This window comes from Burkholderia sp. Bp8998 (assembly GCF_003854235.1).
Lineage (GTDB): Bacteria > Pseudomonadota > Gammaproteobacteria > Burkholderiales > Burkholderiaceae > Burkholderia.
The window spans coordinates 1-56,728 of record NZ_QTQF01000042.1; the positions used below are offsets into that span (position 1 = coordinate 1).

51 protein-coding genes and 2 pseudogenes (1 of these 53 cut by a window edge) are annotated in these 56,728 nt (G+C 66.0%); 22 read left to right on the forward strand and 31 right to left on the reverse strand.

Annotated elements, in window-relative coordinates; translation table 11 throughout:
• Positions 1–438: 438 nt before the first annotated feature.
• Entirely contained in the window at positions 439–909 is a 471-nt protein-coding gene (locus DIE06_RS30795; RefSeq protein WP_124664658.1) for an ATPase, read from the forward strand.
• 179 nt (positions 910–1,088) lie between these two features.
• On the opposite strand, the gene DIE06_RS30800 is transcribed toward DIE06_RS30795, so the two are convergent.
• The 7 genes from DIE06_RS30800 to DIE06_RS30830 form a co-directional block, all read right to left on the reverse strand.
• The gene (locus DIE06_RS30800; RefSeq protein WP_124664659.1) at positions 1,089–1,772 is read right to left on the reverse strand and encodes a DUF429 domain-containing protein; all 684 of its coding nucleotides are present in this window, start codon (positions 1,770–1,772) and stop codon (positions 1,089–1,091) included.
• Between the two features lie 9 nt (positions 1,773–1,781).
• Positions 1,782–2,306, reverse strand: a complete 525-nt coding sequence (locus DIE06_RS30805; protein ID WP_124664660.1) for an HD domain-containing protein — start codon at positions 2,304–2,306, stop codon at positions 1,782–1,784.
• Between the two features lie 121 nt (positions 2,307–2,427).
• Positions 2,428–5,898 carry a YhaN family protein gene (locus DIE06_RS30810; RefSeq protein WP_124664661.1) on the reverse strand — a complete coding sequence of 1,157 codons (3,471 nt, stop codon included), beginning with the start codon at positions 5,896–5,898 and terminating at the stop codon, positions 2,428–2,430.
• 3 nt (positions 5,899–5,901) lie between these two features.
• Positions 5,902–7,152: a DNA repair exonuclease gene (locus DIE06_RS30815; protein ID WP_124664662.1), complete on the reverse strand. Its 1,251-nt coding sequence runs from the start codon at positions 7,150–7,152 to the stop codon at positions 5,902–5,904.
• A gap of 353 nt (positions 7,153–7,505) precedes the next feature.
• The gene (locus DIE06_RS30820; RefSeq protein WP_124664663.1) at positions 7,506–8,045 is read right to left on the reverse strand and encodes a hypothetical protein; all 540 of its coding nucleotides are present in this window, start codon (positions 8,043–8,045) and stop codon (positions 7,506–7,508) included.
• A 247-nt stretch (positions 8,046–8,292) separates the two neighbouring features.
• Positions 8,293–8,463, reverse strand: coding sequence for a hypothetical protein (locus DIE06_RS38515; RefSeq protein WP_185733510.1), 171 nt, complete (start codon positions 8,461–8,463; stop codon positions 8,293–8,295).
• 219 nt (positions 8,464–8,682) lie between these two features.
• Positions 8,683–8,964, reverse strand: a complete 282-nt coding sequence (locus tag DIE06_RS30830) for a DUF4148 domain-containing protein (protein WP_124664665.1) — start codon at positions 8,962–8,964, stop codon at positions 8,683–8,685.
• 271 nt (positions 8,965–9,235) lie between these two features.
• On the opposite strand from DIE06_RS30830, the gene DIE06_RS30835 reads away from it, so the two are divergent.
• From DIE06_RS30835 to DIE06_RS30845, 3 genes are read left to right on the forward strand one after another with little or no spacing between them, the layout of a single operon-like run.
• Positions 9,236–12,466 (forward strand): efflux RND transporter permease subunit, encoded by a 3,231-nt coding sequence (locus tag DIE06_RS30835; RefSeq protein ID WP_124664666.1) that lies wholly within the window; start codon positions 9,236–9,238, stop codon positions 12,464–12,466.
• A 49-nt stretch (positions 12,467–12,515) separates the two neighbouring features.
• Entirely contained in the window at positions 12,516–13,883 is a 1,368-nt protein-coding gene (locus DIE06_RS30840; protein ID WP_124664667.1) for an efflux RND transporter periplasmic adaptor subunit, read from the forward strand.
• Between the two features lie 31 nt (positions 13,884–13,914).
• Complete coding sequence (locus DIE06_RS30845; RefSeq protein WP_124664668.1) at positions 13,915–15,408, forward strand: efflux transporter outer membrane subunit; 1,494 nt, start codon at positions 13,915–13,917, stop codon at positions 15,406–15,408.
• Here the strand turns inward: DIE06_RS30845 and DIE06_RS30850 are convergent.
• Together DIE06_RS30850 and DIE06_RS30855 are read right to left on the reverse strand one after the other, a co-directional pair.
• Positions 15,389–16,861, reverse strand: a complete 1,473-nt coding sequence (locus DIE06_RS30850; protein ID WP_124664669.1) for a heavy metal sensor histidine kinase — start codon at positions 16,859–16,861, stop codon at positions 15,389–15,391. The two genes, DIE06_RS30845 and DIE06_RS30850, sit on opposite strands and share 20 nt — an antisense overlap.
• Entirely contained in the window at positions 16,858–17,535 is a 678-nt protein-coding gene (locus DIE06_RS30855; RefSeq protein WP_124664670.1) for a heavy metal response regulator transcription factor, read from the reverse strand. The genes DIE06_RS30850 and DIE06_RS30855 overlap by 4 nt, the downstream gene beginning before the upstream one ends.
• A gap of 235 nt (positions 17,536–17,770) precedes the next feature.
• On the opposite strand from DIE06_RS30855, the pseudogene DIE06_RS39195 reads away from it, so the two are divergent.
• Positions 17,771–18,001 (forward strand): annotated as a pseudogene (locus tag DIE06_RS39195) (site-specific integrase); the annotation flags it as partial.
• Between the two features lie 29 nt (positions 18,002–18,030).
• On the opposite strand, the gene DIE06_RS30865 reads toward DIE06_RS39195, so the two are convergent.
• From DIE06_RS30865 to DIE06_RS30875, 3 genes are all read right to left on the reverse strand, one after another.
• Positions 18,031–18,510 carry an RES family NAD+ phosphorylase gene (locus DIE06_RS30865; RefSeq protein WP_124664671.1) on the reverse strand — a complete coding sequence of 160 codons (480 nt, stop codon included), beginning with the start codon at positions 18,508–18,510 and terminating at the stop codon, positions 18,031–18,033.
• A complete protein-coding gene (locus DIE06_RS30870) occupies positions 18,507–18,962 on the reverse strand; it encodes an antitoxin Xre/MbcA/ParS toxin-binding domain-containing protein (RefSeq protein WP_006753033.1) in 456 nt (151 codons plus the stop codon). Before DIE06_RS30870 ends, DIE06_RS30865 begins: the two co-directional genes overlap by 4 nt.
• Positions 18,963–19,313: 351 nt before the next feature.
• Positions 19,314–19,955 carry an HD domain-containing protein gene (locus DIE06_RS30875; RefSeq protein ID WP_124664672.1) on the reverse strand — a complete coding sequence of 214 codons (642 nt, stop codon included), beginning with the start codon at positions 19,953–19,955 and terminating at the stop codon, positions 19,314–19,316.
• 216 nt (positions 19,956–20,171) lie between these two features.
• Between DIE06_RS30875 and DIE06_RS30880 the strand changes: the two genes are divergently transcribed.
• The 4 genes from DIE06_RS30880 to DIE06_RS30890 all read left to right on the forward strand — a co-directional run bounded on the left by DIE06_RS30880 (position 20,172) and on the right by DIE06_RS30890 (position 22,925).
• Entirely contained in the window at positions 20,172–21,137 is a 966-nt protein-coding gene (locus DIE06_RS30880) for a GlxA family transcriptional regulator (protein ID WP_124664673.1), read from the forward strand.
• A 218-nt stretch (positions 21,138–21,355) separates the two neighbouring features.
• Positions 21,356–21,481, forward strand: a complete 126-nt coding sequence (locus DIE06_RS39200; RefSeq protein WP_260433824.1) for a hypothetical protein — start codon at positions 21,356–21,358, stop codon at positions 21,479–21,481.
• A 107-nt stretch (positions 21,482–21,588) separates the two neighbouring features.
• Positions 21,589–21,900, forward strand: a complete 312-nt coding sequence (locus DIE06_RS30885; RefSeq protein WP_124664674.1) for a DUF4148 domain-containing protein — start codon at positions 21,589–21,591, stop codon at positions 21,898–21,900.
• Between the two features lie 311 nt (positions 21,901–22,211).
• Positions 22,212–22,925, forward strand: a complete 714-nt coding sequence (locus tag DIE06_RS30890) for a dienelactone hydrolase family protein (RefSeq protein ID WP_124664675.1) — start codon at positions 22,212–22,214, stop codon at positions 22,923–22,925.
• 306 nt (positions 22,926–23,231) lie between these two features.
• Here DIE06_RS30890 and DIE06_RS30895 read toward each other — a convergent pair whose 3' ends face one another.
• Positions 23,232–24,173 (reverse strand): LysR family transcriptional regulator, encoded by a 942-nt coding sequence (locus DIE06_RS30895; protein WP_124664676.1) that lies wholly within the window; start codon positions 24,171–24,173, stop codon positions 23,232–23,234.
• A 237-nt stretch (positions 24,174–24,410) separates the two neighbouring features.
• Complete coding sequence (locus DIE06_RS30900; RefSeq protein WP_124664677.1) at positions 24,411–25,700, reverse strand: adenylosuccinate synthase; 1,290 nt, start codon at positions 25,698–25,700, stop codon at positions 24,411–24,413.
• A gap of 140 nt (positions 25,701–25,840) precedes the next feature.
• On the opposite strand from DIE06_RS30900, the gene gcvA reads away from it, so the two are divergent.
• Entirely contained in the window at positions 25,841–26,746 is a 906-nt protein-coding gene (gcvA, locus tag DIE06_RS30905) for a transcriptional regulator GcvA (protein WP_124664678.1), read from the forward strand.
• Positions 26,747–27,077: 331 nt separating this feature from the next.
• Here the strand turns inward: gcvA and DIE06_RS30910 are convergent, their stop codons facing one another.
• Positions 27,078–27,395: a DUF4148 domain-containing protein gene (locus tag DIE06_RS30910; RefSeq protein ID WP_124614825.1), complete on the reverse strand. Its 318-nt coding sequence runs from the start codon at positions 27,393–27,395 to the stop codon at positions 27,078–27,080.
• Positions 27,396–27,709: 314 nt separating this feature from the next.
• On the opposite strand from DIE06_RS30910, the gene DIE06_RS30915 reads away from it, so the two are divergent.
• Positions 27,710–28,063: a hypothetical protein gene (locus tag DIE06_RS30915; RefSeq protein ID WP_124664679.1), complete on the forward strand. Its 354-nt coding sequence runs from the start codon at positions 27,710–27,712 to the stop codon at positions 28,061–28,063.
• A gap of 1,825 nt (positions 28,064–29,888) precedes the next feature.
• Positions 29,889–31,205 (forward strand): replication initiation protein, encoded by a 1,317-nt coding sequence (locus tag DIE06_RS30920; protein ID WP_124664680.1) that lies wholly within the window; start codon positions 29,889–29,891, stop codon positions 31,203–31,205.
• 89 nt (positions 31,206–31,294) lie between these two features.
• Here the strand turns inward: DIE06_RS30920 and DIE06_RS30925 are convergent, their stop codons facing one another.
• The 4 genes from DIE06_RS30925 to DIE06_RS30940 all read right to left on the reverse strand — a co-directional run bounded on the left by DIE06_RS30925 (position 31,295) and on the right by DIE06_RS30940 (position 36,088).
• Entirely contained in the window at positions 31,295–32,326 is a 1,032-nt protein-coding gene (locus DIE06_RS30925; RefSeq protein ID WP_124664681.1) for a ParB/RepB/Spo0J family partition protein, read from the reverse strand.
• Positions 32,319–33,014, reverse strand: a complete 696-nt coding sequence (locus tag DIE06_RS30930; RefSeq protein WP_006759638.1) for a ParA family protein — start codon at positions 33,012–33,014, stop codon at positions 32,319–32,321. The genes DIE06_RS30925 and DIE06_RS30930 overlap by 8 nt, the downstream gene beginning before the upstream one ends.
• A gap of 469 nt (positions 33,015–33,483) precedes the next feature.
• Positions 33,484–33,648 carry a hypothetical protein gene (locus tag DIE06_RS38520; protein ID WP_185733511.1) on the reverse strand — a complete coding sequence of 55 codons (165 nt, stop codon included), beginning with the start codon at positions 33,646–33,648 and terminating at the stop codon, positions 33,484–33,486.
• 1,315 nt (positions 33,649–34,963) lie between these two features.
• A complete protein-coding gene (locus tag DIE06_RS30940; protein ID WP_124664708.1) occupies positions 34,964–36,088 on the reverse strand; it encodes an MBL fold metallo-hydrolase in 1,125 nt (374 codons plus the stop codon).
• Between the two features lie 83 nt (positions 36,089–36,171).
• On the opposite strand from DIE06_RS30940, the gene DIE06_RS30945 reads away from it, so the two are divergent.
• The 3 genes from DIE06_RS30945 to DIE06_RS30955 all read left to right on the forward strand — a co-directional run bounded on the left by DIE06_RS30945 (position 36,172) and on the right by DIE06_RS30955 (position 38,814).
• Positions 36,172–36,825 (forward strand): TetR/AcrR family transcriptional regulator, encoded by a 654-nt coding sequence (locus DIE06_RS30945; protein WP_124664682.1) that lies wholly within the window; start codon positions 36,172–36,174, stop codon positions 36,823–36,825.
• A 186-nt stretch (positions 36,826–37,011) separates the two neighbouring features.
• Positions 37,012–37,503, forward strand: coding sequence for a flavodoxin family protein (locus DIE06_RS30950; RefSeq protein ID WP_124614831.1), 492 nt, complete (start codon positions 37,012–37,014; stop codon positions 37,501–37,503).
• 651 nt (positions 37,504–38,154) lie between these two features.
• Positions 38,155–38,814, forward strand: a complete 660-nt coding sequence (locus DIE06_RS30955) for a ProQ/FinO family protein (protein ID WP_124664683.1) — start codon at positions 38,155–38,157, stop codon at positions 38,812–38,814.
• Positions 38,815–39,076: 262 nt separating this feature from the next.
• Here the strand turns inward: DIE06_RS30955 and DIE06_RS39205 are convergent, their stop codons facing one another.
• A complete protein-coding gene (locus tag DIE06_RS39205) occupies positions 39,077–39,202 on the reverse strand; it encodes a hypothetical protein (RefSeq protein WP_260433825.1) in 126 nt (41 codons plus the stop codon).
• A 402-nt stretch (positions 39,203–39,604) separates the two neighbouring features.
• Here DIE06_RS39205 and DIE06_RS30960 point away from each other — a divergent pair, with 402 nt between their 5' ends.
• Entirely contained in the window at positions 39,605–40,663 is a 1,059-nt protein-coding gene (locus DIE06_RS30960) for a DMT family transporter (RefSeq protein ID WP_124664684.1), read from the forward strand.
• A 257-nt stretch (positions 40,664–40,920) separates the two neighbouring features.
• On the opposite strand, the gene DIE06_RS30965 is transcribed toward DIE06_RS30960, so the two are convergent.
• The 6 genes from DIE06_RS30965 to DIE06_RS30990 form a co-directional block, all read right to left on the reverse strand.
• Positions 40,921–41,346 carry a molybdopterin-binding protein gene (locus DIE06_RS30965; protein WP_124664685.1) on the reverse strand — a complete coding sequence of 142 codons (426 nt, stop codon included), beginning with the start codon at positions 41,344–41,346 and terminating at the stop codon, positions 40,921–40,923.
• A 179-nt stretch (positions 41,347–41,525) separates the two neighbouring features.
• Positions 41,526–43,022 carry an efflux transporter outer membrane subunit gene (locus DIE06_RS30970; protein WP_124664686.1) on the reverse strand — a complete coding sequence of 499 codons (1,497 nt, stop codon included), beginning with the start codon at positions 43,020–43,022 and terminating at the stop codon, positions 41,526–41,528.
• On the reverse strand, positions 43,019–43,987 hold the full coding sequence (locus DIE06_RS30975; RefSeq protein WP_124664687.1) for an HlyD family secretion protein: 969 nt from the start codon (positions 43,985–43,987) through the stop codon (positions 43,019–43,021). Before DIE06_RS30975 ends, DIE06_RS30970 begins: the two co-directional genes overlap by 4 nt.
• A gap of 2 nt (positions 43,988–43,989) precedes the next feature.
• On the reverse strand, positions 43,990–44,202 hold the full coding sequence (locus DIE06_RS30980; protein ID WP_124664688.1) for a DUF1656 domain-containing protein: 213 nt from the start codon (positions 44,200–44,202) through the stop codon (positions 43,990–43,992).
• A gap of 34 nt (positions 44,203–44,236) precedes the next feature.
• Complete coding sequence (locus DIE06_RS30985; RefSeq protein WP_124664689.1) at positions 44,237–46,387, reverse strand: FUSC family protein; 2,151 nt, start codon at positions 46,385–46,387, stop codon at positions 44,237–44,239.
• Positions 46,384–46,863: a MarR family winged helix-turn-helix transcriptional regulator gene (locus tag DIE06_RS30990; RefSeq protein WP_124664690.1), complete on the reverse strand. Its 480-nt coding sequence runs from the start codon at positions 46,861–46,863 to the stop codon at positions 46,384–46,386. The genes DIE06_RS30985 and DIE06_RS30990 overlap by 4 nt, the downstream gene beginning before the upstream one ends.
• A gap of 137 nt (positions 46,864–47,000) precedes the next feature.
• Here DIE06_RS30990 and DIE06_RS39210 point away from each other — a divergent pair.
• Positions 47,001–47,145, forward strand: a pseudogene (locus DIE06_RS39210) (alkene reductase); the annotation flags it as partial.
• Positions 47,146–47,181: 36 nt separating this feature from the next.
• Here the strand turns inward: DIE06_RS39210 and DIE06_RS38525 are convergent.
• Positions 47,182–47,319, reverse strand: coding sequence for a hypothetical protein (locus tag DIE06_RS38525; RefSeq protein WP_185733512.1), 138 nt, complete (start codon positions 47,317–47,319; stop codon positions 47,182–47,184).
• A 181-nt stretch (positions 47,320–47,500) separates the two neighbouring features.
• Here DIE06_RS38525 and DIE06_RS31000 point away from each other — a divergent pair, with 181 nt between their 5' ends.
• On the forward strand, positions 47,501–47,788 hold the full coding sequence (locus DIE06_RS31000) for a DUF1330 domain-containing protein (RefSeq protein WP_124664691.1): 288 nt from the start codon (positions 47,501–47,503) through the stop codon (positions 47,786–47,788).
• 19 nt (positions 47,789–47,807) lie between these two features.
• On the opposite strand, the gene DIE06_RS31005 is transcribed toward DIE06_RS31000, so the two are convergent.
• Positions 47,808–49,508, reverse strand: coding sequence for a dihydroxyacetone kinase family protein (locus tag DIE06_RS31005; protein ID WP_124664692.1), 1,701 nt, complete (start codon positions 49,506–49,508; stop codon positions 47,808–47,810).
• Positions 49,509–49,855: 347 nt separating this feature from the next.
• On the opposite strand from DIE06_RS31005, the gene DIE06_RS31010 reads away from it, so the two are divergent.
• The gene (locus DIE06_RS31010; protein ID WP_124664693.1) at positions 49,856–51,076 is read left to right on the forward strand and encodes a collagen-like triple helix repeat-containing protein; all 1,221 of its coding nucleotides are present in this window, start codon (positions 49,856–49,858) and stop codon (positions 51,074–51,076) included.
• A gap of 186 nt (positions 51,077–51,262) precedes the next feature.
• On the opposite strand, the gene DIE06_RS31015 is transcribed toward DIE06_RS31010, so the two are convergent.
• Entirely contained in the window at positions 51,263–52,381 is a 1,119-nt protein-coding gene (locus DIE06_RS31015) for a sigma-54-dependent Fis family transcriptional regulator (protein ID WP_124664694.1), read from the reverse strand.
• A 515-nt stretch (positions 52,382–52,896) separates the two neighbouring features.
• Here DIE06_RS31015 and msuE point away from each other — a divergent pair.
• Complete coding sequence (gene msuE / locus DIE06_RS31025; RefSeq protein ID WP_124664695.1) at positions 52,897–53,457, forward strand: FMN reductase; 561 nt, start codon at positions 52,897–52,899, stop codon at positions 53,455–53,457.
• Between the two features lie 28 nt (positions 53,458–53,485).
• Entirely contained in the window at positions 53,486–54,592 is a 1,107-nt protein-coding gene (gene sfnG, locus DIE06_RS31030; RefSeq protein ID WP_124664696.1) for a dimethylsulfone monooxygenase SfnG, read from the forward strand.
• Positions 54,593–54,770: 178 nt separating this feature from the next.
• On the opposite strand, the gene DIE06_RS31035 is transcribed toward sfnG, so the two are convergent.
• On the reverse strand, positions 54,771–55,418 hold the full coding sequence (locus tag DIE06_RS31035) for a LysE family translocator (RefSeq protein ID WP_124664697.1): 648 nt from the start codon (positions 55,416–55,418) through the stop codon (positions 54,771–54,773).
• Positions 55,419–55,524: 106 nt separating this feature from the next.
• On the opposite strand from DIE06_RS31035, the gene DIE06_RS31040 reads away from it, so the two are divergent.
• Positions 55,525–56,376 carry a LysR substrate-binding domain-containing protein gene (locus DIE06_RS31040; RefSeq protein WP_124664698.1) on the forward strand — a complete coding sequence of 284 codons (852 nt, stop codon included), beginning with the start codon at positions 55,525–55,527 and terminating at the stop codon, positions 56,374–56,376.
• 22 nt (positions 56,377–56,398) lie between these two features.
• Here the strand turns inward: DIE06_RS31040 and DIE06_RS31045 are convergent, their stop codons facing one another.
• Positions 56,399–56,728: the final stretch of a LysR substrate-binding domain-containing protein gene (locus tag DIE06_RS31045; RefSeq protein ID WP_124664699.1), read on the reverse strand. It continues 561 nt past the right edge of the window; 330 of the gene's 891 nt are visible here — the last part of the coding sequence; the start codon falls outside the window, past its right edge — the gene reads right to left on this strand; the stop codon is at positions 56,399–56,401.

A 56,728-nucleotide genomic window follows, 5' to 3' on the forward strand; every position in this document is an offset into this window, starting at 1 on the left:
GTTAATTTTTAAAGAGCATTTCTGCGAGAAACCTGAAGTTTCTCAGCAGCGCTGCGTTTTCAGCAGCATAGAAGCGAAATTATGAACCGTCTTTTTCAGTTCGTCAACAACTTTTTTAACGACTTCGTTGCGACGACTGGGGTTCAACCTCGTGTGCGCCGGGGCTCTACAACCTGCCCTCAACCGCACCGCTTCCCTTCTTCCTCCGCGCCGCGTTTCCGTTAGCGCGAAAGAGGCGTGATTCTAAGCAGCCATCCCCGCCTCCGCAACCCCTTTGTGAAAATATTTTGAAAAGCCCGCCCGACGGATCCGACTCGAGTCCTTCTTTCTTCATATATAGAAGGTCGACAACATCCTCCGTTCGACCACGCTTCGCATTTGCCTCGCGCCAGTCACCACGCAGCGGAACAAACAAGGGAGCGCACGCCGTCGAGTATCATGCCGCGATCGAACAACGCACTCATACCGACGATGGACAGCACCACTCAATCCGGCGACGCCGATCTCCGCGATGAATACGCCGCGCTGCGCGAGCGCGCCGTCATGCTCGAAGACCAGGTCCCGCCGCTCCTGCAACGCATCTCGGATGTCCTGCCGCGAATCAGCGGCGAGTCCGAACTGGCGGACGAGCATCGTGAACGGCTCGTCGGCGCGCGCAACGCAGCGATGGTCTCGATCGAAAACTATCAACAGGCGATCCCGTTCCTGCAGACGGCCGATTCGATCATCGAGCAACTCGACAAGACGCCCGAGCGCGACGAGGACATCGAGTGGCGCGAATCTCTGCTGCAGCGGCTCGACGAACTGATCGACGTCGCGGTCGTCATGATCGACGATGCGCAAGGCTATTTCGAGCAAGCAGATGCTTGCGATCTCTCCAGCGTGCCGAAGTCCATTCTCGAAGACTGAGCATTACGGCCGTGACGCATACGGTGCGTCGACTGCATGGGTTGTTGCGCACGCCACCTGCTCCGCACATGCCGGCCGGCTGTCACGGCTCGACACCTTGACGTCGACAGTCCGATACGCCTCCCGAAAAAGCTCACCTTGCTGCCGATTCACGGGTGTCAGCCAGCCGCGGCCCGTGACTACAGCGCATCGAGAACGATCGTCTCGCCGACGATCGGTACGCGGATATACCCACCCTCCGCATCGCCATACGCGTGCGCGTGTCCGTCGATCACATATTGCGCGGTCAATGCGCACAGCGTCGCGTCCCGCGCGTCGACCGATCGCAGCGTCGACACGTCGATCCCGAGTTGTGCGAGCAATTGCCGGCGCTGGTTGCGTTTCTGCTTCGCCGACGCAATCGCCTTGCCGAGCATCGCGCAGGTAATCGCGTACGGATAAGTCTCGAAGCTCACGCGCCCGCCGGCATAGCGCGCGTCGGTCAGCAGCGGATAGGCGTCGGCCAGCGCGCGGTAGACGCGCTCCCCCATGAACATCCAGTCGAAGAAGCCCGACGTGCTGGCCGCGGCCTGCTCGCGCGACGGCGTCGGGAAACACGAGATCCGTTCACGCGCGAGCGCCTGCTCGGCAGCCCGGCGTCCGCTTCCCGTCCACCACAGGCTCGGCGCGTCGACGCCGACGGCCACCACGTCATGCGCGATACACAGCGACGGCAGCGCTTCGGGCGCGAGCCGCGCCTCGCGCCAGACGATCGTCGAGCCGCGCAGGATCACGAGGTCGCATTGCTTCTTGTCGCCGCCCACGTCGACGCCCGCCACCGCAGGCAACGACCGCGCGACGGATCGGGATCGGGCCGCCTGCATGGCTGCGCGTCAGTCCACCGGCCGCGCGTCGTACGCGGCATCGAAGATCCCTTCCAGGCCCGGATGCACGCCGCGCATCCGGTCGACGACCGACTTCGCCCAGTCGAAGTACGCCTGCTTGCGCTCGAGCGACCAGTCCGCGGGCGGATGCCGCGCGATGTCGCGCAGGTTGCAGATCTTGTCGGCGAGCTTCACGAGCTTGGCGCGGCGGCTGATCGTCGCCGCATGCTCGACCTGCAGGCGCTTGCGCTCGTCCTTCGGCAACGACTTGTCGTCGGTGACTTCCATCACGATGTCCGCGACGTCCTTGCCGAACAGGCGCAGCAGCTCCTGCTCGGTGGTCTCCGTATCCTCGATCGTGTCGTGCAACACCGCCGCGACGATCACGCGCTCGTCCTCGATGCCGGCTTCGTTGGCTAGCACGGCGGCCAGCGCGATCGGATGATTGATGTACGGCGACGCCTCGTCGTCCTTGCGCCGCTGATTGCGATGCTTGTCCGCCGCGAACGCAATGGCAGCTACCAGCTTGTTCATGTTGATCCCTCTTGTGGCCGCACCCGTGACCGGTAGAACCGGTCGCGTGCGTTTCGGAACCGCACATACTACCTGTACGCGATGACCATTCCCACGTATCGGGACATCGGGCCACTCGACGTCATGCACCGGCCGCCTCGCGCTGCAGCGCGACCACATTGACCTGCGCGCCGAACACGTCCCGCACGAGCGGCAGCAGATGATCGTGGTGCGTCAGGAACAGCACCTGGGTTCGCGTGGACAGATCGCGCAGCGCCTCGAGACCCGCCTTCGCACGCGCATCGTCGAAGTTGATGAACAGGTCGTCGGCAACGAACGGCAGCCCGGTCCTGCTGGCGAGCTGCAGTTCGAGCGCCGCGATCCGCAGCGCGAGGAACAGCTGGTCGCGCGTCCCTTCGCTCAGTCCGGCGACTTCGACCGACGCGCCCTTCGTGCGCCGCGCGTACAGTGCGGGCGGCGTCCGTTCGGTGTCGACGGTCAGCCGCGCGAATTCGCCGAGCGTGAGCCCCGCGAAAATCTCGCCTGCCCGGCGCAGCATCGGCCCCTGCTTCTGGTCGCGATAGCGATCGGTCGCCCACTTCAGCAAGCGGCTCGCGGTCGCCGCTTCGAGATACTGTTCCGCTGCATCGCCCATCGCCGCCAGCGCTTCCTGTCGCCTTGCCTCGGCCACGGCCGCGTTCGCCTGGCCGTCGATCGCGCCGAATGCCTGCTGGGCGACGACCTGCTGCTGCGCGAGCGCGTTCAGGCGCTTGCCGACGTCGCCTAGCGACTGTTTCACCGCTTCGAGATGCGCGGGCACGTCGGCGATGTCCTGTTCCGCGACCTCGGCCTCGACGGCCGGCTGGGACAAGCCGTCGCCGTCGCGCACCAGCGCCTCCTTCGCGGCATCGACGGCCTGTCGAAGCTGGCGCTGCCGATCCGATTGCTCGGCCAGCGGCAGGGCCGCGTCGATCGACGCGACACCGGCCAGTTGCAGCAACGGCTGAATGCGGGCATCCGCGCCCGCCACTGCGGCAACGGCATCGGCGACCTTGCCGTCCGCCTGCCGCACCGCATCGTCGGCACGACCGATCGCGCGCGCGGTTTCCCGTGCGGCCGCAACGCGCATCGTCAACCGGCGCGCCACGTCCAGCCAGTCGCCACTCGCCAGCCATGCGGGCTCGAGCGCGTCGGCCAGCCGCCGTGCACCGGCCTCGAGCGCAGCCAGCTCGGCACGGATCGCAGCAATCCGGTTGCGCGGCGCCTCGGCGCCGGCCAGTTCGGCATTCACCGTATTCGCGAGCGCGAGCGCACCTTCTGCCGCGGCCAGCGTCACCGCATTCGCGGACAGTTTCGCGTCGGCAAGCGCATCGCGCCATTGCGCCTCCCACGCAGCGTAGGCGGCCTGGGCCTGGCCGGCGCGTGAACGAGCCGTCGCGCACCCGCGTTCGGCTTCGCGCGCGCGGTCCTCGAGGCTCTCCTTCTGCGCCAGCGTCTTCTCGGCCGACTGCACGAACGTCTCGGCGATCGCGATGAGCGCCGCCAGCCCGTCGGCGTCGCTGCCGCGCGATACCAGGCGCAGCGCCGAACGCAACGCGGCTTCCGCGCCGGCCCGCGCATCGCGGATCGTCGCGAATTCGCGGCGCTGCCGGTCGAGCTCCAACTGTGCGGCAAACACCGTATCGCGCTTCGCGAGCCAGTCGCCCATCGCCGCCAGCGGCATGCCGGGCACGCCGGCCGTCGTCGCCAGTTCGGACCACGCGTCGCGATGCGCGGCCCACTCGCGTTCGCGCTCGTCCGCGGCCGCCTGCCTGCGCATCAACACGGCGCGCGCGGACTCGACCTGCTGACGCAGCGATTGCAGCGTCGCCGCCGCTTGCGTGGCGCCGAGCTGCGCATCGACGAGTTCATCGGCAAGACGAATCGCGTCGTCGACGGCCGGTGCACCGGTTGCAAGATCGACCGCGCCGCTGCGAATGTCGCCCCACGCGCCGTCGCGGCGTGCGCGCGCCGCCAGCACCTCGGCGGTCGTGACGACCTTGTGGGTCTCCGCGAAATGCTTTTCCTGCAGTTCGAGCCGCTCGTGTTCTTCCTGGGCGCCGTCCCGTGCATCGCGTGCGGCGGCGGCCGCGCTCGCGCGCTCGCTTGCTTCGTTGAGCAGCACGCCGAGCCGCGCCGCCGACGGCACATCGAGCGCACGCAGCGCGTCGACAGGTTTGCGCCATCGGCCGAGCGCATCGAGCGCGTCGGACAGCGTGTGCTCGGCGGCAGCGATGTCGCGTTCGAGTGCCTGTTCACGCTGCCCGCTATTGCGAAAGCCCTGCGCATCGGCGAGCGCCGCACGAAGCGCTTCAGGCACATCGACGGTCGACAGGCGCACCAGTTGTTCCTGCGCCTGCGCGAGTTCCTGCGTGCGCTCGTCGAGCGATTCGCGCGCGCCGGCCAGTGCCTGATGCAGCGCGCCGTGGTCGCGCAGCAGGTTCGTGACCGTGTTCAGCGACAGCGCGCTCGGCAGTGCCGCGCGCAGCGACGTCTCGTCGGTCGGCCAGCCGAGCTGAGCGGCGGCAGAACCGGCGGCGGACAGATGCCGCTCGACGTCCGCGCCGAGCAACAGCAGATCCTGTGCGTGATTCATGCATGCGCCACGCAACCGGTCGAGCGCATCGATATCGCCTTCGAGCGCCAGCGCGTCGGCATCCGGATCGATCGCATCACGCGCGTGCCGTTTCGCGAGCAGGTCCGCACGGCGCTCCTCGAGCACCTTCTGTTCGGCCGCGAGATCGCCTTGCGCTTTCAGCAAGTCCGCGTATGCGGTCGGCGGCAGCTCGACGACGGCGCCCAGTTCGGCCAGCGCCGCTTCCTTGATCGTCAATTCCTTCAGGTAAGGCGCCAGCCGCCGCACGCGCTCGAGCTTCGAGCGCAGCGCTTCAAGGCGGCGCTGCTCCGCGCGCGCCTGCTCGATCTCCTGCTCGACCGCGTCGCGCGCCTCCTTGCGATCGACCCAGTCGCGCGTGCGCACCTGAACCGCCTTCAGCTCGCCGACCGCTTCGTTGAACGACGTCTCCGCCTGCGCGAATGCGCTGCCGCTGCGGCGCGGCGCCCACAGTTCGGCCGAACGCGCGTCGAGTTCCTCGCGCACGGGCCCGAGCGTGCCGACGCCTGCCGCCGATTCGAACAGCACCTGACCGAGTTTGTCGGACGCGTCGAGAATGCTCCGGCCGCCGGCCACCAGCCGTCCGTGGTCGAGCCCGAACATCTGCTCGAAGAACTCGCGCGTCGCGCCGTCGAGGATGGCGTCGAGATAGTCGTCCGGCAGCTTGTCGTCGGCGGGCGTGCGCAACGGGCTGCGCCCGCGGGCGCGATGAAAGGCGAGCGCGCCGGCGCCCCCCTCCAGCACGCCGCCGATCCGCAGTTCGGGCGTCGCATGCAGGAAGTCGAGCGGCGTCTGCAGCTTCATCCCGAACAGCAGTTCCGACACGGCCATCCGGATCGTCGACTTGCCGGCCTCGTTCGGCCCCACGATCACGTGGAAATCCTGGCCGGCCGACGGAAAGCGCAGCGTCTCGTCGGTGAACTTGCCGTACTTGATCAGATCGAGCTGGCTGATGCGCATCGCTTATTCCCCCCTCGCCAGCCGCGCGAGCAACGCGGGACCGACCTGCTCGACCAGCGCCGCGAGTTCACCGGCGCGCGCCATCGTCAGCAGCGGCACCTCTTCCTTCACGTCGCTGCGCACCTTGCCGACGAACGGCTTCAGGTCGCGCTCGAGCAGCGCGAGGAAATCCGGATCGTGCGCGGCGTCGGCCAGGATCTGCTTCAGGTCCTCCAGCGCCTCGAGTTGCTCGCTCTCGCCCTGCGGCTGCTCGGGCGCGGACGTCGCGAGCCGGACCTTCTCCAGCCACAGCCGTTCGTTGCCGATGATGCCGATCTGGTTCAGCACCTCCGCGCGCAATTGCGGCGCGCGGCCGAAGAAGAGACCGTGCGCGGGCGTGCGCCCCGTGACCGTCACGCGCACCGCGCGCGGCACATGGCCATCGGTGCTCAACAGCGCCTCCAGCGACTGGCCGATCTTTCTCGACAGGTCGACCACCGTGAAGCAGTCGGACGCGTCGACCGACAACGCTTCCCAACGCAACACGTCGAGGTACAGGCGCTCGACGTGCGTGCGCCCCTGCTCGACCGTCACGAGCACCGCGCCGCGGCGGCCCGTCTCACGGATATGGCGCCCCTGCAGGTTGCCGGGAAACACGACGGTCGACGGCCCCAACCATTGCTGGAACTCGTGCACGTGGCCGAGCGCCCAGTAGTCATAGCCTTTCGCGTGCAGTTCCGCCAGCGTGCACGGTGCATAGTTCGCATGCGCCGCATAGCCTTCGAGCGCGGTGTGCAGCACGCCGATGTTGTAATGGCCCGGCACGGGATCCGGATAGCCGATCGCGAGATTGTCGACGACGGCCTTGTCCTTGAAGCTCTGCCCGTGCAGCGCCACGTCGAATTCCGGCAGCTTGAAGGTTTCCGGCTTGCGATGGCCGAACACGGTGACGTTGTCGGGCAAGGTCAGCTTCTTCGTCATCTCGCTTTCGGCATCGTGATTGCCGCCGAGCACGAATGCGCGAATGCCGGCCTTGCGCAGGCGGCCCATTTGCTGGCCGAAGAAAATGCCGGTGTTGTGGTCCTTCCAGTCGCCGTCGTACAGGTCGCCGGCGATCACGAGGAACGCGACCTCCTCCTCGATCGCACGATCCACGAGCTGCCGCAGCGCCTCGCGCGACGCGTTGCGCAACTGCGCGGCCGGCGCGTCGGGATACGCGCTCAGGCCGTGCAACGGGCTGTCAAGATGAATGTCTGCCGCGTGGATGAACTTCACGAAGATTCCTCTGTTTCATGACCAAGGGGCGATGTGGCCGGTCGCCATCCGGAGCGCCGCCGGGTGCATCGATGCGAAGCGGAACGCGGCGACTTCATCGCGGCTCTTGCGGCAACCCTCGATCGTCCGAGTGCGGCCCGGATCGGACACGCTTGCCTGGACCGGCACCGCCGCGAGGGCGGCCCGGCGACCGGGAGCCCCGCTATTTAAGCATGGCTGACAGGCAATGGGCAGAGGGTGCGCGGGCCACCCGTTTCCGTCCGCGGCACGCGCATCCGCATGATGTGCGGCGCATCAATAAAAAAGCCCGGCCCGCATCGAAGCGGGCCGGGCTTTCGCGGGAAGCGTATCGCTTACAGCGCGCCGCCTTGTGCCGACGCCGAACCCTTCACGCCGACCGATGCGCCGCCCTGCACCGAGTTCGTCGCGCCTTCGAGCGCTTCACCGGCCTTCGCCTTCGCGCCGCCGGCGACCTCACCCGCCGTCGATACCGCGCCTTGCGCGTGGCTCTTTGCCGAGGATGCAACGTGCTTCACGTGCGACTTCGTCGCGTGCACGGCCGACGTCGCGGCATCCTTCGCCGAGCCCGCAGCCGAGCCGACCGCCTGCGTCGCGCCGCCGACCGCGTTGCCCGCTGCCGAGCCGACGCTGCCGACCGTCTTGCCCACGCCGTTCAGCGCGCCGCCGACGAGGTTGCTTGCGCCCGAACCCGAACCCGCGGCATTCGCGCCCGCACCTGCCTGCACACCCACGCCGCCGCCGAGCAGCGGCGTCTGGACTTGCGCGCCGACGCCGGCGGAACCTTCTGCCCCCGTCTGTGCCGCTTGTGCGAAAGCAGCCGATGCGATTGCCGTCAGCGCGGCGCCAAGCAGAATCGTGCGAATCTTGTTCATGGTCATTCTCCCCAAAGACGTTGTTGCTGCGGGCCGCATTCGTGCGGCTTGTCGCATGCCTCACCGCGACGTGCGGCAGGTGGAGCTAATGTAGCCGCGCCAACGCCCAAAACCATCGAATTGCGGGGACTGTTACTTCCGTTGCAAATGCTGACGATTGACTCACACTGTTTGACAATCATCGCGACCGGCTCGTGATTGGCCTCGTCCGATGGCATGCATCGGTGTATCCGGTACGACGCATCGACTAGCGGGGAAGCCGGCGGTTTCTGTAGGTATCCAAAATAACGTGCGTCGGCCAGCCGTCGATGCGGCCCGACAGGATTGCGTCCATTTCAAGCAGATGCGCGCTCGTCACGGCGGCCCCTTGCCACGATGCGTGGCCGTTCCATTCGTCGAATTCGACCGGTCGCGGCATTCCTGTCCGCGTTACCGCCGCCATTCGAGGAGGCGGATGCCGTCCGCGACCGCGAGTCATCCGGCGCCGGCGGCGGCTCGAGCGCGCGGAGCACACTGGCGCGACCGCCGTCGTCGTTCGGCAATTGCGGCTGCCCGCGCGCAAAGGCCGGCACGGCCGCCGCCGCGAACAGCGCGGCGACCATCAGCCGGAAATGGAGCTTCGTTGCGCTCCCCCGCTTCATTGCGTGCTCGCCGTCGACACGGACGTTGCGGCGGCGGCCGTGGCAATGCGCTGATCGCCGTGCGCGATCGCATAGAGCTCGCGATTGCGCGCGACCGTCGACGCGCTCGGCGGATAGTCGGAGTTCGACGTGGGCACGGTGCCGTCGCGTTGTGCCTGAACGAGATCGGCGATCACCTCGGCACGGGTCACGCCGGACGACGAGGTTTGTGCGAAAGCGGCAACCGGCGTTCCGACGACGACGGCGATCAGTGCGGCTGCGATCAGTTTGCGATTCATGATGAAACTCCCGAGAACGGTTCGATGAAGACGCATCGTCGATGCGCCGCCGGCGTGACCGCTATCGCGATTCGCCGCCTGACACGTCCATTCTGGCGATCGCACCGCACCCGACGCTGACCGTCAGATGACAATTTTGAAATCCGCGGCCCGCGCACGGATAACAGTTTCGTAATCTTCGGGTCAGGGTCGGGACAGCGCCGCGCCAGCAGACTGCATGCTCGCCGCATCGAATGCGGCATCCATGCCCCCTGCTTCGAGGAACAACATCATGTGGATCGTCCGGCTGGCGTTGCGCAGGCCCTATACGTTCGTCGTACTCGCGCTGCTGATCTTCATCGCGGCGCCGCTTGCGATCCTGCGCATGCCGATCGACATCTTTCCGAACATCGACATTCCGGTCGTCAGCATCGTCTGGTCATACAACGGCTTTTCCGCCGAGGACATGGCCAAGCGGATCACGTCGAACTACGAGCGCGCGCTGACCTCCGACGTCGACGACATCGAGCACATCGAATCGCAGTCGCTGAACGGGGTGTCGGTCGTGAAGATCTTCTTCCACCCCGGTGCCGACATCAATCGAGCCATCGCGGAAGCCGCGAGCAACTCCGCGTCGATCCTGCGGATCCTGCCGCCCGGCACGCTGCCGCCGAACATCATCACGTACAACGCGTCGACGGTGCCGATCCTGCAGCTCGGGCTATCCAGCAACACCCTCGCCGAACAGCAACTGTACGACCTCGGCAACAGCTTCATCCGCACGCAGCTCGCGACCGTGCAGGGCGCGGCGGTGCCGCTGCCGTTCGGCGGCAAGATCCGCCAGATCGTCGTCGACCTGGACACGCGCGCGCTGCAGGCGAAAGGGCTCGCGCCCATCGACGTGGTGAACGCGATCAACGCGCAGAACCTGATCCTGCCCGGTGGCACCGCGAAGATCGGCACGCGCGAGTACAACGTGCAGATGAACGGCAGCACGCAAACGGTCGCCGCGCTGAATAACCTGCCTGTCAAGACGATCAACGGCAATGTCGTCTATGTGCGTGATGTCGCGCATGTTCGCGACGGCTACGCACCGCAGACCAACATCGTGCGCGTCGACGGCAAGCGCGCCGCGCTCCTGACCGTCGAGAAGACCGGCAGCACGTCGACGTTGACGATCATCGACCAGGTCAAGGCGATGCTGCCGAGGATCGCAGCCGGCTTGCCGAAAGCGCTGCACATCTCCGCGCTCGGCGATCAGTCGGTGTTCGTGAAGGCGGCGGTCCAGGGTGTCGTGCGCGAAGCGCTGATCGCCGCCGGCCTGACCGCGCTGATGATCCTGTTGTTTCTCGGCAGCTGGCGCGCGACGTTGATCATCGCAGTATCGATTCCGCTTGCAGTGCTCACGTCGCTGCTCGCGCTGGGCGCGCTCGGCCAGACCATCAACATCATGACGCTCGGCGGGCTCGCGCTCGCGGTCGGGATACTTGTCGACGACGCGACCGTCGCGATCGAGAACATCACGCATCATCTGGAACAAGGTGCGCCGCTGGAAGAGGCAATCCTGACCGGCGCGGGTGAGATAGCGGTGCCGACCTTCGTGTCGACGCTGTCGATCTGCATCGTGTTCGTGCCGATGTTCATGCTCACCGGCGTCGCGCGCTACCTGTTCGTGCCGATGGCCGAAGCGGTGATCTTCGCGATGGTCGCGTCGTATTTCTTCTCGCGCACGCTGGTGCCGACACTCGCAATGGCATTGATGCGCGCGAAAGGGCACGGCCGGCCGTCGCGTGGCGCGTTCGCGCGCATCGCACGATTCCAGGCCGCGTTCGAACGTCGCTTCGAGGCGGTCCGGTTGCGCTATCACGCGCTGCTGTCGGCGGCTATCGCATGCCGCCGCCGCTTCGCGGCCGCGTTCCTGCTCGCGTGCGCCGCATCGACCACGCTGTTCGCGTTCGCCGGCCAGGACTTCTTTCCGTCGGTCGACACCGGCGAGATCCGCCTGCATCTGCGCGCGCCGACCGGCACGCGGATCGAGGAAACCGCGCGCGTCACCGACGAGGTGGAAGCGCGTATCCGTACCGTCATTCCGGCGAACGAACTCGCGGGCATGCTCGACAACATCGGTGTGCCGGTCAGCGGGATCAACCTCACGTACGATTCGTCCGACCCGATCGGCACCGAGGATGCGGACGTGCTGATCACGCTGAAGCCGAACCACGCGCCGACGGCAGCCTATGTCGCGAAGCTTCGCAACCTGCTCGCGCAGTCGTTCCCGGGCGTCACGTTCGCGTTCCTGCCGGCCGACATCGTCAGCCAGATTCTCAATTTCGGTCTGCCCGCGCCGATCGACATCCAGATCGTCGGCAACAAGCTGGACCAGAACCGCGCGGTGGCGAATGCGCTGCTTGCCAAGCTTCGCGGCGTGCGCGGCCTCGTCGATACGCGCATCCAGCAGCCCGGCGACGCACCCGCGATCAATGTCGACGTGGACCGCACGAAGGCGATTCAGGCCGGCCTCGAGCAGCGCGATGTCGCGCAGAACCTGCTGATCGCACTGTCGGGCAGTTCCCAGACGACGCCGAACTTCTGGCTCGATCCGCGCAACGGCGTCAGCTACCCGTTGATCGTGCAAGCACCGCAGTATTCCATCGACTCACTGCAGGCGCTTGCGAACATACCGCTGCCGACAGGCGCTGCACGCACGCCGCAGACGCCCGTCGGCGGCCCGGCCGCGGGCGCACCCGCACTGAACCTGCTTGGCGCATTGGGCGCGTTCTCACGCGCGACGCAACAGGCCGTGGTGTCGCATTACAACGTGCAGCCCGTGCTCGACATCTTCGCGTCGGTACAAGGACGCGACCTCGGCGGCGTCACGGCCGACGTGACGAAGCTCGTCGACGACGCGCGCGCGCAACTGCCGCCCGGTTCGTCGATCGTGCTGCGCGGCCAGGTGCAGGCGATGCACGAATCGTTTGCCGGGCTGCTCGGCGGGCTCGCGCTCGCGATCGCGCTCGTCTACTTGCTGATGGTCGTCAACTTCCAGTCGTGGCTCGACCCGCTCGTGATCATCGGCGGCCTGCCCGCGTCGCTCGCCGGCATCGCATGGATGCTGTTCGTCACACGCACCACGCTGTCGGTACCCGCGCTGACCGGCACGATCCTGTGCATCGGCATCGCGACCGCGAACAGCATCCTCGTCGTCAACGCGGCACGCGAGCTGATCGTGAGCGGCGCATCACCGTGGGAAGCCGCGCTCGACGCCGGATTCAGCCGCTTCCGTCCGGTCGTCATGACCGCACTCGCGATGCTGATCGGCATGCTGCCGATGGCGCTCGGCCTCGGCGACGGCGGCGAACAAAACGCCCCGCTTGGCCGTGCCGTGATTGGCGGGCTGGCGTTCGGCACGCTGTCGACACTGCTGTTCGTACCCGTCTTGTTCGGTTTCATCCACGCGTGGCTCGACCGACGCCGCGAGGCGGCCACTGCCCGCCGCGCGCAGGACCTGCCGGTGGTGCCCTGATCGCGGATGCATCCCGATTCCCTTCGACTCGCCCGACCTCGAACTCATCATGAACGACACGACCGAACCTCTCACCCCGCCGCCGGCTGCCGAACCGGAAGCGATGCCACCGGCCGAGCGACGCGCGGCGCCGGAAACGCCTCCGTCCCGGCGCGGCCGCAAGCTCGCCGTCCCGCTTGCCGCAATTGCAGTCGCCGCCGCGCTGCTCGCGATCGGCATCGTGCCACGCATCGACGCGCGCGCAGCGCAGCGCCATCAGGTGGCGGCACAGCAGGCACTGCCGGTGACCGTGATCCAGCCCGGCGCCGCACCGGCCGACCAGACACTCACGCTGCCGGGCGCGGTGATGCCGTATGCGGAAGCGTCGATCTACGCGCGCACGAGCGGCTACATCGCACACTGGAGCGCGGACATCGGCACGCATGTGAAGGCCGGGCAGACGCTCGCGCAGATCACGGCGCCCGACCTCGACGCGCAACTGCGCCAGGCGCGCGCGGACACGGCGACCGCGCAAGCGAACTACGACTATGCGAAGTCGACCGCGCAGCGCTGGCAGGACATGCTGAAGACGCAATCGGTGTCGCAGCAGGACACCGACACGAAGGTCGCCGACATGAACGCGAAGCGCGCGATGCTCTCATCCGCGCAGGCCAATGCCGCGCATCTGAACGAGCTCGTGTCGTACGAATCGGTGACCGCACCGTTCGACGGCGAGATTACCGCACGCAACGTCGACGTCGGCACGCTCGTGACGGCTGGCGGCACGCCAGGCAGCCCCGGGCTGTCGGGCGAACTGTTCCATCTGGAGCAGACCGACACGTTGCGCGTGTTCGTCGACGTGCCGCAGGACAGCGTGGCCGGCGTATCGGCCGCTACGGCCGTCTACCTGACCACGCAGCAGTATCCCGGGCGGCGCTTCGCCGCGCACGTCGCGCGCAGTGCGGGCGCGATCGACCCGGTCACGCGCACGCTGCGGGTCGAGATCGACGTCGACAATCGCGATGGCGCGTTGCTGCCCGGCGCGTATGCGCAGGCGCACCTGCTCGTGGCGAGCGCGGCGCCCGCGTTCGAGCTACCGGTCAGTGCGCTGCTGTTCCGGTCGGCCGGCGTGACGGTTGCAACGGTCGGCGCGAACGGACGCACGGAGCTGAAGACCGTCCGGATCGGGCGCGATTTCGGCACGCATGTCGAGATCGTCACCGGGCTCGACCCGACCGATCGCGTGATCGATAACCCGGGCGATTCGATCGCAAGCGGCGAAACCGTGAAGATCGTGTCGGTCGAGCACGGCGCGACGCCAGCCGCTTCGCCGACAGCGCAACCGGGCACGGCAGGCAGTGTGCCGTCAGCGCCACGCGCGGAGGCGTCCATGCCCGACTCCGCGCCCGTTGCGCATGCGTCGAACGCCCGCGCCTGACCCACCCATGCACACCCGTGAGACTCCCGCCATGCGTCTTCGTCACCCGCTCCCATTCGCCCGCCGCGTCGTCGCGCTCGGCGTCACCGCCGTGTTGGCCGCTTGCTCGACGCTGCCGCCCTATTCGCCGCCCGCTGTAGCCGTGCCCACGCACTATGCAGGTGCACCTGCCGCGCAACCGGGTTGGAATGTCGCGGTGCCAGCCGATACCGCGTCGCGCGGCGCGTGGTGGACCGGGTTCAACGACGCGGATCTGAACGCGCTCGAAGCGCGCGTCGACGTGTCGAATCAGACCGTGAAGAAAGCCGTTGCCGATCTCCAGCAAGCGCGCGCGATGGTCGATGACCAGCATGCGGGGTTTCTGCCGACAGTCACGGCGGGGGTTGCGCAAAGCCGTTCACGCATATCGCGGAACAAGCCTGGTTCCTCGCTCGCCGGCAAGACGACATCCGACTATCAGGTCGGCGTGGCGGCGAGCTGGGAACCCGACGTGTTCGGCCGCGTGCACGATGCAGTGGCCGGTGCGCAGGCGAACGCGGACGCGAGCGCGGCCGATCTGCAAGCCGTAAAACTGTCGGTCACGGCCGAACTGGCGACCGACTATTTCGCGCTGCGCTCGTTCGATACGCAAAAGCGGCTGCTCGACGACACGGTGCGCGCGTATGCGGATGCGCTGAAACTACTGCAACAACAGCTCGCGGCCGGCGCGATCGATGCGTCCGCGGTCGCACAAGCCGAGACCCAGCTGGAAGCAACTCGCACGCAGGATACCGACCTCGACGCGTCGCGTGCTCAGCTCCAGCATGCGATCGCGACGCTCGTCGGTGAAAGCGCATCGACGTTCACATTGCCGCCGCGAGTTCAAGCGTTCGACGTGCCCGCCATTCCGACCGGCGTGCCGTCGCAACTGCTCGAACGACGGCCTGACATCGCGGCTGCCGAGCGTCGCGTCGCGGCCGCGAATGCGCAGATCGGCGAAGCGCGCGCGGCGTTCTTCCCCGACCTCGTGCTGTCGGCGAGCGCCGGGCTCGAAAGCGGGTTGTTCGCGCCGTGGCTGAGCGCGCCAAGCCTGTTCTGGTCGCTCGGCCCGCAACTCGTCGGCACGCTGTTCGACGGTGGCCGGCGTAGCGCGACGCTGCGCGGCGCGCACGCGCAGTACGACGGCGAGGTCGCCGACTATCGGCAGACCGTGCTGGTCGCGTTCCAGCAGGTCGAGGATCAACTGTCCGGGCTCGATGCGCTCGCGTCCGAAGCCGCCAGCCAGCAGCGCGCGACCGACGCGGCCGACCTGTCACTGCGGCTGACGACGAATCGCTTCAAAGCCGGCGCCGTCAGCTATCTGGACGTGGTGACCGCACAGACGATCGCGCTGACGAATCAGCGCCAGGCCGATCAGATCGCCGCGCGCCGGATGGAAGCTTCGGTCGGATTGCTCAAGGCGCTGGGCGGCGGCTGGCACGCGGGCGCGGATATCACCGCCTCGGCCGCCGTGTCAGGCACGGCGATCAACGCGCAGGGTTCCTGACGAAGGTGAGGATGAACCGCGTGGCCGCCGCATCACTTTCGACGCGCGCGGTGCCGCCGTGCAGCTCCATTACCGAGCGGACGATCGCAAGCCCGAGTCCGGCCGTGCCGCCCGGCACGCCGCCGCTGCGCGCGGGGTCGCCGCGCACGAATCGATCGAAAATGCGCGGCAGCAGCGCGGGATCGATCGGCTCGCCCGGGTTCTCGACGACGACCTGTACCGCGTCCGCCGTTTCGTCGACGCGCAGCGCGATGACACCGCCCGCGGGCGTATAGCGCAGCGCATTCGCGAGCAGGTTGCCGATCGCGCGGCGAAACAGTTCGACATCGGCAGTCAGCTGGCCGTGCCCTTCGACGCGCAGCGTCGAACCCGCTTCGTCGGCGAGCCCTTCGAAATATTCGGCGATGCGCGTCAGCGCGTCATGTACGTCAAATGCGCGCTGTCGCGTCACGAAGGTCGGGTGTTCGGCACGCGCGAGAAACAGCACGTTCTCGATCATCCGCGCGAGACGGTCGTATTCCTCGAGATTCGATTCGAGCAGCGCCTGGTATTCGTCGGGCGAACGCGGCCGCGCAAGCGCAACCTCGGTCGCGCCACGCATGTTGTTCAGCGGCGTGCGCAGGTCGTGCGCGAGATCGGCACTGAATTGCGACAGATGTCCGAACGCTTGCTGCAGGCGGCCGAGCATCGCGTTCTGCGCATCGACGAGCGCGCGCAGTTCGCGCGGCGCGCCTGCGGCGTCGAGCCGCGCGTCGAGCCTGTCGACGGTAATCCGGCCGGTGTTCGAGACGATCTCGCGCAACGGCACGAGCGCCGTGCGGATCAGCCAGTAGCCGAGCAGCATCGCAACCAGCGCGCCGAGGCCGCCGGCAATCTTCAGCTTGTCGCGATAGCCGTCGAGCAGTTCGGCGCGATCACCCATATTGCGCGCGATTGCGATCCGGATTTGCGTACCATCGCGCAGCATGGCATCGGTGACGACGCCGCGTACGGGCGTGCCTCCGTCGGCGCTCCAGGTCGAGATCCGATCAGCCGTAATTCGTTCGGCCGCCGGCACGGGCATCGCATGAGGCGGAAACAGTTCGGCGTCGGGCAACGCGGGTGACGCTGTGCCCGATGCTGCCGCCGGCAGCTCGTCGCGCTCGTTCCGCCCGACGTTGTGCCGCGCGAGCACATCGCCTCGATCGTCGACCGCGGTCATCGACAGAGCCGCGTTACCGAGCACCTGGCTCGTCAGCCGGTCCGCATGCGCGCGCACGGCGTCGAGCGAATCGAGTTCGCCCGCAAGCCGGCGCGTATGCCGTGCGGCAAGCACGATGTCAAGGTCGTCCTGTGTACTCACTTGCCGCTCGAGGCCGGTGTACACGTACGTGCCGACGAGTGCGAAGACGGCGAGCATGGTCGCGCCGAACGCGAGCGCGAGTGTCGCGGCAAGCGATCGACCGAGCATCATGCACTGTCCTTCGGTTCGAGGACGTAACCCACACCGCGCACCGTATGGATCAGCTTGACCGGAAACGCATCGTCGATCTTCGCACGCAGCCGCCGGATTGCGACTTCGACGACGTTGGTGTCGCTGTCGAAGTTCATGTCCCAGACATACGACGCGATCTGCGTGCGGCTCAGCACCTCGGCTTGCCGGCGCGCGAGCAACTGCAGCAACGAGAATTCGCGCGGCGTCAGGTCGATCCGTACCGCGCCGCGCTTCACGCGGCGGCGTACGACGTCGATTTCCAGGTCGCCGACCACGATGCGCTCCGTCTCGCGTGGTGGGCCGCGGCGAGCAAGCGTGCGGATACGAGCGAGCAGTTCGACGAATGCGAACGGCTTCACGAGGTAATCGTCGGCGCCGAGCTCGAGACCGTGCACGCGGTCCTGCACGTCGTCGCGCGCGGTCAGGAAAAGCACGGGCGTGGTGTGTGTATCGCGCAGGCGCTTGAGCACGCCCCAACCGTCGAGCACGGGCAGCATCACGTCGAGCACGATCACGTCGTAGGTCTCTTCCTGCGCGAGCAGCAGCCCTTCCGCGCCGTCCTTCGCGAGATCGACACTGAAGCCGGATTCCTCGAGCCCTTTCTTGAGATACGCGGCTGTCTTCGGCTCGTCTTCGACTATCAGGATGCGCATGATCGGCTCCATCACATTCGATTGGGATAGATGCGGCGATGTTACCGGTAAACCGGCGGGCGAAAAGCCTCGCGGGCCAGCGGCACCGCGTGATTACGAAAATGTAATCAAAGGGTCAGCGCGTTGACTGTCACGGCATTCCGCACGAAGAAAACCGACAACTCGAACGAGCAGCCCGTCTCTGATCGATCAATGCATCATGACAATTTCATTCCGACACACTTGTCCGCGAGCAGTGGACACGAATCGCTGGAGTCATGACCCCGTCGGCGCATTTCGCGCGTGGCGGGAAACGGCCGCGATCGGTTGTGCAGCATGTGGCGATGTTCGAACGTTTTCTGCGCCACCTCGTCGCGCATCGCTGGCGACGTTCGGCCCCGATCACATCGCAGCGTTCCTGACTGGGCTCGAACGCAGCTGTGCGCCGGGCACGTCGACACGCGTGCGCCATGCGAAGCTGATCGACCTTGTGAACGCGACCACGCGCAACAGGCGCTATTCGCTCTTGTTCGACTGGATCAGCCGCAGAATCCGGCTGTCGTACGGCGACTGCATGACTTCCGCGACGCGGATGTCGGATGCGGCAGGGTGCAACGGATTCAACAGGAAGTTGTGCGCGTGCGGCACGACGACGCTCGGTACGCGCAGCAAGGCGCTCGGCTGCGTATGCAGCCATTCGGTGCCGGCGCTGCGGGTCCAGTCGACGTTCTCTCGCCAGTCGGCCGGCGCATCGCCATCCGCGATCTCGGCAACGTCCACCGATTCAGGCACCTCGACCCGAAGCAGCTGGTAGCCGCTCGGCAATTGCGCAACGGTGGCGATTTCGAAGTGAACGAGCGTCTCGAGCAGCGCGAGCGCCGGATGCTCGGCGAGGTAGACGACGGGCTGCCCGGCAAAATGCCAGCGCCCGCCGGCCCGCAATCCGCCGATGCCTTTCAGATCCGCGTAATTGCTGATCCGCCACAGCGTCGTCAAGCGAAGTACCCCTCGTCGATCTGCGTGAGGGCTTCCTCGACGAGTCGCGCGCCATGCTCGGTACTCGACATGTCGAGCGACGTGCGTCCGCCGAAGCGCTGGAGCCCGTTGCGCAGCCACGCCATCGCCTTGTCCTGGTCGCCGAACGTGGCCGTCGCCTGCGCGACGATGCGCGCCAGCCGGATCGCCTTGTCGGACTCCTCCGGTGACAGGCGCTCGTGCGCCTGGCGGCGATGGCTAAGCGTGCGCCGCGGGATGATGAAGGCGAGTTCGTCCGATTTCAGGCCGCGCTCCGACAACCGGTCGATCACCGCGACGTCGACGCGCGCGCTCGCCAGCTCGGCGAGATCGGCGCCCGAGCGCACGCGGATCGCAAGCAGTTGCTCGAGGATCGTGAACTCGGCCTGGCGCGGGTGCGCGACGCCCGAAGGGTGAAACGCGATGGTGCTCATGACTCGTCTCCGGCAATTTGCCCAACTATTATAGGCGTTTTGCCGAAAACGGGTAGATTCGGTCGTCAGCGGTTCGATGGAGCAGAGTCGCGGGTGCCGGCGGAGCGGGCTTTCCGCTCGCCGCCCCGCGCCGTCACGTGCCTGTCGGGTGGTGCGAATCGGAGATTCGCCATCGGGATGGGGAGGGTGAAATTCAGTCTATAAAGTGGCTCGCCGACGTCACGCCGTTGTCACGTAACAACTTTTCTAATGAATAACCGATCGGCAGATCGGTTCCCGCCGCCGTTCGGGCATCGAGTGCGTGCGACGCACGGGGTGCGTTCCCTCCGCCCTGCCCGCCACCGACACCGATCAGCCGGCCCACGCCGACGATCGGATCACGCTGCAGAAATTGCCTGCATGGAAATGCGGATCCTTGTCGGCCAGCACATCGGCCTTCACGTTGCCGAACGTCGTGTCCGGCTTGTGCCGGATGCCGTCGTAGAACGCCTGGATGATGTCTTCCTTGAAACGCGACGTGCGCGGATGCGCGCGAACGACGGCTTCGCGCTCGACGTCGCTGTACTCGGGATACGTGAGGCCCAGCACGTCCATCTCGACACCCGCGGTGACGAGCGCGACAACCGGATGCATGTGCTGCGGAATCCCGGGGGTCGTGTGCAGCGCGATCGCGGTCCACACGACGTCGATGTCCTGCTGCGAAATGCCCTTGCTCTTCAGGAAATCGCGGGCGGCGTTGGCGCCGTCCACTTCGAATCGCTCGCACGCGCTGCTGTGCCGATGGGTGAGTCCCATGTCATGGAACATGCAGCCGCAATAGAGCAGTTCGGGATCGTAGCTGAGCCCGCGGCGCTGCCCCGCGAGCGCACCGAAGTAGTACACGCGGCTGGAGTGATGAAACAGCAGTTCGGACTCGGTATCCCGCACGAGTTCGGCGATCTCGCGAGCGAGTTGGCTATCGGGAACGGTGATGCCGGCGACGTTCATAGTCATGATCGACCTCCATGGAAGACAGTATTCATTCTCCGGAGACCGCTGCCTGGCATCAATCGACGTGTTACGCCAAATTCTGCCATTTTGCTCGATCGACGGCCACCCTGCAGGAACCCTCGAATCCTGCCCGCGAACTGCACCGACGCCCTGCTCGCTGCCTCGCACGGCGCGTCTATACTGCTACGCATCACGTTCGACACAACACGCAACCGAAACATGCCTAAGGTCGTGGGTATTTTCGCGGTACCGGGCGTACAACTGCTCGACGTCGCCGCGCCGCTCGACGTATTCGCCCAGGCAAACGCCGAATGCGGCAAGCCGTTCTACACGCTGCGGATCATCGCGAGCGAGTCCGGCCCGATCCGCACGTCATCGGGCGCGCAATTGCTGGCCGACTGGATCGCTCCCGACACTCCCGATCGCATCGACACGCTGCTCGTTGCCGGTGCGCCGGGTGCCGGCCGGATCGCGCTGCGCACCGACGTGCTCGCATGGCTGCGCTCGGCCGCCGTGCAAAGCAAGCGATATGGCTCGATCTGCACCGGCGCATTCATCCTCGCGGCGACCGGCCTGCTGAAAGGACGACGCCTGACGACGCACTGGGCCGCGGCCGATGCGCTCGCCGATGCCTATCCATCGCTCACGGTCGAAACGGACGCGCTGTACGTACGCGACGGCAAGCTGCGCACCGGTGCCGGCGTCACGGCAGGCCTCGATCTCGCGCTGGCGCTGGTCGAGGAAGATCTCGGCCGGGAAATCGCGCGGCGCGTCGCGGCGCAACTCGTCATGTACTTCAAGCGCCCGGGCGGGCAGCTCCAGTTCAGCCGCGGCGGCGAGGCACGCCCGGCCGGGCGTTCGATGCTGCAGGAAGTCCAGCGCTGGATCGCCAGCCATCCGGAACTCGAACACTCGGTGACGGAACTCGCGAAGCATGCGGGCATGAGTCCGCGCCACTTCGCGCGGCTCTTTCGCGCGGAGGTCGGCACGACACCGGCCGCATGGGTCGAAGCAACCCGCGTCGCGGCGGCCCGCCAGTTACTCGAAAACGGACATGACACGCCGAAGCAGGTCGCCGCGAAATGCGGCTTCGCGAATGTCGATACGCTCAGACGGTCGTTCGCGAGGCATGTCGGGATCACGCCTGCCGAATACCGGAAACGGCAGGCGGTCGTCGACGCGTGATGCGATACGCTCGACGACGCGGCACGGACCTACCCGTCGATGTGTGAAGGTAAAGGCCTGGTTCGATTGCAACGCGAGGGGGGCGCGTATTTCCGTGCCCACCTCAAATACTTCGTTATCCGATTCAATTTGGCTTTCTGTCGGGCAAGGTCGGCGTGCGATCGCCATACGCCCCAGTCCTGGAGCGTGCCGGCCCATCGTTTCTGTGTCGACACGCCATGCCCGAAGCACCCGCTGCCGCGACGATCATGCGCCAACCGCACCCCGTGACCGCCATCAGGCATGCCGGCAATCATCAGACAAAAATCCCGTTTTTCCGCGAATCGTTTACCCAGTTGCAATAATTATTCGCTGGAACGCCTATTTCCGACCGGTATCGCGATCGCTACGATGCAATCAACCGCTGAACGCAACAAGCGAAGCGCGAAATCTACGAAAACCGGAGGTCACCATGAAGTCGTTCATCCATGCAGTCGTCGCTGCCACCGCCCTGTCCGCATCGTTTGGCGCATTCGCTCAGTCGAACCCGTCGGACCAACTGACGCGCGCCCAGGTCCGCGCAGAACTCGTCCAGCTCGAACAGGCCGGGTACAAGCCGGAAGTGTCCGACGTCCACTACCCGAATGCGCTGCAGACCGCGCAGGCACGCGTGACGAACGGCGACGCAACGGGTTACGGCGCACAGGCCGCCGCCGGCGTGCGTGCCGGCCGCACGATCGCGGTCAAGGAGAACGCTCACGACTCGGTCTATTTCGGTCAGTAAGACCGCCGCACGCGGCGCGTATCGCGATACGCCCGCTGCCGACGAAACACCCCGCGCCCGTTCATCGGGGCGGGGTGTTTCGCTTCGGTGCACGCAACGTGCGCGCCGTCTGAAGCTCGACCGATGCGCACGCGCGGATCGGCCGCCGCATGGCACCGTTCACGCAGACCGCCGGCGTTTGCGCATAGAATGGCCGCGTGGTCGGCGCCGGCCGAAGCGAACGCGAGCGCAACCTCGAGTCACCGGACATACCGCACTCGCTGGCCGACCCGATGCCGCACTCATCGCATTTTTCGAAAAGGAGCGGTTTCATGTCTCAAACATCCGGTTCCATGATCACGTTTCGCCGCCCGGACGGGCAGGAACTGCAGGGCTACCTCGCCACGCCGGAAAAGACCGAAGGTGCGCCCGCGGTCGTCGTCATCCAGGAGTGGTGGGGCCTGAATGACCAGATCCGCGGCGTCGCCGATCGCCTCGCGCGCTGCGGCTACTGTGCGCTCGTGCCCGACCTGTATCGCGGCAAGTCGACGGTCGAGGAGGAGGAAGCGCACCACCTGATGACGGGCCTCGATTTCGGCGACGCCGCGTCGCAGGACATTCCCGGCGCGGTGCAATACCTGAAGACGCACGCGTCGCGCGTGGCGATCACCGGCTACTGCATGGGTGGCGCTCTCACGCTGCTGTCGCTGCAGTTCGCCGATGCGGACGCCGGCGTCACGTGGTACGGATTCCCGCCGCTCGACTACCTCGATCCGTCGAAGATCAAGGTGCCGCTGATGGGTCACTGGGGTACGCAGGATGCGTTCTTCGCGATCGACCAGGTCGATGCGCTGGAGAAGAAGCTGACCGACGCAAAGGTCGCCGTCGAATTCCACCGCTATCTCGCGCATCACGCATTCGCGAACGAAACGGCCGTCGGCCCGGGCCGCATCGGCGGCACGCAGTTCGATCCGGTATGGTCGCAGATCGCGTGGGATCGTACGCTCACATTCTTCGGTCGCACGCTCTGGGACAAGCAGCAGTAATACCGCTGCGGGCACTCGCGGCCGCCGTGCAGCGACGCACGTAAGGCGAAACGCCACGGACCTCCGTCCGTGGCGTTGTCATTTGCGGCGATGAATGCGTGACGCGATCGTCACGCGCGTCACGGGTTCGACACCGCATTTTCATCGACGCGTGCATCGAGCGATGCAACCGGCCGGAGACGTCGTGCCGCAGCGTCCGCATCATCAAGTTCGGTATGCGAATCATCTGGCACGACCGACCGTCGACTCAAGGACGACGTCACGTGCGCCGCGTCATCCGACCCGGCACACATTGCCCGCCTTCGCTCAGGACTCGCAGGAACCGCGCAGCGCCGCCTCGTCGGCGGAAAGCATTTCAGGCACGCATTCGCGCAGGAAATCGACGAATGTACGGATCTTCGCGTCGAGATACTGGCGCGACGCGTACAGCGTATAGACCGTCAGCTTCTGCAGCCGGTACTCGGGCAGCACGCGAACCAGCGCACCGCCCGCCAGTGCCGGCACCGCGGTCGACATCGGCAACGAGCCGATTCCAAGACCGGCGCGCAACGCAGCGCCGAGCGCGTCGGCGATGTTGACCTGGAAATCCGGCAGCGGCAGTTCGAACGTCTCGCGACCGTCGGGGCCGTCGAGATGCCAGCGATCGCGCGGAAAGATCGGCGTGACGATCTGCAGGCATGCATGTGCTTCGAGATCGCGCACGTTGCGCGGCGTGCCGTGCTCCTTCAGATAGGCGGGCGACGCGCACAGCACGCTGTGCACATCGCCGAGCCGCTGCGACACCAGCCCCGAATCGGGCAGTTCCGTCGCGCTCAGTTGCAGCGATACGTCGTAGCCTTCGTCGATGATGTCGGGCACGTGCTGCGACAGCGTGAGTTCGACCGCCACCGACGGGTAGCGCTCCCGATAACGCATGACTGCCGGAACCACGTAGGCCTGGCCGAAACTCGTCGTCGCATGGACATGCAGCCTCCCCGACGGCTTCGCCTGCGCGTCCGCCGCTTCGGCTTCCGCTTCGTCGATATAGCCGAGGATGCGCTGGCACCGGTCGAGATAGCGCTGCCCGGCATCGGTCAATGCGATGCGGCGCGTGCTCCGGTTGAGCAGACGCGTGCGCAGGTGCGTTTCGAGTTGCGCGACCGAACGCGATGCGTAGGCGGTGGTGATATCCAGGCGCTGGGCCGCGCTCGTGAAGCTGCCCTCCTCCGCCACCCGGACGAAAATGCGCATCATCTGTAACGTGTCCATCGACATGTCCCCGGGATTGAAATCGCCGTGCAGCGGCGCCTGCTCCGGCGCGATCCGGTCTGGCGCGAATTGTGCGGAACAGTACCGCAGCGGTGCAGGCATGTCCAGTTTGCCGTGCGCCGCGGCGGCGGACCATCGCTTACGTGACAACCCATGCCGAAGAACGACCGGCACCGGATCGGTGCAGACCGCATGGCGGCGGCCTGCCGGGCGCGCATTGCACGCGCCGCGTCGCGCTCAAGCCCGGTCGAAGGGGTTGCTCAGCACGATCGTGTCGTCGCGCTCGGCGCCGGTCGTGATCATCGACACGGGCACGCCCGCAACCGCCTCGACGCGCGCGATGAAATCCTGTGCGGCACGCGGCAGCGCCGCGCGCTCGCGCACGCCCTTCACGGTGCCGTCCCACCCTGCGAACGTTTCGTAGACGGGCGTTGCGCGCGCCTGCGCATCGAGGCTCGCGGGCAGATGGTCGACGCGTGCGCCGTCGAGTTCGTAGCCGACGCACAGCTCGATCGACGCAAAGCCGTCGAGCACGTCGAGCTTGGTGAGCGCGAGCGAGTCGATGCCCGAGATCCGGACGGCCTGCCGCAACTGCGCGGCATCGAGCCATCCGCAGCGGCGCGGCCGGCCCGTGTTGACGCCGAATTCCTGTCCGCGTGCGCGCAGCGTTTCGCCGGTGGCGTCGGTCAGTTCGGTGAGGAACGGGCCGCCGCCGACGCGCGTCGCGTACGCCTTGGTCACGCCCAGCACGTGACCGAGTTTCGATGCGCCGAGGCCCGTGCCGGCCGCCGCGGCCGATGCGACGGTGCCCGACGACGTCACGAACGGATACGTGCCCCAGTCGATGTCGAGCATCACAGCCTGCGAACCCTCGAACAGGATGCGTTCGCCGCGGTCGTTCGCCTCGTTGAGGTCGGCCCACACGGAACGCATGAACGGCAGGATCTTCGGCGCGATGTCGACCAGTGTTGCCAGCATCGCGTCGCGCGAACACGGCTCGAGCCCCAGGCCGCGGAACCATGCATTGTGGTGATCGACCAGCACGTCGAGCTTGTCGGCAAGCCGGCCCGGCTCCGCCAGATCGGCGACCCGCAGCCCGCGGCGCCCGACCTTGTCCTCGTAGGCCGGCCCGATCCCGCGCAGCGTGGTGCCGATGGGTTCGCGACGCAAACGCTCCTGCGCCTGGTCGATCGCACGGTGAATCGGCAGGACCAGCGTGGCGTTCTCCGCGATCGACAGATTGTCCGGCGTCACCGACAGCCCGAGCCCGGCCATCCGCCCGATCTCGGCCAGCAGCGCTTCCGGATCGAGCGCCACGCCGTTGCCGATCACGCCGCGCTTGCCGCGCACAATGCCGCTCGGCAGCAGCGCGAGCTTGTACGTCTTGCCACCGACGACCAGCGTATGGCCCGCGTTGTGGCCGCCGTTGTAACGGGCGACAAGATCGGCCTGCGCCGCCAGCCAGTCCACGACGCGCCCCTTGCCTTCGTCACCCCATTGGGCGCCCACCACCACCACGTTCGGCATGCTCCATACTCCGTGTGAGAAATCCAGACACATATTCAGGCCGTATCGGCCGTTTGTGTGCCATATTGACGGAGCAGGATGACCCGATCAAACGATTAAATCTGAGCATTCGTGTGAGTAAAATTCACGCGAAACGACGAATGGCCCGACGACTCCCTCCGTTGAATTCGCTACGTGCGTTCGAAGCCGCGGCCCGGCTCGGCAGTTTCACGCTCGCCGCCGACGAGCTGTGCGTGACGCATGGCGCGATCAGCCGGCATGTCCAGCAACTGGAGGCATGGCTTGGCCGGCCGCTGTTCGAACGGCATAACCGGCGGGTCGAACTGACCGATGCCGGTCGCGCGTACCTCGCCGAGGTCGGCGCATCGTTCGACCGGATCGCGCTCGCCACCGCGCAGCATTTCGCCCAGGGGCAGCAGCGCGTGCTGCGCGTCAGCGCGCCCGCGACGTTTTCGCTGCGCTGGCTCGTGCCGAAGCTGTCGTCGTTCCAGGTTGCGCATCCGGCCATCGAGGTGCGGCTGTCGACGTCGAACGAGCCGATCGAGAAGTTGCGCGACAAGGTCGATCTGATCGTCCGCGGCGGTCCGCAGGCAATCGACGGATATGTCGCCGAGGAATTCCTGTCCGAAGTCCGGCTGCCTGTATGTGCGCCGAAACTGCTCGAGGGCAGGCCGCTGCGTACCCCCGCCGATCTCGCCGGCTTCACGCTGCTGCATGCGGCGACGTATCCCGGCATGTGGCCCGAGTGGCTCGCGGCGGCCGGGCACGCGAATCTGGTGCCGCGGCATTCGCTCACGCTCGAGCATTTCTATCTGACGCTGCAAGGCGCGCTCGACGGCCTCGGCGTCGCGATGGGGCCGATCGCGCTCGTCGCGGACGACATTGCCGAAGGCCGGCTGGTGCAGCCGTTCAGCGAACCGGCACTGCCGCCGTGGCGCTACTTCACTTATGTGGCGGCCGCGCGCGCGGAAGACGAAGCCGTGCGGGCATTCAAGGACTGGCTGAAAGCGACGGGGAGCGCGGCGGCAGCGGACGCGCGGCGCTGACTGAGTCGGCTGCGGTCGGTCAGTTGGGCGGATTCGAGCGCACCGTTGCGCCGGCCCGTATGGCGCGTGCATGAACGCCTGTCGTCTCGTGATTCATCCGACGATTTTCGTATCCTGAAGGATTCCTATGAAATAGGATATGCCGAATGCCCGACTCGTTCATGGCGAGCAGGAAGGTTCGACGCATGTCGAATTACCCATCCAGAAACAAAGGATATCGAATCAATTAATACGGATGCGATACCTGCATGGTGCCCCGGGCGCGCATCACATTTCCGCGGCACAAATGACAAGCCCCGGCTCGGGCCGGGGCTTGTCGCGCGGCGGACGTTTATTGGCTTGCGCCAGCGGCGCCGGCTGCCTTCTTTTCCGCGTTCTGCAGGTTCTGCGGATAGTTCGGATCGTTGGCCGCCGGCTTGTAGCCGGCATCTTCAAGTTTCTTCAGTTCCGCGTTGTTCTTCGCGCGCGCTGCCTTGTGTTCGGCTTTGCGCTTTGCTCGTGCGGCCTTGCGCGCTTCAGCCTTCGCGGCCTTCGCATCCTGTGCAGCCGGTGCGCTGGCGTCGGTTTGCGCGAACACCGGAGCGGCCGAGCCGAAGAGGAACGCTGCTGCCGTGGCAGCCAGCGTCAGTTTTTTGATCTGGATTCGCATCGCTGAACTCTCTTTTCTGATTAGTCAAGGATTGAAAGCACATCGAGATACCGCCCCTGCCCCTGATCGGTCTTCATGTTGCGATCAGGGCCTTTGCATCATAACCGCGTTGTAAAAAATGTGGCGCCATCGTGTGCACATTCCCGGGATACACGTATGGGATACGTCATACCGTCACGTGTCCCGCGCGCCCGTCCGAGCCACGTTTCGCCGGGACCACGGCAATGCATCGCGCCCGGAAATCACGCGACGTGCACGACCGGGGCAACCGTATGACGACGCGGATTGTTCCGTCGATACGATGCAGCTTGCCGATGAAGATGAGATCCGTTTCGGCGCTTCGCGCACTCGTCCGACGCCGAGTGTTTCACCTGTGGAATCTGCTGCTCGCGCAACGCGATCGTCGCCTCGTGAGCGGAACATGCGCCGGAATCGCGGACCTGTGCGCCATGTTGCGATTCGCTGCCGCGCGAACGACAGTTCCTCCCATAAACGACCACGATCCGTTCCGCGCCGAGTCCGCCCCGTTCGACTACACGTCGACCGGATACCGTGCGAACCAACGGGTAACCGATCGCCGCATGCATGGTTACCTGTTCGGCACGATTCGTCACCACTTGTGGGAGACGACGTTCGCGGGCAGAGACGGCAACTGCCTCACAAGGTGAACGCTTCAATCGGCATTCGTTCACGATTGCGCTCGGGCATCACACGAACGGTTGCATGTGCGAATGCGCCGGCGCACGTCATCGTACCGACGTCACGAACAAGCCTCGAGCCTGTGCGACGAGGACGCCCGCATGTCCGGCGCTGCGAACATCTCACAGCTTTTCCATCGGGTGCCCGTATCCTGTGCGGACGCGTCGCGCCGATGGTTTATCCGTCCGAGGGGCACCTTGTCGGTGAGCTTTTACAGGAACTATCGACTTCCGACGGTGAGAATATTCGGGATTCGAAGCCGATCCGGTGACGGTGAGCTTTGTCAACGGCGCCCGCCTCACGTTCGGGGCAATGCCGGGATCGCGATACCGCACCGATTCCGGTACTGCCCAAAGGTAGAAAACTGCAACGCTGAATGAACGGAGCCAGCGTCCAGGGAGTGGGTCCGTTCACAGGTCGCTGACTGGAAAGTGCGGGATAAGGCGGCACGATAGCCGAAAACTTATCAACGGAAGCGCCAGCACAGACGCCAAAAAAAACCGCTTGCGGATGGATTCCGACGATTTCTTACTGCTGTGAGGGAAACCCGCGACATTTCCGTGTCAGGCGCACTGATCGTCGTCTGCGGGTAATCCCGGATGGGAAACGTGCCGCAGCGGGCATTTTCCGGTCCCATAGGTGGGAACCTATGTCCTGAAAACGCGGATTCGCTCCCATAAGTTTCTACGTTTGGACCGTTGTTAGTAGGTACTCACCTCGTTGGGAAGCCTTGTCAGGCCTGGAAGGCTTGCAGAATCAAGGCAATTATTGGGGTTCCACAGGCCTGAGGCCCCAGATTGCTGTGCTTGTCGAGCGCCCAAGCTCGTTTTGGTAGCGGTTTATGGGGGTTGTTTTTCTGCACAGGCACACGTGTGTTTACATCTTTGGTAAACAACGTTTACTTCTTTAACTACCTTTAGACGGCTCACAGCCTTGCCTGGTAAGGGTTTGACAGGGGTTCGGTACCCATTTATGGGAGCACAGGCGGAAGGGTATGGGGTTTCAGGTCTGTGGATTTGGGGAATCGGGTACCGCGCTGTGGGAAATGAGGGTTGTGGATATGGGGCACGCGTAGCCTGTTATGGGAATTCGGCCCAAAAACGCTTCAGGTAGCCATCTATGGGGGAATCCATTGGTAGCCATTTATGGTGCCCTCTTGCTGATCTGCCAGCGGCGCCGGGCACAGCATTTCATGTGGGGTTGCCTGTTATGGGGCGGATTTCAGGTAGTCGTTTATGGGGCCTCCAGTGACCGCGCGATCTCGTTTTGATCGTCCCTTCGATTGCAGGGTCCCATAAACAGGATCGGCCCGGCGGATAGGTTGCCTTCTGTGGGGAAATTTGAAGGTAGCCATCCATGGGGAGCATTCTCGCCTCACGGGCACGCGTGAAGACAAAACGCCAGCCCGGTGGATTCCGACAGGTACCCGTTCATGGGACACGTCAAAGGTAGCGTGTTATGGGGGGAATGCCGATCGTGTTGCGAGGCACCACGAATCGGGTTCGCCAATCCCGTTCCGGTCGATTCTTTCCCATGAATGGGTACCTTCAGTCAGGCAAGTCCCGTGCCGGATCCTGGCGACAGACCGCACAGGTAGCAGGTTTTGGGAGCTGTTTTTGGCTGAAAGGTATATGGATATGGGGCTCTGCACAAATCGAAAAACTGGAATTTTTCCTTTTGTGACGGATGGTTAGCGGAGATAGTGAAAGTGATACTAGAGAAAGAGGCGTTGCTTGGCGGCTCGAAAAGGTATAAAGTCCGCCATCAACACGGTCACCTTCTCCGGACATCACGATGCCGCGCAAGCCCGCAATCAAAGGCTCCGACAAGCAGGTTTCGCTATTTCAGACGCCCGAGCCTCCCGATCTGCTGCGCAAGGCGGTCCAGGCAATTCATATCGCTCCGAAGTCCGGAAAGATCGGTCTGCAGCAGCGCAAGATGTTCAGCTCGCTGATCAAGAACGCCCTTCGTCAGGAAGCGTTCGAGCCCGGCCGGACGAGCTTCTCGATCTCGATCGCCGCGCTCTCGCACGAAAGCGGGTTGAACAGCAACAACACGAAGTACGTGAAGGACACGGTCAACTCGCTGATCAGTACCGTCGTCAACTGGGACTACCTCGCCGCGGACCGCTCGACGGTGTGGAAGGCGTCGGGCCTGCTCGCCGGCGCCGAGCTCGAGCAATCGGTACTGAAGTACAGTTTCTCCGACCAGATTCGCAGCGAGCTGCTCAATCCGGAGATCTATGCGCTCATCGATATGCGGATCGCGCGCGAATTTCGGCGCTCGCACTCGCTTGCGCTGTGGGAAAACACGGTGCGCTACGAGGGGATCGGCATCACGGCGAAGATTCCGCTGCCAAAATTTCGCGATCTCATCCTCGGCCAGGACAAGGCATCGCAGTCGTACAAGGAGTACAAGCTCTTCAAGAGCAAGGTCCTGGTGCCGTGCATTCAGGAGGTGAACGAAGTTTCCGACCATATGCTCGAGCTGATCGAACACAAGTCAGGTCGCAGCGTGGAGGCCGTCCAGTTCAAGGTGACGCGCAAGCAGAGCGCGGATATGGTCGAGGAAGGCGACGTCAAGAACGAAGCCCTCGTCGACGAGGTCGCCAAGTTCGGCATCCCGCGTTCGGAAGCGCGCCGGTTGATCACGCAGTACGGGGTGCAGCGCATCAAGGCGGCAATCGCCTATACGCTCAATCGGACTACGAAGAAAAACGCAGCGCCGGTCGACAACGTCGCCGCGTATTTCCGCAAGGCGCTGACGCACGGCTATACGCTGTCCGATGGGCAGGGGACCGAAACGGCCGCGCCGGCAAAGGAATCCGCGCAGAGCAAGCAGGAACAGATTCGCGACAAATACCTGGCTGCGAAGGTCGACGAAGCCGGTGCGTATTTCCGTGAGCTGGAGATCGACGACCAGACCAAGCTGATCGAGCGCTACAACGAGACGGTGACCGGTTCGAAGGATCTCACGCTGTCGCCGAAGAAGAAGGCGAGCAAGCTGGCGCAAACCAGTTTCTTCCGGTGGCTGGCGCTCGATACCTGGGGCGAACCGACCTCGGACGATTTGCTGGAATTCCTGCTGAAAAGCAGCCTCGCGACCAACTGATCAAGGCCTCGCAGCCTGGCATGCGCCGTGCGCCGGACTTCATCCGGCTGCGACGTGCCATGCAGGTGCGGGGCCTTTGTCTTGCTCGCCTACTTTTGCGTGTCTGCCGCCAACTCGGCGACGTATGCGTCGATCACGGTCTTGAGCCGGTCGGCGAGTGCTTCCTGTTGGGATGCATCGACACCCTTCAGTTGCAGATCCAGACGCCCGTCCGGATAGGTCTTCAGCTGACCGATCGCGCGTGATTCGAGCGCGAAATCGTGACGCACGCTGTAGCGCGTGCGCCCCGTCTTCTTGTTGCCGTCGCTCTGCGCGCGCAGGAAATTCTCGAGGTCGCGCACCGACTTCTTCCGGTCGATCACCGCCGTGAGCAGACGGTCGGCAGCCGGTTCGCCCAGGCGTTCGAATATCAGCTTCAGGAAGTACGCCGCCTGCAGGCCGACCACATCGTTCGCGCTGGCCATCCGTTCGAGCAGTGTGTTGGGCAGTGCGTTCAGCGACAGCGTCTTGCTGATTGACGCCTTGTCCTTGCCGATCTTCTCTGCAAGCGTGTTCTGGTCGGGGAAGACTTTTTCATCGAGAAGGCGCTTCCATGCGACCGCATCGTCGAAGATCGTCTGGCGCTCGTGGTCGTGGTTGGCGCGATACGCGATCGTATAGAGCTGCTCGGGCGTGTGGTCCGTCCGGAACGTCGCATTGATCGTTTCGTCGCCGTTGATGCTCGTCGCGCGCAGGCGGCGTTGCCCGTCGATCACGACGAGCTTGCCGGGAAATTCCGGGAGACGCGTGACCTTGATCGGCTCGATCTGCCCTTCCCGCTTCAGCGTCAGTGCGAGCTCGTGCAGGCTCGACTCCGAATAGAACACGCGCGGGTTGAACGGGTTCGGGATGCAGTCCTTGACCGCGACCTTCTGCGGCGCGCCGAGGTCGATCGCGTCGGCGGGCGTGGCCGAGGTCGGGGCGACGGGGGCGGCGGCTTCGACGGCGGGATTCGACGCGGGCGTCGGCTCGGGCAGGCGCGTTTCCAGCGCCGCGTTTTCCTGCGCGAGCCCGCGCAGCAGGCCGGCCGCGAGATGGAGGTTGCCGGTCGGCTTCTTCTCTTTCGATGTGTCCTTAGCCATGAGCGGCTCCAGTAGCGCGCGTCGACGCGATGTATTGGGCCATTTCGGTGACCAGCCTCTCGATTTCCGCGCGGGCTTCCTTCAGCCCTTTCAGATATCGATTGTGATGATGGATCGTGGTGCCGAGGGCGAACGTCTGCCGGTAGACCTCGCGCTGCGCGATCTGGCTGTCGAGCAGATGCTCCCCTATTTCTTCAGCTCTTAGAATTTTTAAAATTTCTTCACGCATTTTAGTTTTTCCATTGACGCTATTCAGCATCAGCGCGGAAGACAAATTCGGGTTCCGAACCGCGCGCATCGACTCGATCATGCGAATCATCGCGACGGTGCTGTACAGGTCGGCCGGCGAAGGGGACAGCGGCACGAGGCAGAAGTCGGCGACTTCGAGCACGGACGCGATGCGCGGGTCTTCCAGGTTACCCGGGCAGTCGACGACGATCACATCGAAATTTGCATCCTGCTTCTTGATCTCGCCGCCGATACCACGACCGGCGGGGGCCAATGACAGAACCGTCATCGGGAGCGTATTTTCCCCGCTCGTGACCCATCTGACCGACGTGCCTTGAGGGTCGGCATCGATCAAGGCGACCTTGTTGCCGCCGGCCTCGAAGGCCGCCGCGATATTGACGGAGATGGTCGTCTTTCCAGTACCACCTTTTTGATTACTGACGGCGATCTTGAAAGCCATTAAATTCCTCCAAGGAGTTTTGCGTAATATATGCAGTTGTTGTTGAAAAGTCCAGAAAAGTATTAGATGGCCAGAGAAATTTTCTGATTGATGTTGTTGTCACGTGACAAGCAGGCCAAATGGCTGGCTAATGATTCGTGATTTTAAATCCAATTAAAAATAGAAACTGGTGACACTTCACTCGAGATGGAAGTTGCAAATGCGGTGCTGGGGACTTCAGCGCCGGAGGCAACAAGAAATCGCAGTGCGGATCCAGGGGGTAATTTCGTTATTGTTCTGGAAGCGCTGGTGCAGTTCTGCCGTCGACTTGAGATCCGGAATGGTGCCGGACTCTGCAGTTGTCACGTGACAAGTCGATACGGCTGACAAGGGCCCGCGAATGCACGTGGAGAGGAGTTTACAGAATCGGCGTGCGATGGTGACCCTCCGGATTTTTTTCCTCTTTCCTTTTGCTGCAGTTTGCACTCAGCTATAACGGCTGGTGCTGGTGCTGGTGCTGGTGCTGGTGCTGGTGCTGGTGCTGGTGCTGGTGCTGCGACTGCGACTGCGACTGCGACTGCGACTGCGACTGCGACTGCGACTGCGACTGCGACTGCGACTGCGACTGCGACGGATGTGGGTTGTTACGTGACAACCCGCCTCAAATGGTGACTCTGGACGGATATCGCTTGCCTCAACGCAGCCGCATAGAAATCGCTGGCGTGAAGAAGTCGGTGCAATATACGAAGCGTTCGTGGTCGATTGAGCCAGGTCACTGATGGGAAAGCCATTTGGGTTGCGCGGTTGTCACGTGACAACCGCTGACGCTTCATGCGGGAATGACCGGGTTGATACGATGCGGCGTTTTCATTGGCAATGCAAAAGGACACGTTGTACAAGTGTCAATGTGCGAGCAAGCCATGCTGGGTGCGGTGCAGTGGTGTGCTGCTGGCGCTTTCTCTGAGCATTCCTTGAGAGTCGCAGGCTCAACCTTCGCTGGCATACCACCACTCGAGTATCTTGGCGGATATGATGTGGCCCCAATAATCCAGCGGATCAGCATTCACCCATCCACCGTTGCACCGACGGTGGGGTAGGGGAAGAGGAAGGCAGATAGTTGAAGCTTTGTTGTGTCACGCGTGATTCGATCGTGGCGGGCACCGGCACGGTGTCACGTATCCTTATTACACGACGGCTTTTGGTGGCGAATTCGTTTATGTCGGCGAAGCGAGATGACGTGAATCAGCAGGGTCGTGAAACATTTCTACAAAAAAGGGGGGGCTTCGTAAACCCTTGTCCAGCAATGAGTTGCGCCACTTTCTTCATGTTGTTTCACGCGAAATGAGTGCGATCGGCAGGCAAAATGGGGGCGCATGAATCTCCCGTGCACTATTAGACTCAAGCATCCGAGATTGATGCAAAATCGTATCGCTAGAAACGTGTTTCGTAGTAATTGATACGATGTGATTCTAAATCGCAGTGCATTTCGATCGACTTGCCAACGACGTGAGACATCGCACCGGGGGATTCAATAGATGCGGCTCCCTCTTCGTCGCCAGTTGTCACGTGACAACGCGGTGCGCCGGCCGTGCCGGATTGCGAACCCGTAGGTGTCGGGAGAAACTGAAGCGGGTGCCTGCTCGATATTGAATTTGCAGGGCACGCCATGGCGGCGTTGAGCGAAAGCTGATTCCGTAGGCGACCTCGGATCACCGTCTACAAGGGGCTTGGCGAGTGTCTATCGCTGCGTGGATGAATCGGGAATCTGCAGAATCTGCATCAAGAAGGGGAAGCGTCTCGCCATCATTGGACCGGTCGCGTATATCTCGGCCAACGCCGGAGATCTACTCGCGGGGCTGGTCGATCATCGTCGCCGACCAGCCGCCAACGAGCCCGCTGTTACGCCCCGTATTACGACGAAAATTCATCGCCGCGACGTTTCCGCCCAGAAACCGCCGCGGCCAGCGAACCTACTTGGTCGCCTGCGATGCGCACGGCTGCCACCGGCGCGTCTTCATTGCGGGAGCCTTTGCAGGCTCATCGACCGATCGCCACCACCGTTCGCCGCGATGCGGCTCATTCAGATCGAGTCGCTCGCCCATCCTGGGCGTTGATAGCTCGACGCCACGCACCATTGCCAACGCGGTGACGCGCTCGAACGGTTCTTGCCAACGGTGCATCGCGAGATCGAACGTGCCATTGTGAATCGGCATGAGCGTGCGACCGCGCAGGTCGATGTGCGCCTGCACGGTTTCTTCCGGCTGCATGTGTACGTAAGGCCATTGCGGGTCGTATGCGCCGGTCTCGATCAGCGTCACGTCGAAGGGCCCAAGACGTTCGCCGATTGTCCGGAAACCGTCAAAGTAGCCGGTGTCGCCGCTGAAGAACACGCGCAGATCGTCGTCGACGATGACCCACGACGCCCACAGCGTGCTGTTGCCGTCAAACAGGCTGCGGCCGGAGAAGTGCTGCGCCGGTGTCGCGGTGAGCGTCAGGCCGTCGACGTCGATGCTCTGCCACCAGTCGAGCTGGCGTACCTTCCGCGAATCGATACCCCATTCGATCAGGCGGTCGCCGACACCCAACGTCGTGACGAACACGCCGGTGGTAGCCGCAAGTGCGAGCACCGTGTCGCGGTCGAGGTGATCGTAATGATCGTGCGACAGGATCACGCCGCGCAACGGCGGGAGGTCTTCGAGCGCAATCGGCGGCGCATGGAAACGTTTGGGGCCGACGCGCCGGAACGGCGATGCACGTTCGGCGAATACAGGATCGGTCAACCAGAACTCGCCGCGCAGTTTCAGCAGCAGCGTCGAATGCCCTAGCCGATACAGGCTGCGGTCGGGAGCCGCGTCGAGTTGTTCGCGGGGCAGTGAATCGATGGGCAATGCGCCCGTCGGGACCGTGTTGCGCGGCTTGTTGACCAGCATGTTCCATGCGATGCCGAGCGTTTTGCCGAAGCCTTCGACCGGCCGCGGTGCGACATTGCTGAAGCGTTCGCCATTGTGCTGCGGCGACTCGCCGGACAGCGTGCGGCCCCGCCTGGCGGCGGCGAAACCCAGTACGCGATGAAGAAAAACGAGAGGCGAAGCCATATCGATTCGTCCGGAAATGAAAGTACACCGGAGAGTGTAGTTTATCCCTGGGAAAAGTAAACTCGACAGTGTAAAATTTTTATATGGATACGAGTACTTCTCCTCAGCGCCTGACCGACCGAAAGCGTGCGGCAATACTCGCCGCGGCGATCGAGGAATTTCTCGCGGCCGGTTATGACGCGACCAGCATGGATCGCATCGCCGCACGCGCTGACGTGTCGAAGCGCACCGTCTATAACCACTTCCCGGGCAAGGAAGCGTTGTTCGCGGCGATTCTGAATCAGTTGTGGGACGCGACGCTCACCACCGGCGCGCCGGCCTACTGCGCCGACGTGCCGTTGCGCGATCAGCTCATCGCGCTGCTGGGCCGCAAATTGCGGTTGCTGAGCGACGAAGCGTTTCTCGCCCTCGCACGCGTCGCCATCGGTGCGGCCATCCACTCGCCGGAGCGCGCGCGCGACATGGTCGAACGCATGGGCGAGCGCGAAGAAGACGTGACGGTCTGGATTCGCGCGGCCGCGGCGGCTGGCCGGCTGACGGTGACCGATCCCGTATTCGCCGCGCATCAGCTGCACGGGATCGTGAAAGCGTTCGCGTTCTGGCCGCAGGTGACGATGGGCCAGCCGCCGCTCGGTGTGCCGGAACAGCAGAAGGTCGCGGAAACGGCTGCCGACATGTTTCTTGCGTACTACGCGCGTGCGGACCACGCCGGTGCGTCAGGTACCGGGCAGGACTGACCCGCGCGCCGTGCGAAGCGGAACAGACGCATCGATATACTCAATGCAGGCCTCATCCGCCACCTCGAAGACAGCGCCTTCGACAACCGGGGAACGCGGGCTCGGGCACACGCGTCGACGTAGTCCGTTTGAGCCGTACCGATACGTGCGGCGGGCGTATTTGAAACCGAATGCGAGCGAACACCGATGAAGACGCTGTTGATCGTCTATCACACGATGACCGGAGGCACGCAGCAGATGGCCGAGGCGGCCGCGGGTGCCGCACGCGAGCAACCCGGCGTCGACGTCAGGTTGCAGCGCGCGGATGCGACGAACGCGGACGACGTGCTCGCCGCCGACGCCTACCTGTTCGCGACGCCGGAAAATCTCGCCGCGATGTCCGGGCTGATGAAGGATTTCTTCGATCGTTGCTACTACGCGGCGCTCGATCGCGTGAACGGCCGCCCGTATGCGGCGATGATCTGCGCCGGCAGCGACGGACAGAACGCGCTGCGCCAGATCGACCGGATCGCGACCGGATGGCGGCTCAAGAATGTGGCGCCGGGCCTGATCGTCTGCACCCATGCGCAGACGCCGGAGCGTATCCTCGCGCCGAAGACGATCGACAGCGAGGATCTCGCGCGCTGCGCGGAGATCGGTGCGGGTCTCGCCGCGGGGCTAGCGCTCGGCGTGTTCTGATTAGCGACGATCAAGCGGGCCGAAGCGGAGCCGCAGTCGCGCGCGACGACCGGAGTGCGACGCCTGCCGTGCCGCGTCGATCCGGCGCTACCACGCATTTTTCGATGCCGTCGTCCGATCTACGATCGATGCGGACGCAACGAATAGAATGCCGGCGGCGATCGATGCACACTCCACCACGTCGCGCGGATCGAATGCGCAAGCCTCGACTTGCGGACAGCGTGAGTCGGCCGGCATCCATGTCCTTGCTGTCCGTACCATCGCTCGTCATTTCGCAGTGTGGAATAGCCGATACGTTGCGTGACCCCGCGCACTGAAGTGTGAGGGTGCGGAAAGCGACACTACGTAACGCGAGTGTCGATACCTGTCGAAAACGTCGCCATAATGCGCAACACGACCGCGCGGACGCCTTGACTGCGCTCCGGATCCGTCAAATCCGAACCGGTGAGTCAACCGACTGCCGCGCGTACCGGTATACTTCCACTCCTGCCTTTGTCCGGCATCGTGGCCGGGTGCCTGAAACAGTGATGGTGGCGATGCGGCCCCGCAATGATCCGCATCGGTGGCAGACGCGCCGCAGGCGATGCGGCGAACGCCGATGTGCGGAATGGCCGCACGAACCACACCTTATATTCCTGGTGGATTGAATTTATGGGTTTTGAACAACTTGCCGAATTGCGAGCGCAACTCGCAGCAAAGGCGAAGCAGGAGCGCAACGCGAAGCGACCGGCTACGCAACCGGACGCAGGCGCGAAGCCTAAGTCGAAGTCCGGCGACCGGCCCGCTCGCGGGGCCAAATCGGGTGCCGGGGCCAAAGCGTCGTCCGGCGCGAAGCCCGCTTCGGCGAAGCCGTCGACGCCGGTCGATCCGGTCATCGTCGCGATCGGCAAACTGCAGCGCCGGTTCCCGCTCGCGTTCCCGAAGAATCCGGCCCCGAAGGTGCCGCTGAAGGTCGGTATCTGGGACGACCTCGCCCGCGAGGCGCAAGCCGTCGGCCTGAGCGAAGCCGAACTGCGCGAGGCGATGTCCACGTGGTGCCGTGGCAATCGTTATTGGTCGTGTCTCGTCGAAGACGCGGTGCGGGTCGATCTGCAAGGTAACGAAGCCGGGCGCGTGACGCACGACGACGCGGCGCGTGCGCGCCGGCTGAAGTCGCGCCGTCCGGGCAACAAGGGCGGCGCGCAAGCAGCGAAGGGCGCACCGCAGCAGCCCAAGGTGGAAGCGCAGGCCGACGCGCCGCAGCCGGCGACCGCGGAAGCACCGGCCGACGCAGCACCGCAGGTCGAGCAGCAAGCGGCCGCGAGCGAGTAACACGCGATGCGTCGCCGCGCGACCGCGCGGTGACGGCCTGTCTGCACCGCGCAGGCAGCGCATACACGACAGACCGACCTGTCCCCGCCCGGGGCAGATCGGGACTGCCTCCGCTGGCGGCACAGCCAGTCAGTCTCACCCCATCAGCATCGAACTGCCAATCGAACCGACGACGACAGCGCGTCGGCGGACGCGGTTTGCGCAACGTATCGCTCATGCCGAGCGAGCAGGGCGACCGGGTATCGAGGAGAGGCGGCGTGCATCATGAATTCACGGTGCCGTCCGACCCGGAGCACGCTTCGTAGGCGAGCGTCGCGCGCGACTTCGCATCGATGTTCGCGGGCAGATGGTCGACGCGTGCGCCATCGGGTGAGTGGCCGACGTACATTCATTTGTATCCGGTCTTAATAATTCGTTATCCTGATGTAATGGGATTGTAGATAAAGACCGGATTCGCACCCACGCGAATATGTGTCACGTGAGTTGTTGTCAGGCGCGAAGTGCGGCCGTATTCGAGGGACCGACGTGTGATGTCCGGACGCGTCGCCGCATCCGCCCGCTTGTCAGTTGGCGACCCGTAACACAAACGCGATAATCTCCCCGGCACGAATCGCCGGGCCGACATGCATTGCCGACAGCGCATGACGCGACAGGTACCTGAAAGCCTGCGCAACTCGTCCGACGTTCCCCGAAATCGAAAGGCACCGGCAAGCCGTACGCGTCACCGCATCACACAAAACCTGCCGATTCCATACGCCAAACGCCAAACGCCAAACGCAAAGACCGCATCATGAACCCGAGACATTCCGCGATTCTCGTCGCGCTCACCGCCGCCGCGTTGTTCGGCGCCGCGACGCCGCTCGCCAAGGCACTGATCGGCGCGATGTCGCCGTTCATGGTCGCCGGCCTGTTCTATCTCGGCAGCGGGATCGGCCTGGGCGTCGGGATCCTGCTGCGCGGGCTGCGCCGCCGCGCGCCGGCCCAGGACGCCGCGCCGCTGCAACGCGCGGACCTGCCGTGGCTCGCCGGCGCGATCGCGGCCGGCGGCGTCGCGGGTCCGGCGCTGCTGATGCTCGGGCTGTCGAGCACGCCGGCCGCGACGAGCGCGCTGCTGCTCAATCTCGAAGGCGTGCTGACGGCGGTCATCGCCTGGGTCGTGTTTCGCGAGAACGTGGATCTCCAGGTGTTTCTCGGCATGGTCGCGATCGTCGCCGGCGGCACGCTGCTGTCGTGGGTACCGGGGCGCGCGGGCGTGCCGGTCGGCGCGCTGCTGATCGCCGGCGCATGCCTGTGCTGGGCGATCGACAACAATTTGACCCGCAAGGTCGCCGCGAACGACGCGATGGTCATTGCGTGCGTGAAAGGCCTGGTCGCCGGGCCCGTGAACATCGGCATCGCGCTCGCAACCGGCGCGGCGCTGCCGGCCGTTCCGGCTGCGGCCGCCGCGATGCTGACCGGCCTCGGCGGCTACGGGATCAGTCTCGTGTTGTTCGTCGTCGCGCTGCGCCATCTCGGCAGCGCGCGCACGGGCGCGTATTTTTCGGTGGCACCGCTGTTCGGCGTCGTGCTGTCGTTGCTGATCTGGCCGGCGCTGCCGTCCGTCACGTTCTGGATCGCGGCCGCGCTGATGGCGCTCGGCATCTGGCTGCACGTGCGCGAACGGCACGAACACGAGCACGCGCATGAGCGGCTCGAGCATACGCACCGGCATCGGCACGACGAACATCATCAGCACGCGCACGACTTTCCGTACGACGGCGATGAGCCGCACACGCATTCGCACGTGCATCTGCCGATCACGCACAGTCACGCGCATTTCCCGGACATCCACCACCACCATCGACACTGATCGTGCGGTACAGGTGAACGACGCGCGCTGCGTGCGATGCGCATCGCAAGGTAACCGTTTATGGGGCCGTCGTTTCGTGTCCGCCGCGCCGCTTCGGTGTCGATCGCCCCGGACAGCAGCGATTGCAAGATGCGTTCATGCGCGGGCCCGAGCGCGGACGTCGTCGTGTGCGCCTGCACGCAGGCCGGGCATTGCGCGCCGCTTGCCGGCGCGGCGAACGACGGGCTGTCATTGCACTCGCTCAGACGAACAGGCGATCACTCGACCCCGACGATCACGCTCGACGCCTTGAAGATCGCGGACGCGGCCTTGCCGCTCGCGAGGCCGAGACGATCGACGCTGTCGTTGGTGACGATCGCGACGATTTCCGCGCCGCCCGCGGCCTTGACCACGACTTCCGAATTGACCGCGCCCTTCGCGATCGACGACACGGTGCCCGCGACGCAGTTGCGGGCCGACACCTTGCTGCTGTCGACGTCCACCATTACGATCACCGACGATGCCTTGACGAGCGCGAACGCCTTCGAGCCGGCCGCGATGCCCAGCGACGCGACGCTGCCATGTGTGATCACGGCGACGATATCGAGGCCGTCCTGGGTACGCAGCGTGACTTCGTCGTTGACGGCACCGGGCTTGACGGCGTCGATCTGACCGGCGAATTGATTACGGGCGCTGGTTCGCATGATGACTCTCCGGGAAATGGGTCGCCGCGGTGGGCGGCGAGCGAAGGACGCAAACTGCGGACGAGTTTACCGGCAATGCAGGTGATGCGCGACGTCGGCATCGACATACCGGACATGCGAAACCACGCACGATGGTGCGGGAACAGCAGGCACGTCGTGCCCACCGTGCCGGCGCGCGCTTACTTCACAGCGGCCGACGCTGCGGCCGCTGTGCCCGTCGTCGTCTGCTGCGCCGCAGCGGCCGCGGCATCGCCTTCCCATCCGCCGCCGAGCGCGAGGAACAGCTTTACCTGGTCGGCGGCGACTTGCCCTTCGGCCGCGGCGACCTGCGCGCGCACGCTCGTCAGCGTGCGTGTGGCATCGAGATCCGAGATGAACGACTCGCGGCCGGCCGTGTAGAGCCGGTGCGTTTCGTCAGCGGAACTGCGCGCCGATTCGTAGGCCGTGCGCAGCGCATCGGTGCGCTGCACGTCGGCAGCATAGGTCGCGAGGCTCGACTGCGTTTCGCGCAGCGCGTTCAGCACGACGCCGTCGAAATGCGCGAGCGCGCCGCCGGTCGCGGCTTCGGCTTCGCGCACGCGCGCGCGCTGGCCGTTGACCGGGAACGACCAGCTGATCAGCGGTCCGAACGACCAGCGATTCGTGGTGGACGAGAACAGGTCGGCGGCAACGCCGACCGAGCCGGCCGACGCGCCGATGCTGACCGACGGATACAGCGCGGCGGTCGCGACGCCGATCCGCGCGGTCGCGGCGGCGAGCTGACGCTCGGCTTCGCGAACGTCGGGACGGCGGCGCAGCAGCGCGGCGCCGTCGCCGATCGGAATCGGCTGGCGCAGTGTCGGCAGCCGGTCGCATTCGGCGACGGCCTTCGGCAGGTCGGCCGGCGAGCGCGCGAGCAGCGCGGCGAGCTGGTATTGCGCGATCTTGCGGCGGCCTTCGAACCGCGGGATGTCGGCGGCGAGCGTGCGCACCTGCGTGACGCCGCGCGTCACGTCGGTCTGGTTGCCGCGCCCTGCATCGCGCAGCCGTTGCGACAGCTTCACGCGCTGCTGCTGCAGCGCGAGCGACTGCTTCGCGATCGCGAGTTCGTCGCCGGCGGAGCACGATTCGACGTACGCGCGCACGACCTCCGCGACGACGGTGATGCGTGCCAGGTCGGCGGCGGCCTGCACGGCCTCGCTGTCCGCGCGCGCGGCCTCGACGCCGCGCCGCAGCTTGCCGAACAGGTCGAGCTCGTACGATATGTTGATGCCGACCGCGCCTTCGTTCACGACCGGCAGCTTGTTTTCGAGCAGATACTGCTCGGCCGATTCCTGCGCGCGCTGCACGGCCGCTTCCGCGCTGCCGGAGAAGCCGCCCTGTTCGTTCGCGACTTCCAGCGCCGCGCGCGAACGCGCGAGGTTGGCCGCGGCGACGCGCAGGTCGGTGTTCGATTTCAGCGCGTCGCGCACGAGCGTGTCGAGCACGGAATCGTCGTACAGCTGCCACCAGTTGCCGGACACCGCGTCGCGCGAGACGAGCGCGCCGTTCGCGTCGTCGAGCGCATGGTTCGCGAGCGGCGCATTCACGTACGCCTGCTGCGGCAGCGTGTAGTCGGGGCCGACGGACTTGCACGCGCCGAGTGCGAGCGCGAGCGGCGCGAGCGCCGCAGCGAGGCGCAGGCCGTGCCGCTTCATTGCGAGGCTCCCGTCGCGCTCGCAGCCGCGGGCGCCGAAGCCGTTGCCGTCGCCGTCGCGGAAGCGCCGGCTGCCGGCTTCGCCTTGTCGTCGCGGCGCGTGTCGGTGCGCATCGCAACGGTCGCGGTGCGGCCGGCGATCATCCGGAAGTCGTCGGGCACCTCGTCGAGCACCACGCGCACCGGCACGCGCTGCGCGAGCCGCACCCAGCTGAATGCGGGGTTCACGTTCGGCAGCAGGTTCGCGCCCTGTGTGCGGTCGCGATCCTCGATCGCGGCGACGATGCTCTGCACGTGGCCGCGCAACGGATGCGGCTCGCCCATCACGACGATGTCGACCGGCTGGCCGATATGAATGCCGCGCAGCTTGGTTTCCTCGAAGTAGCCGTCGACGCGGAACGAGTTGCGGTCGACGACCGACAGCACCGCGCGGCCGGCCGGCACATATTCGCCGACGCGCGGCGCGCGGTCGTTCAGGTAGCCGTCGACGGGGCTCACGATCGTCGTGCGCTGCAGGTTGACCTTCGCGGTGTCGAGCGACACCTGCGCATCGGCGGCGGCGGCTTCGCCCTGCTCGACGCGCGTGCGGCTTTCCTCGACCTGTTCGCTGGCGACCAGGTTGCCGAGCTGCAGGTTGCGCGCATATTCGCGCTTCGCCTGAGCGAGCGTCGCGCGGCGCTGCGCGAGCGTCGCTTCGGCGAGCCGTTCCGCGAGTGCGTAGCGGGCCTGGTCGATCACGAACAGCACCTGGCCGCGCTTGACTTCCTGGTTGTCGGCGACCTGCACCGCGGTGATGAGCCCCGACACGTCGGGCGCGACCTGGATCACGTCGGCGCGCACGTGCCCGTCGCGGGTCCACGGCGAGAACATGTAGTAGTTGATGATCCGCCACAGCACGAGGGCGGCCACGACGACGACGATCAGGGTGAGCAGGATCTGCCCTGCCGAGAGCCAGTTTTTTTTCACGGTTAGCCAGCCACGAGATGGTGAGACACGATGACGACTGCGGCAAGCACGAACACGTAGATGCCGAGGTCGAAGATCGAACGGTGCCAGACGAGGCGGTAAAAGCCGACGCGTTCGAGCAGCACGCGCACGACGATGTTGATCAGGTAGGCGATCAGCATCAGCACGAGCGGAGCCGGCACGAATACGCCGAAGATGTCGATTTCGCCGATCATGGTCGCGGTCGGAAAGACAGGTTGGAAAGCAGGATCATGCGCGCGCTCCGTCCGGTGCGGCTTGCGGCGGCTGCGCGGACGCGGCCGGGTACAGCGACAGGCGCAGGCCGACGAGCGCGTGCAGCGTATCGCGCAGCCAGCGGTGCGTCGCGGGCGTGGTCGGCGCGGCGGGTGCTTCGGGCGTCGTGGCGTCGTCCGCCGGCGCGGAGGACGGGCCCGGCAGGTTGCGGCCGGCCACGCGCTGCAGCGCGTCGTCGATCGACGCGAGCAGCGCCGGCGGCGCGGGCTGGCGCGCGTTCGCGGCCGCGCAGCGCGTGTAGTGATCGGTGACGCCGGCCAGCACGCGGTCGATCGCGTCGGGCACGTCGCCCGTCAGCTTGCGGCGCGAACGGCGCAGGTCGAGCGCGTTCAGCGCGATGCGCAGGTCGCGGAAGCTCTCGATCGACGGATGGCGGTGGTCGTCCGACGCGCCGAGGCGCGGCAGCAGTTGCGTGACGCGATCGAGCATGCGCGATGCATGGTTGCGCTGGTCGTCGAGCGGCTGCGTCGACGCGGAGCGCGCGACGTCCTCCCAGCCCGAGCGCAGCAGGCGCCGCACCGCGAGTTCCGCGCCGAACGGACGCGTCGCGCGCGTCCACACGTACGCGAACAGCAGCCCGGCGACGCCCGCGAGGTTGCTGTTCAGGAACACGAAGAAATCGGCCTCGTATGCGCTCTGGATGCTGATGAAGGTGGCGGTGTTCACCGCGACCAGCATCGTCACCATGTTGAACTGCGGGCGCGGCAGCAGCGTGCCGATCAGGATGAACGGCCCCGCGAACATCAGCACGAGCATCGCGAAGTCGTGCACGTGCGGCAGCACGACGAACAGGTACAGGCCCGCGAACACGACGCTCGCGGTGGTGGCCAGGAAGAACCTGAACACCAGCGGCGCGGGCTCGTCGAGCGCCGCGAAGAAGCTGCACGCGACCGCGACGAGCGTGACGGCGCCGGCGCCGTCGTGCCAGCCGGACTGGATCCACAGCCAGCATGCGAACACGATCGCGCCGACCACGGTCAGCGTCGAGAACAGCATCATCCCGCGATCGAAGAAGCGTTCGGTGCCGCCGAGCCGCCAGTGCCGGTAACGCGGCTGCCAGACGCCCGACTCGTTCGCGATCAGCGCGCGCAGCGAGCGGCAGTCCTGCCAGATGTCGATGACCTGGTGCAGCCGCCACAGCGCGTTCGACAGCAGCGCGCCTTCCCAACTCGTCAGCGCGCTGTCGGGCGGTTGCAGCGACGCGATGCGCGCGCGCAGGTTGTCCGCGACCGGGTCGTCGGCCATCTCGCCGTCGGTCACGGCCTTCACGGCCGGCAACGGCGCCTCGAACCACTTCGCGGCGTCGGCGAGCAGCGCGTCGAGCGCCGGCGGTCGCACGTGCAGGTCGCGCATCAGCGCGATCAGCGGATCGGCGAGCGACGACATCAGCGGCAGGAACAGCTGCATCCGGCCCGCGAGCGCCTGCGCGCGCGCGAGCACGCGCGGATGCGCGTGGTCGTAGCTCAGCTGGCTCAGCAGGAATTCGAGGCCGGTGATGGTCGCGGCGAGGCGTTGCCGGCACGCGGACAGCGCCTTGCCCGCGAGGTGCCCGGACAGCGTCTCGCGGCCGTAGAACGCGGCGTCCTTGAACCATGCGTCGGTGCGCTCGATCAGCGTCGGCGCGAGCCGGTTCGGGAACACGGCGCTGCCGACCACGCTCGCGCACACGATGCCGAGCACGATTTCCTCGGTCCGCGCGATCGCGACGTCGAAGATCGTCGACGGATCGGTCACCGTCGGCAGCGCGACCAGCGGCATCGTGTAGCCGGCGAGCATGAACACGTAGCTGCGCGCGGTGCGGTCGGAGATCGCGAGGTAGAGCAGCGTGCCGCACCACGTCGCGACGATGATGCTGAACAGGAACGGCGTCTCGACGAACGGCGGCACGAACAGGATCGCGGCGGCCGCGCCGAGTGCGGTGCCGAGCGCGCGATACAGCGCCTTCGAGCGCGTCGCGCCGACGAAGGGGTTCGACACGATGTAGACGCTCGCCATCGCCCAGTAAGGGCGAGGCAGCTGGAAATACAGGCCGAGGTACAGCGCCAGCATCGACGCGGCGAACGTCTTGCCCGAGAACAGCCAGTCGCGAAGGCTCGGATAGGTCATGACGCGGAATCGGCGGGGTGGGGCGGACGCGACGCCGGATGCTGCGCATCGGCCGCGTTGAACGCGTTCAGGACGCGCAGCGTCGCTTCGAGATCGGCGCGCGTGACACCCTTGAGCACCTGGGCGCGCAGCACGCGCAGGTCTTCTTCCATCTTCGCGGTGACCGTGCGGCCGGCGGTGGTCAGCGAGATGGTTTTCGCGCGGCGGTCGTGCGGATCCTCGTCGCGGCGAGCGAGGCCGGCCGCGCACAGCTGGTCGAGCAGGCGCACGAGCGATGGCCCCTCGATGCCGACGTGTTCGGCGAGCGTGCCCTGGCGCACGCCTTCACCGAGGCGGCCGGCGATCAGCAGCGGTGTCGCGCAGGCTTCGGACACGTTGTACGCGGTCAGCACGGCGTCGCTCGTGCGGCGCCACTTGCGCGCGGTAAGCACCAGCAGGCTGCTGACGGCGAGGCGAAGGTCGTGCAGATTGGTCATGGGCGAGATGATAGGGGCAAAAACATTCGATAGCAAACTATCGTTTTTTGTCACCCTGGTGTCATGCCGCATGCCGGGGCGCCGACCTGCAACGAGCAATTTAGGCGGTGGGCACGGGGCGGGTCAAGCTGTAAGGTCGTGACCGCGCGGCCGACGTGGCGACGGGGCTGGCCGACCTGGAGGGTCTATGGCCAGATGATCCTCGCGAACCCGGATTTCGTCGCCCGGCTGACGCGCGGTGCGCCGATGAACGAGGCGGACCGCAATCCCTTCTACGGCGGTACGACTTCGGCGAGCGGGCGATGCGAGGGATGCCGTTTATGGGAAACCGAAACCGATCGCGCATCGGCCTGCTTGCCCCGGTACCGTCTCGCCGCGCAACGAACACTCGCGCGTCTCGATCACGCCCGCCAGCGCCACCCGCCCGATCGCGCAGGCCGCCATCATGTCGTACACGGGGGATCATCGTGTTGGCGGTCCTGCCGATCCGTGGCGTTCGTTTCCCGGTTCGGGCTTCGGTTCGCGCTCGCAGCCGAATTCGCGGAACATCGGTAAGCTGCGTGCAGCCGCGCGATGTTTCGCCGTGCAGTGCGGCGCGCGGTCATCTCTTTCACGCATCGCATCGGGAGTACGTATTTTGGCTACCTACATTGTGTTTACACGAGAAAGCACGCAGGACCAGCACGAACTGGACATCTATGGGAGCGAGGTGGGCGCCACGCTCGCCGGCCATCCGGTGAAGGTGCTTGCCGCATACGGTCAGCAGGAAACGCTGGAAGGCGAAGGTCCGGAAGGTGTCGTGATCGTCGAGTTCCCGTCGAAGGAGGCCGCGCACGCGTGGTATCACGGCCCCGAATACCAGACGGTCGTCCAGCACCGGTTCAAGGGCGCGCGCTATCGCGTGGTGCTGGTCGAAGGCCTTTGAGCACGGCCGCGCGCGATCTTCAGCCGATGTGCGGCAGCAACGCACGCAGCCAGTGCGCAACCGCCACCGCGCCGCCATCCGGCGTGCCGATCGCGCGCTCGCCGAGATAGCGCGCGCGTCCCGCGCGCGGCGTCATGCCGGCCGTTTGCCGCGCGCCGTGTTCGGCGGCTTCCACGGCGGCCGCCCATGCGCTCGCGGGGGCGCGATCATGATCGAGCGCGCGGTCGAACGCATCGGCGGCCGGCACCAGCGCGTCGAGCATCGTCCGGTCGCCGGCGCGTGCGCCGCCGAGTTCGCCGATCGCATCCACCGCGCTGCGGAAGGCCGCGGCCCAATCACGCGCCGACGGTTCGGCAGCGTCGCCGAGGCGCCGTGATGCGCGCAGCAACGCGGTCGCGTAAAACGGTCCCGAGCTGCCCGCGATCGCGCGGCGCAACGCGGCGCCCAGCGCCGCGAGCGTACCGGCCGGCGTGCCGTACGCGGCTTCCGGCAACGCGAGGATCGCCTGCGCGGCGCGATGCATGCTCGCGCCGAGATCGCCGTCGCCGGCAGCCGTGTCGAGTTCCGTCAGGGTCGCTTCGTGGTCGATCAACGCTTGCGCGACCGCGTGCAGCGCCGGCTGCAGCCGCGCGGCCCACGCCTGACCGGCCGCATCGAGCGGCGGCAGCGGTTGCGCGTGCGCGGATGCCGCGGCCACGCGAATCCGCGCGTTGACGGCACCGCCGCCAGGCCATGCGCGCGCCTGCGTCGGCGCGTCGAGCAGCGCGGAGCGTTCGTCGTTCAGCCGCAGCAGCGAGATCGAGCAGCCGGGCATGTTCAGCGCGGACAGGAACGTGCCGGCCCATGCGCGCGCGACGGTGATGCCGCGCCGGCTCAGGTTGTCGTACGCGGCGCGCAACACGATCGCCAGTTCCATGTCCGGCGTCGCGCCGAGACCGTTGACGAACAGTGCGACGCGTTCGCCGCGATCGAGCACGAGGTCGGCGACGATACTCGACAGCAGCGTCTCGACGAGCGCATCGGCCGGCATCGGCGCGGTGCGTTCGACGCCTTTCTCGCCGTGGATGCCGAGGCCCAGTTCGATCTCGTGGTCGGCGAGGCTGAACCCCGACTGGTCGGCGCCGGGGATCGTGCAGCCGTCGAGCGCGACGCCCATCGTGCCGAGCTCGACCGCCGCATCGCGGGCGATTTCCGCGACGCGGACAAGCGGCAGCCCGCGCGCGGCGGCCGCGCCGGCCAGCTTGTGGATCAGCACGGTGCCCGCGATGCCGCGCCGCTGTCCGCGCTCGACGCGGCCGCGCAACGCTACGTCGTCGGCGACGATCACCGTCTCCACCGGTACGCCCTCGGCGCGTGCGAGTTCGGCGGCCAGCCCGAAATTGAGGCGGTCGCCGGTGTAGTTCTTCACGACGAGCAGCGCGCCGTTCGGGCCGGCGCTCGCGCGGATCGCGGCGAGCACGGCGTCGGTCGACGGCGACGTGAACACCTCGCCGCAGACGGCCGCGCTGAGCATCCCTTCGCCGACATAGCCGCCATGTGCGGGCTCGTGGCCGCTGCCGCCGCCGGACAGGATTGCGACGGGGCGCTGCGACGGCTCGGGCAGCGGCTGGCGGACGAGCACGTGCTCGTCGCCGAGGATCGCGAGATGCGGCGACTGCCGTGCGATGCCTTCGAGCATTTCGCGCACGACATCGGACGGGTGGTTCACGAGCTGTTTCATGGCGACGGTTTCCTGACGGTGGGACGGAGGCCGGCGGCACGCAGGCGGTGCCGGCCGGGCGACGTACTGTGGATCGTAGGCGGCGCGATCGAAAAACGGCGTGCCGCATGGTCAGCGTTACACGTTACGTAACATCGAAGCATTCGTAGCACGAATGTAACGATAACAGCGCCACTCATGGGCCCGGAGCGGGTCGATCGTGATCGCGGGCAGGCGGCGCGTCCCCCGTGCGGATGCTGGCCTGGCGGCTGCGACGCCCCGTTCGTCCGCGCAATGGCATGGAAAATGCTGATTGTTTCCCGGTCCATATTCGAACATTCCATCGCCCGGACCGCGAGGAGACCATCATGTATCGAACCCGCATGTTCACGTCCGCCGCGATGCTGGCCGCCGCCGGCGCACTGACCGCCTGTGGCGGCAACGACGTCACCGCGCCGTCGAGCGTGGCCGCCAGCACCAGCGGCGCGAGCGTCACCCGACCCGGTAACGTGACCGACGGCGGCTGGGGGACCAGCGGCGCGCCCGGCACGAACGGCGTGATCAGCACGGCGGGCCAGCTCGCGATCGCCGTCGGCAATACCGTGGACGGCATGTCGCTGCCCGGACTCGGCAACAACGTGACGCGCAGCGCCGGCGACACGATCTCGAGCGTCAGCACGATCACGCGCGCGGCGTCCAATGCGCTGAGCGACGGTCTCGGGCGGATCGGCTCGACGGCCGATCCGGTCGGCACGACGGTCGCCGGGCTCGGCCAGGTCGTTGCCACGACGGGCAATCCGGTCGCGGGCCTCGCGCAGACGGTCCGCGCGCTCGGCGCGGGGCCGCTGGCGCCGCTCGCGCCGGTCACGACACCCGTCGGCGCGGTGCTCGACACCGTGGCGGGCGGCCTCGGCACGGCGGGCAACACGATCGGCGCGACGCTGGCGTCGGGCGCCGTGCAACAGGTGACGCGACCGCTCAGCTCGGCCGTCACGCCGCTCGTCATCACGGCCGGACAGGCCACGCAGCAGATCGGCGCGACGACGGGTCTCGGGCAACCGGTGGCGGGCCTGCTCGGGCAGGTCGGCGGCGCGCTATCGACGGTGGGCTGGCGGCTGGGGATCCCGGCGCAGCCGGCCGTCGGCCCGGCGAGTGAGATCGTCGGCGCGGCAGGCGGGCTCGTCGGTGCGGTCGGTAACACCGTGACGAACGCGGGCGGGCTCGTCAACCACAACGGCCCGAACGGCATCGCGCCGATTCCCGGTCTCATCGTGAGCCTCGCCGGTGCTTCGGTCGCGACCGTGCAGAGCGGGCCGACGAATGGCGCGACGGGCGGGGCGGGGCCGCTCGGCGGCTTGTTGTCGGGACTCGGCTCGACACCGCTCGGTTCGGTGACCGGCGCGCTCGGCGGCACGGCAGGTGCCGGTGCGGGAAGCCCGCTGGCACCGGTGACGGGTCTCGTCTCGACAGTCACCGGGACGCTTGGCAGCGCGGCGGGCGGCACGGGATCGAGCGCCGGTTCTGCGGCGAATCCGCTGGCATCGGTGACGTCGCTGCTTGGCGGCGTGCTCGGCGGCGTCGGGAAGTAGTGACGCGCCGAGCGGTGAGCGGCGGGGCGGCTCATTACCCGTTGCCCGCTGCTCACCGTGGCGGCGCGGCGCTCCGCATCGCTTGCGGCGGCGGATGACGCAGGTGGATCGTGGCGGGCTCGGCGCGAGCGCTACCCGCATCGCGAAATCGCGGCGCTATATGTCGCTGCCGCCGCGCGCTTCCTGCTATCTGACCGCCGCGATCGCCTTCGCGCGAATCAGCCGCGCCCGCAGCACATTGCGGCTGATGCCGAGCAGTCGCGCGGCCTGGATCTGGTTGCGGTGGCTGAAATCGAATGCGACGCGCATCACCGTGTCCTCGATACGCTCGAACAGGTTCTCGTGCGCCTCGTCGAACAGCGCGCACAGCGCCAGTTCGAGCGCTTCCTGAGCGGGCGCACAGCTCGCCGCATCCCGCGCACCCGCGGTCGTGACCGGCACGCACGACGACGACAGGTTCAGGTCGGTGTCCTGCAGCGCATCGTGGCGGCTCACCAGCAGCGCGTGATGCATCACGTTCTCCAGTTCGCGGATATTGCCGGGCCACGCATGCGCTTCGAGCCGGCGCGCCGCGCGCGGATCGATGCCGCGCGGCCCGCGGCCGAGGCGGCCGCGGTATGCGTCGAGGAAGTGGCGCGCGAGCGGCAGGATGTCGCCGGGCCGTTCGCGCAACGTCGGCACGTCGAGATGCACGACGTTGAGCCGATAGAACAGGTCGCCGCGAAACCGCCCGGCCGTCACCGCCTGCTGCAGGTCGACGTTGGTTGCGGCCACCACGCGCACGTCGATCGGGATGCCCGTGCGCGAGCCGAGCCGCACGACTTCGCGCTCCTGTAATACACGCAGCAGCTTGACCTGCATCGACAGCGGCAGGTCGCCGATCTCGTCGAGAAACAGCGTGCCGCCGTTCGCGGCCTCGAACCAGCCCGGCTTCGCGCCGGTCGCACCCGTGAACGCACCTTTCTCGTGACCGAACAGTTCGCTGTCGACGAGCGTGTCGGAGAGCGCGCCGCAATTCACGGCGACGAACGGCCCGCTGCCGCGATGGCTGAGGTCGTGCACGTGGCGCGCGATCAGCTCCTTGCCGGTGCCGGTCTTGCCGACGATCAGCACGTTCGCGTCGCTCGGCGCGACGAGCCGCACGCGCTCGAGCAGCGCGAGCGAACGCGGATCGACGAATACGTGCGCGCGGGCCGGCGCGTGACGCGCCGGGCGTGTGAGCACGGGCGCGCTGCGCGATTCGTCCAGTTGCGCCGTGACGACACGAAGATTGACCGGGCGCGGCGTGGCGAACAGGGAAGTCATGGCGATGAAGGCGTGAGTCGATCGAACGGGCCGGACCCGCGCCGACGAGCGCCGCGGTTCGGTTGCAGCCCCGGTCAGCAGAGTGTTCAGTGTTTTGCGCCGCCCGGGAAACATCGATTTCTGATATCGAAAGCGGATTTGCTGCGCAGGATGCAATGGCGCGGGCGTGCGCTGTTGTGACAGCGGATTCGATGTCATCGCGTTCGATGCGACGGTGCCCGACTGCTGCGACCGGACGAACGGCGGGCGCGATACTGCTGATTGAGCAGCAGCGCATCAGCAACGCTGTTTCCGTGGGTTCATCGTGTCGCGGCATATCGATGTGATGCGATTCCCGGAATGCTTGTCACGGCTGGCTATTTGGCAGCGGAAGCCGTACCCGGCGGGCGATCGAAGGAAACTTCGTGATGCAGATGATCGGCGCCATCGCGTAGCCGTCGACAATGGCACGCTCCTTGCGAACCCGACACGATATCGGCGCGACTACGCGCGGCTCGACAACGGGAACGCATGGCATGAGCAACACCCTCAACGTCGTCGCCATTTCGGGCGGCTTGCAACGGCCGTCGCGCACGCTGGCGCTGACGAACGCGATCGTCAGCACGCTTGGCGACGCCTTGCCGATCGACACGCGACTGATCGAACTCGGCGAGATCGGCAGCCGCCTGGCCGGCGCGCTGAAGCGGGCGCAGGTGCCGCCCGATCTCGACGCGTTGATCCGCGCGATCGAGACGGCCGATGCGCTCGTTGTCGCGAGCCCCGTGTATCGTGCGTCGTACACGGGCCTCTTCAAGCACCTGTTCGACCTCGTGCATCACGAGTCGCTGGTCGATGTGCCGGTGCTGCTCGCGGCCACCGGCGGCAGCGAGCGCCACGCGCTCGTGATCGACCATCAACTGCGGCCGCTCTTCAGCTTCTTCCAGGCGCGCACGCTGCCGATCGGCGTGTACGCGGCCGAAAGCGATTTCGACCGCTACGAGGTCGCGAACTTCGCGCTGCGCGCACGCATCGCGCTCGCGGTCGACCGTGCGGTGCCGCAACTCCAGCCGCGGGCGATTGCCGCCGTGGCTGCATGACGCGTTTTCCCTTCGATCAGGACCTTTCATGAGCAATCACGAACCTTCGGCCGACGGCGTCAAATTCGCGTACTGGGTGCCGAACGTCAGCGGCGGCCTCGTCGTCAGCACGATCGAGCAGCGTACCGACTGGAGCCTCGAGTACAACCAGACACTCGCGCGCACGGCCGAGGCGGCCGGCTTCGACTACGCGCTGAGCCAGATTCGCTTCACGGCCGGCTACGGCGCCGAATACCAGCACGAATCGGTCTCGTTCAGCCAGGCGCTGCTGCACGCGACGACGAAACTCAAGGTGCTCGCGGCGATCCTGCCGGGGCCCTGGCATCCGGCCGTGGTCGCGAAGCAGCTCGCGACGATCGACCACATTTCGAACGGACGCATCGCGATCAACGTCGTCAGCGGCTGGTTCAAGGGCGAATTCACCGCGATCGGCGAGCCGTGGCTCGAGCACGACGAACGCTATCGGCGCTCGAAGGAATTCATCCAGGCGCTGAAGGGGATCTGGACGCAGGACAACTTCACGTTCAAGGGCGACTTCTACCGCTTCAACGATTACACGCTGAGCCCGAAGCCCGTGCAGAAACCGCATCCGGAGATCTTCCAGGGCGGCAGCTCGCGTGCGGCACGCGACAACGCGGCCAGTGTGTCGGACTGGTATTTCACGAACGGCAATACGCCGGAGAACCTGAAGGCGCAGATCGACGACATCCGCGCGAAGGCCGCCGCGAACAACCATCGCGTGCGGATCGGCGTCAACGCGTTCGTGATCGCGCGCGACACCGAGGAAGAGGCGCGGGCCGTGCTCGACGACATCATCCGGCACGCGCATGTGGAAGCCGTGCATGCGTTCGGCGACGCGGTGAAGGAGGCCGGCCGCGCGTCGCCGGAAGGCGAGGGCAACTGGGCGACATCCACGTTCGAGGATCTCGTGCAGTACAACGACGGCTTCCGGACGAACCTGATCGGCACGCCGCAACAGATTGCCGAACGGATCGTCGCGCTGAAGGCGGTCGGCGTCGATCTCGTGCTCGCCGGGTTCCTGCATTTCATCGAGGAAGTCGAGTACTTCGGCCAGCGCGTGCTGCCGCTCGTGCGCGAACTCGAAGCGCAGCGGCATCGGGCGGTCGCCGCGTGATGCGGGGTGCGGGGTGTGTGACGGTCCGGGGCCCGCTGCGATCGCGCACGATGGCGTGATCGGGTGGGCGCCGTGGCCGGCGATGCGCGTCGCCGGCCACGATGAAGCGCGGCTTTGCGACGGGCGGCGCAGCACGCGCCTGACGTGATCCGCGATCCGCCGCACACCGCGGCGCGCATCACGCCGCGCCCGCCATCCTCGAAGCATCGACGAGCATCTCGACGCCGAGGCCGCCCAGCACCATCCCCATCGCCCAGCGCTGCGCCAGCAGCAGCGCCGGACGCCCGTGCAGGAACTTCGCGATGGCGCTCGAGCAGATCGCGACCATCCCGTTGGCCGACGCGAACGCGGCGATCAGCAGCGAACCGAGAAAGAGCGACTGGCCGAACACGCTGCCTTGCCGGTAGTCGATGAACTGCGGCAGCAGCGACACGAACAGCATCGCGAGCTTCGGGTTCAGCACGCTGGTCGTCGCGCCCATCGCGAGCAGCCGCAGCGGCTGCTCGCTCGGCAGCGCCTTCACCTCGAACGGCGAACGGCCGCCGGGGCGCACGGCCTGCCACGCGAGGAAGAGCAGATACGCGGCGCCGACCACGCCGAGCACGGTGCCCGCATACGGCACGCTCAGGAACAGCGTGGTGATCCCGAACGCCGCGCCGAACATGTAGAACAGATAACCCACCATCACGCCCGCCAGCGAGATCAATCCGGCGGTGCGCCCCTGCGCGATCGAGCGCGACATCACGTAGACCATGTTCGGCCCCGGCGTGACCGCGAGCATCCCGCCGATGACCAGAAATCCGTAGAGCGAGCCTGAAGTGTGCATGGTTGCCGTTTCCTGCGATGAACGTCGATGGGATTCATTGTCCGATCATGGAGGCGGACAGTAAAACGGGATAAACTGAATCGATTGATCAGATTTTCTGAGGAAAATGAAAAAGCTCGATCTCGATGTGCTGGCGATGGTGGTGGCCGTGACGGAGTCCGGTTCGTTCGCGCAGGGCGCGCAGGCCGTGCACCGGTCGCCGTCGGCGGTGAGCATGCAGATCAAGGCGCTGGAAGACGCGCTCGGCAAGCCGCTGTTCATCCGCGACACGCGCAACGTCACGGCGACCGACGACGGCCGCATGCTCGCCGAGTACGGTCGCCGGATGCTGGCGATGCGCGACGAGGCGTGGGCGTCGGTCGTGCGCCCGGAGATCAGCGGCCGCGTGACGATCGGCGTGCCCGACGACTACATCTCGTCGCTGCTGCCGCAGGTGCTGGGCAAGTTCGCCGCGATGCATCCGCGCGTGGAAGTGCGCGTGATCGGCCAGCCGAGCAGCGCGCTGGTGCCGATGCTCAAGGACAATACCGTCGACCTGGCGTGCCTCACGCGCATCAAGGGCGTGACCGGCGAGCTGATCCGGCTCGAACCGCTCGTCTGGGTCGGGTCGCCGAAGCGCAACGTATGGGAAGAGCGGCCGCTGCCGGTGGCCTTTTTCACGCACGGCGGCAGCATGGCGCGCGATCACGCGGTCAAGGCGCTGAACCGGCGGAAGATCCCGTACCGGATGTCGTACGAAAGCCCGAGCCACCTCGGCCTGCTCAGCATGGTGGAGGCGGGGCTCGCGGTCGCGCCGCTGGCTCGCTGCTGCATTCCCGATCATCTCGTGCAGCTGTCGGAAAGCCACGGGCTGCCGCCACTCGGCGAAATGGAGGTCGTGCTCGCGCGCAGCGCGCAGTCCGCGCGCCCGCCGTGCGACTACCTGGCCGAGCAGATTCTCGGCGAATGGCGCACCTGAGCGGCCCGTCGGCGGCCGCGTTTCAGCAGGATTTCAGCAGCCATTCGCGGAACGCGACGAGCGACGGCAGCGTGTCGTTTTCCGGCGGATACACGAGGTAGTAGCTGCGCTGGCTGGTGATCGCGTCGCCGATCGACACGAGTTCGTGGCGGCTCAGTTCGTCTTCCACCAGCACCTTCGGCACGAGGCCGATCCCCATTCCGGCGCGCACGGCCTGGATCAGGTGCGACGTCAGCTCGAAGCTCGGGCCGATCCGCATCTCGCGATGATCGAGCCCGAAATGCGAGAACCATTCGGCCCACGCGTGCTGATTGCTCGTCACGCCCAGGAGCGTCTGCCCGACCGCCCATGC

Excerpts from the sequence above, each read along its gene's own strand:
- DIE06_RS30890 (WP_124664675.1), top strand. The coding sequence starts at position 22,212 with ATGTCTCAAACATCCGGTTCCATGATCACGTTTCGCCGCCCGGACGGG.
- DIE06_RS30895 (WP_124664676.1), bottom strand. The coding sequence starts at position 24,173 with ATGGACACGTTACAGATGATGCGCATTTTCGTCCGGGTGGCGGAGGAG.
- DIE06_RS30910 (WP_124614825.1), bottom strand. The coding sequence starts at position 27,395 with ATGCGAATCCAGATCAAAAAACTGACGCTGGCTGCCACGGCAGCAGCG.
- DIE06_RS30800 (WP_124664659.1), bottom strand. The coding sequence starts at position 1,772 with ATGCAGGCGGCCCGATCCCGATCCGTCGCGCGGTCGTTGCCTGCGGTG.
- DIE06_RS30955 (WP_124664683.1), top strand. The coding sequence starts at position 38,155 with ATGGGTTTTGAACAACTTGCCGAATTGCGAGCGCAACTCGCAGCAAAG.
- DIE06_RS30970 (WP_124664686.1), bottom strand. The coding sequence starts at position 43,022 with ATGAAGCGGCACGGCCTGCGCCTCGCTGCGGCGCTCGCGCCGCTCGCG.
- DIE06_RS30945 (WP_124664682.1), top strand. The coding sequence starts at position 36,172 with ATGGATACGAGTACTTCTCCTCAGCGCCTGACCGACCGAAAGCGTGCG.
- DIE06_RS30990 (WP_124664690.1), bottom strand. The coding sequence starts at position 46,863 with ATGACCAATCTGCACGACCTTCGCCTCGCCGTCAGCAGCCTGCTGGTG.
- DIE06_RS31005 (WP_124664692.1), bottom strand. The coding sequence starts at position 49,508 with ATGAAACAGCTCGTGAACCACCCGTCCGATGTCGTGCGCGAAATGCTC.
- DIE06_RS30885 (WP_124664674.1), top strand. The coding sequence starts at position 21,589 with ATGAAGTCGTTCATCCATGCAGTCGTCGCTGCCACCGCCCTGTCCGCA.
- DIE06_RS31040 (WP_124664698.1), top strand. The coding sequence starts at position 55,525 with ATGAAAAAGCTCGATCTCGATGTGCTGGCGATGGTGGTGGCCGTGACG.
- DIE06_RS30840 (WP_124664667.1), top strand. The coding sequence starts at position 12,516 with ATGAACGACACGACCGAACCTCTCACCCCGCCGCCGGCTGCCGAACCG.
- DIE06_RS30880 (WP_124664673.1), top strand. The coding sequence starts at position 20,172 with ATGCCTAAGGTCGTGGGTATTTTCGCGGTACCGGGCGTACAACTGCTC.
- DIE06_RS39200 (WP_260433824.1), top strand. The coding sequence starts at position 21,356 with ATGCCCGAAGCACCCGCTGCCGCGACGATCATGCGCCAACCGCACCCC.
- DIE06_RS30980 (WP_124664688.1), bottom strand. The coding sequence starts at position 44,202 with ATGATCGGCGAAATCGACATCTTCGGCGTATTCGTGCCGGCTCCGCTC.
- DIE06_RS30925 (WP_124664681.1), bottom strand. The coding sequence starts at position 32,326 with ATGGCTAAGGACACATCGAAAGAGAAGAAGCCGACCGGCAACCTCCAT.
- DIE06_RS30875 (WP_124664672.1), bottom strand. The coding sequence starts at position 19,955 with ATGACTATGAACGTCGCCGGCATCACCGTTCCCGATAGCCAACTCGCT.
- DIE06_RS30850 (WP_124664669.1), bottom strand. The coding sequence starts at position 16,861 with ATGATGCTCGGTCGATCGCTTGCCGCGACACTCGCGCTCGCGTTCGGC.
- DIE06_RS30965 (WP_124664685.1), bottom strand. The coding sequence starts at position 41,346 with ATGCGAACCAGCGCCCGTAATCAATTCGCCGGTCAGATCGACGCCGTC.
- DIE06_RS30985 (WP_124664689.1), bottom strand. The coding sequence starts at position 46,387 with ATGACCTATCCGAGCCTTCGCGACTGGCTGTTCTCGGGCAAGACGTTC.
- DIE06_RS30855 (WP_124664670.1), bottom strand. The coding sequence starts at position 17,535 with ATGCGCATCCTGATAGTCGAAGACGAGCCGAAGACAGCCGCGTATCTC.
- DIE06_RS30835 (WP_124664666.1), top strand. The coding sequence starts at position 9,236 with ATGTGGATCGTCCGGCTGGCGTTGCGCAGGCCCTATACGTTCGTCGTA.
- DIE06_RS30960 (WP_124664684.1), top strand. The coding sequence starts at position 39,605 with ATGAACCCGAGACATTCCGCGATTCTCGTCGCGCTCACCGCCGCCGCG.
- gcvA (WP_124664678.1), top strand. The coding sequence starts at position 25,841 with ATGGCCCGACGACTCCCTCCGTTGAATTCGCTACGTGCGTTCGAAGCC.
- DIE06_RS39205 (WP_260433825.1), bottom strand. The coding sequence starts at position 39,202 with ATGTACGTCGGCCACTCACCCGATGGCGCACGCGTCGACCATCTGCCC.
- DIE06_RS30920 (WP_124664680.1), top strand. The coding sequence starts at position 29,889 with ATGCCGCGCAAGCCCGCAATCAAAGGCTCCGACAAGCAGGTTTCGCTA.
- DIE06_RS30795 (WP_124664658.1), top strand. The coding sequence starts at position 439 with ATGCCGCGATCGAACAACGCACTCATACCGACGATGGACAGCACCACT.
- DIE06_RS38515 (WP_185733510.1), bottom strand. The coding sequence starts at position 8,463 with ATGCCGCGACCGGTCGAATTCGACGAATGGAACGGCCACGCATCGTGG.
- DIE06_RS30915 (WP_124664679.1), top strand. The coding sequence starts at position 27,710 with ATGAAGATGAGATCCGTTTCGGCGCTTCGCGCACTCGTCCGACGCCGA.
- DIE06_RS30820 (WP_124664663.1), bottom strand. The coding sequence starts at position 8,045 with ATGAACAAGATTCGCACGATTCTGCTTGGCGCCGCGCTGACGGCAATC.
- DIE06_RS30870 (WP_006753033.1), bottom strand. The coding sequence starts at position 18,962 with ATGAGCACCATCGCGTTTCACCCTTCGGGCGTCGCGCACCCGCGCCAG.
- DIE06_RS30940 (WP_124664708.1), bottom strand. The coding sequence starts at position 36,088 with ATGGCTTCGCCTCTCGTTTTTCTTCATCGCGTACTGGGTTTCGCCGCC.
- sfnG (WP_124664696.1), top strand. The coding sequence starts at position 53,486 with ATGAGCAATCACGAACCTTCGGCCGACGGCGTCAAATTCGCGTACTGG.
- DIE06_RS30805 (WP_124664660.1), bottom strand. The coding sequence starts at position 2,306 with ATGAACAAGCTGGTAGCTGCCATTGCGTTCGCGGCGGACAAGCATCGC.
- DIE06_RS30830 (WP_124664665.1), bottom strand. The coding sequence starts at position 8,964 with ATGAATCGCAAACTGATCGCAGCCGCACTGATCGCCGTCGTCGTCGGA.
- DIE06_RS31010 (WP_124664693.1), top strand. The coding sequence starts at position 49,856 with ATGTATCGAACCCGCATGTTCACGTCCGCCGCGATGCTGGCCGCCGCC.
- DIE06_RS30845 (WP_124664668.1), top strand. The coding sequence starts at position 13,915 with ATGCGTCTTCGTCACCCGCTCCCATTCGCCCGCCGCGTCGTCGCGCTC.
- msuE (WP_124664695.1), top strand. The coding sequence starts at position 52,897 with ATGAGCAACACCCTCAACGTCGTCGCCATTTCGGGCGGCTTGCAACGG.
- DIE06_RS31035 (WP_124664697.1), bottom strand. The coding sequence starts at position 55,418 with ATGCACACTTCAGGCTCGCTCTACGGATTTCTGGTCATCGGCGGGATG.
- DIE06_RS30810 (WP_124664661.1), bottom strand. The coding sequence starts at position 5,898 with ATGCGCATCAGCCAGCTCGATCTGATCAAGTACGGCAAGTTCACCGAC.
- DIE06_RS30900 (WP_124664677.1), bottom strand. The coding sequence starts at position 25,700 with ATGCCGAACGTGGTGGTGGTGGGCGCCCAATGGGGTGACGAAGGCAAG.
- DIE06_RS30930 (WP_006759638.1), bottom strand. The coding sequence starts at position 33,014 with ATGGCTTTCAAGATCGCCGTCAGTAATCAAAAAGGTGGTACTGGAAAG.
- DIE06_RS31015 (WP_124664694.1), bottom strand. The coding sequence starts at position 52,381 with ATGACTTCCCTGTTCGCCACGCCGCGCCCGGTCAATCTTCGTGTCGTC.
- DIE06_RS30950 (WP_124614831.1), top strand. The coding sequence starts at position 37,012 with ATGAAGACGCTGTTGATCGTCTATCACACGATGACCGGAGGCACGCAG.